Raw genomic sequence first — 56,331 nt, forward strand, 5'->3', positions numbered from 1 at the left:
GCGCGCAGACCCGCCCGCGCGGCGCCCGGCCGCGTGCGGGCTCCGGCCTCGTGCGGGCTCCGGCCTCGTGCGGGCTCCGGCCGCGTGCGGGCTCCGGCCCGCCGCGCGGGCCGACCGCGCCGTTCCCGTCAAGGCTTCGTCACCGCAGAGCCCGGAGCATCGACATGGCAGCCTTCAAGGATCTTCAGGACGGCTACGAGCGGACCTGGGCGTCGCTTGAGATCCGGCCGGAGAAGCTCGCGGCCGTGCGCAAGCTCGCGCAGCAGCTCGCCGCCGGCAAACCGCGCTACCAGGAGATCGAGGCGCGCACGGGCGTGCCCTGGTGGTTCGTCGGACTCTGCCACTACCGGGAATCGGCCTTCGATTTCGGCACCTATCTCGGCAACGGGCAGAAGCTCGGACGACGGACCACGATCGTCCCGAAGGGCCGCGGGCCCTTCACGGGGCCGCAGGCCTTCGTCGAAGGGGCAGTCGACGCGCTGCGCCTCCAGGGCCTGATCGGGGTCGGCGACTGGAGCGTCGCGCGCGCGCTCTACCGGCTCGAGGGCTTCAACGGCTACGGCTATCACGGCCGGGGCGTGAACTCGCCGTATCTCTGGGGCGGGTCGACGGCCTACGGGCCGCCGGGCGCGCGCGGCGGCAAGTTCGTGCGCGACCACGTCTTCGACCCGAACGTGGTCGACACGCAGATCGGCACGGCGGTGATCCTGCGGAGCCTCATCGACATGGACGCCACGGTCGCGCTCGCGGCGCCGCGCGCCGTCGAGGCTGCCGTGTCCCGCGAGCCCGACGACGAACTCGCCGACAGCACGCTCTGGGTCCAGCAATCGCTCAACCGCCTCGGCGCGACGCCGCCCCTCGTCGAGGACGGCCGGAACGGACCGCGGACCATGACGGCCGTGGCGACGTTCCAGGAGCGGTGCGGCCTGGACGATACCGGCCTCGCGGACGCGCGCACGGTCGCGGCGATCCAGGAGGCGCTGCGGCCGGCGGCGCCGCCGGCGGCGCCGGACGACGCGGTGCTGGCGCGGATCCGGGACCTGGAGCGACAGGTCGCCGCGAGGGCGGATATCCCGATGCACCCCGCCCCGATGCACCCTGTGGTGATCGCGCCGGCCGCCCCTGTGCCGGCCGCGCCGCCCGCGGATGTCGCGGCCCGGCTCGACGAGCTCCTCCAGGCCCTGCGCCGGCAGATCGACGGCGCGCGCCTGCCGACCGCCCCGGCCCTGCCCGGCCCGCCGACGGCGCGTCCCGAGGGCGCGGTTCTCGGGCCGGTCAACGGCGCCCTCGGGCAGACGATCGGGCAGCTGCTCTCCGGCAAGAAGTCGGCGATCGGCATCATCGGCGCGGTCGTCACGCAGATCCTGTCCCAGGTGCCGGCCGGCACAGGTCTGGGCCAGGTGCTGGCACAGCTCACGCCCGCCTTCGGGCTGAGCCCCTACACGATGCCGATCTTCATCGGGCTGACGGCGTGGGGCGTGCTCGGGAAGTTCGAGAAGTGGACGGCGCGTGCGGGGCAGGCGGCGTAGCGCGCCGGACCTCCGCTCCAGCCGGGCCCCGTTGCCGGCGATGAAGAGGGCGGCCCGGGACGGCGCGCGCCGGAGGATCTGGAGCGGCCGGGATCCTCCGCCGCGATCCAGGGCCGCGACAGCCGCGGGCCGCGGCGACGCGCGCGGAGAGGCCGACCCTGCCGGCGCTGCGCCCGCTCACTCGGCCAGCACGAAGGCGAGGCCGAGGATCGCCACCAGCAGCGCTCCGCCGGCGAGCTCCTCACGCGGCTCCTCGGCGAAGCGCGTCGACCGGCTCGCGCTGGCGATCCCGGCTCCGACGAGTCCGATGATCAGGAAGCCGAGGCCGAGCAGATCGGTCATCTGAACGGGCGGTAGCATAGGTCGGTCCTCCGTCGGCGGGGGGCTCTTACCCCTCCGGCCAAGCCCAGTGCGCCTCGACGTGCGCGATCAGCCCGAGGGCGTGATCGCGGACGAGGATCGCGGCCCGATCCGCGTCGCGGGCCTGCAGCGCGGCGATGATGGCGGCATGCTCGCGCATCGAGTCCTCGAGCCTCCCGGCCCGATGGAGGAAGGCCGACCGGAGCGCCCGCATGTGGATGAACAGGTTGGTCGTCATCTCGACCATCAATCCGCAGCCGCCGAGGCGGATGATCGTCCGGTGGAAGTCGAGGTTGGCCACGTCGTAGGCCTTCAGATGACTGGGCAGGGTCGAGATCTCGAAATCATCGAACGCCCTTCCGAGCGCCCGGAGATCGGGATCCGCGGCGTGCCGCGCGGCGGCATGGGCCGCCATGCCTTCGAGCGCGGCCCAGACGGTGATCATCTCGACGATCTCGCGCTTGGTCTTGCGCGTCACGAAGAGGCCGCGGCGCGGCACGGTGCTCACGAAGCCCTCCCGCTCCAGGAGCGTCAGGGCCTCTCGGACCGGCGTGCGGCTGATGCCGAGATCCTGCGCGATCTGGTGTTCGTGCAGCCGGATCTGCGCCGAGCCGTCGTAGAGATCCATCGCCAGGATCGACTGCTTGATGCTGTCGTAGGCCTGTTCACGCAGGCTCAGTGTCTGTCCGATCGAGGCTAGACCCAGAGAGGTCTCGGAAGGCTGCAGCACGGTCGGGCTCCGAAAACGCGAGAGGTGAGTCTGGCCTCAGATCGTGGGAAGGCGCCGGAGCGCGGTCGAGAGGTCGGGCGGGAGGCGTCGGGACGCCGCGCATCGCCCGGTCTTCGGTGCCCGGCCAAGGTGACAGCCAAAGGTTCGGCCAAGGGTTCGGCCAAAGGTTCGGAGATAGATCTGGGATGGCTCGCGGCCGCCAGGCGCGCGGGAGAGACGATTCCGCGCGTGCCGGCGGCGCGGGGCCCGCTCGATCGTCGCTGCCCCGGCTCCGGGATTCCGGAGCCGGGGCAGCGCGGGTGTGGCCGGGCCGCGGAGCGGCCGGGCCCGCCGCTCAGGCGTGGGCCAGCTTCAGCGCCGGCGCCGCCGCGTCGGTGTTCGCCGCGTGGTGCTGCTTGAGCATCGGTCGCAGGACCGCGATCGCCAGGACGGCGGCGATCAGGTCCATGGTCGCCACGGTGTAGAGGACCGTCGCCCAGGTGCCGGTCGCCTGCATGATCAGGTTGCCCACCGGCACGAACAGCGCCGCGAAGCCCTTGGCGCAGTAGAGCACGCCGTAGATCTTGCCGATGTGCTTCGAGCCGAAGGTGTCGGCGGCGGTGGCGCTGAACAGCGAGTAGACCTCGCCCCAGGCCAGGAACACCACGCCGGACAGGATCACGAAGGCCCACGGGTTGGAGCCGAAGTAGCCCAGAGCCACGATGCCGATGCCCTCCATCGCGAACGCGATGAACATCGTCTTCTCCCGCCCGATCCGGTCCGAGACGAAGCCGAAGAGCGGGCGCGAGATGCCGTTCATGATCCGGTCGAGCATCAGCGCGAAGGGCAGCGCCGCCATGGCGAAGAAGTACAGGTTGACCTGGAAGTTCTTCACCCCGAGATCCTGCGCGATCACGCCGAGCTGGGCCACGGCCATCAGGCCGCCCGTCACCGTGCAGGTGAACATCAGCAGCATCACGTAGAACACGGGGGTGCGCAGCGCCTCGCCCAGCGTGTAGTCGCGCCGCGACTGCAGGACCTTGGTGGAGAACGGCACCTGATCCTTGCGCGGGGCGCGCATGGCGATGGCGGCGGCGATGATGATGGCCCCCTGGATCAGGCCGAAGACGAAGAAGGCCTGGGCGTAGTTGCCGCCGTCGATCATCTTGGCGATCGGCAGGATGGTGAGCGCCGAGCCGGCGCCGTAGCCGCCCGCCGTGAGGCCGACCGCCAGGCCGCGCTTGTCCGGGAACCACTTGAGCGCGTTGTTGACGCAGGTGGCGTAGACGCAGCCGACGCCGATGCCGCCGGCCACCGAGCCGAGATAGAAGCCGCTCAGGCTGGTGGCGTAGGAGTTGATGACCCAGGCCAGGCCTGTCATCAGGCCGCCGAACATCACGACGCGGCTCGGGCCGTACTTGTCGATGAAGTAGCCCTCGATCGGGGTCAGCCAGGTCTGGACGACGACGAAGATCGTGAAGGCGACCTGGATCGCGGCGCGGTCCCAACCGAAGGTCTTCTGGATCTCGGGAACGAACAGCGTCCAGGCATACTGGATGTTGGCCGCTGCGACCATGCAGATCACGCCGAGCACGATCTGCAACCATCGATTTGTACTGGGTATCGCCGTAGCCGGCGTGGCATTTGGCATGGCCATGACCTTCCTCCCTCGTCCCTGCGCTGACATCCGGCGACGTGCTATAGGATTGGCGTGCACGTCGGCGCATCGCTTGCCGTCGCCGGAACCGTTCGCCGGGTTCCGAGATTGGCTTGGCGGCATGCATTATTCTGTGTGCCAAGATCAGATGGCAAGCAGAATAATTCATCCCTCGTGAGCGGGCGAACGGGATTATAAGTCCGCGCCGCGCGTGCGATCCCGTCGCGCCGCCGATCCCGCGCCGATCAGACCCGGGCCGCGCGGGGCTCGGATCGGCCCGGGCGCGAGACCGGGTCGGGAGCGCGCGCGTCGATGACCCGGCTTCCAGGTGTCGTGCCGAGCGCGCCGCACCGCATCGGTCCGCCGGGCTCAACATTTGGGCGAGCCTGGCGCGCAATGAGGCGCCGCGTGACACCTTTTTCCGCCACCTCGGTTTGACAAACCTCTGAATTAATTTTGATATACCGATATATCGCTGAGCCCTTCCGCGGCGGGACCGCCCGGTCCACCGGCGGGGGCGGGACCGTCACGCGTCGGACGGTGAGGAGCGACGCCCGGCCTCAGCACGAGGACAGCACATCGTTTTCTGACGCGCTCGAGTGATCCGCGCAGGTCGTTTCAGTGGATGGAGCTTCCATGTCGAACGTTCTTCGAAGCTTGCTCACGATCGCGGTTCTCGCCGCACCGTCCGCCGGGCAGGCACAGCCCGTCCCGGGCGGTCGCGCCAACCTGATCGTCCAGCCGGAACCGCCCAGCCTGATGCTGGGCCTCGTGACCAACGCGCCGACGCAGCTCGTGGCCGGGCAGATCTACGAGGGGTTGCTGCGCTACGACGACAAGCTCAGTCCGCTGCCCTCCCTCGCGAAGAGCTGGGAGATCTCTCCCGACGGGCTGCGCTACACGTTCCACCTCAATGAAGGGGTGACGTGGCACGACGGCAAGCCGTTCACCGCCGCCGACGTTCTGTTCTCGGTCAACGACTTCCTCATGAAGACGCAGCCGCGGCACAGGAACACGATGACGCGCGTGGCCGGTGTCGCCGCGCCGGACGATCACACGGTGGTCTTCACCCTCAAGGAACCCTTCGAGCCCTTCATCCGCAGCTTCGCCTTCTGGGTGATGCCGATGGTGCCGAAACACATCTACGAGGGCACCGACTACGCGTCCAACCCGGCGAACGACCGGCCGATCGGCACCGGTCCGTTCAAGTTGGAGAGCTGGCGGAAGGGCAGCGCGATCCACCTCGTCAAGAACGAGACTTACTATCTCTCCGGCAAGCCTTATCTTCAGGACATCTACTACCACGTCATCCCGGACGGCGCCTCGCGCGCCGTGGCCTACGAGACCGGCAAGGTCGACGTGCTGCCGGGCGGGTCCGTCGAGAATTTCGACGTGCCGCGGCTGACGACCCTGAAGAACACCTGCGTCTCGCAGAAGGGGCAGGAGTTCGACTCGCCCCTGTCGTTTCTCTGGCTGAACAACCGCAAGCCGCCGATGAACGACGTGCGGTTTCGCCAGGCGGTCATGTACGCCATGGACCGCCAGTTCGCCCTCGACGTCCTGTGGAACGGGATCGGCAAGGTCGCCACCGGTCCGATCGCCGGGACGACACCGTTCTACAAGGCCGTCCAGCCGCAGTATCCGCACGACCCGAAGAAGGCCAAGGCGCTGCTCGCCGAGATGCACTACGACGGCAAGCCGCTGAAGCTGCTGCCGCTCCCCTACGGCGAGACGTGGCAGCGCTGGGCGGAGGCCGTGAAGCAGAATCTCGGCGACGTCGGCATCCCCGTCGAGATCCAGGCCACCGACGTGGCGGGCTGGAACCAGCGCGTGTCCCAGTGGGACTACGACATGGCCTTCACCTTCCTGTTCCAGAACGGCGACCCGGCCCTCGGCGTCGAGCGGAACTACATCAGTTCGCAGATCTCCAAGGGCAACCCCTGGAACAACGTCGAGGGCTACGCGAACCCGACCGTGGACGCGCTGTTCGCCAAGGCGGCCCTGGCGACGCCGGCCGGGAAGCGCCAGGACCTCTACGACGAGGTCCAGAAGGCGGTTCAGGCGGACGTGCCCGTGGCGTGGCTGCTCGATCTGCGCTTCCCGGTCATCTACCGGTGCAATTTCCAGGACCTGATCACCACCGCCAACGGTCTCAACGACTCGCTGCGCGACACGTGGATCAAGCGCTGACGGCGCCGGACCGGCCCGCACGACGCCCCCTGCCCCGGCCCCGATCGCGGGGCCCCGTCCGACACCGAGCCGCCGGCCGCCCCGGCCGGGCTCCCGCGCGCGGAGGACCCTTCCCGTCATGCCCCGCTTCATCGCCGCGCGCCTGGGCAAGATGGCGCTCATCCTCGTCGGGATCGTCATCCTCAACTTCGCGCTGATCCACGCGGCGCCGGGGGATCCGGCCTCCGTGATGGCGGGCGAGGCCGGCGATGCCGACGCCGCCTTCCTGCAGCAGCTGCGCGAGCGCTTCGGCCTCGACAGGCCGCTGCCGATCCAGCTCCTGACCTACCTCGCCAACGTCCTGCGGCTCGACTTCGGCTATTCCTACCGCCAGGGCATGCCGGTGATCGACCTGATCGCCGACCGGCTGCCCGCCACCCTGCTCCTGTCGGGCTCGGCCTTCCTGATCTCCCTCGTCCTCGGCGTGGCGGCGGGGGCGCTGGCGGCCTCGCGCCAGGGCAAGGTCTCCGACTCGGTCATCTCGACCCTCGCCCTCCTGTTCTACGCCACGCCGCTGTTCTGGCTGGCGCTGATGGCGGTGCTGCTGTTCTCGGTGCAGCTCGGGTGGTTTCCCGGCTTCGGCTACGAGAGCGTCGGGTCGGGCTATAGCGGCCTCGAACGGGCGGCCGACATCCTCCACCACCTCGTGCTGCCGGCCCTGACCCTCGGCCTGTTCTTCATGGCGGTCTACGCCCGCATGACGCGGGCCTCGGTGCTGGAGGTGAGCCGCCTCGACTTCGTGCGGACCGCCCGCGCCAAGGGGCTGCGCCCCCGCGCCGTGCTGGTCCGCCACATCCTGCGCAACGCCATCCTGCCGGTGGTGACGCTGGCGGGCCTCCAGGCGGGCCAGCTCGTCGGCGGCGCCGTGCTGATCGAGACCGTGTTCGCGTGGCCGGGCATCGGCCGGCTGATGTTCGAGGCCCTGGAGCAGCGGGACTACAACCTCCTCCTCGGCATCTTCGTCGTCTCCGCCGCCATGGTGCTGGCCTTCAACCTCATCACCGACATCCTCTACCGGCTGGTGGATCCCCGTATCGGAGCTGCGGCATGACGGCGTTCTGGGTCCGATACGCCCGCAACCGCGGCGCGGTGGCGGGGATCGTCATCCTCGTCCTGGTGCTGGTCCTGGCGATGGCGGCGCCGGCGCTCTACCCGCGCTCCCCCTGGGCGATGGTGCAGCGCCCGTTCCTGCCGCCCTTCACCAACAGCGGCTTCCCGCTGGGCACCGACACGATGGGCCGGGACATCGCCTCCGCGGTCGCCCACGGGGCCGGGGTGTCCCTGCTGGTCGGCTTCGTCTCGACGCTCGCGGCGCTGCTGATCGGCATCCCGATCGGGGCCGTCGCGGGCTATTTCGGCGGCCGGATCGACGACCTGCTGATGCGCTTCACCGAGTTCTTCCAGAGCGTGCCGAACTTCGCCCTCGCGGTGGTGCTGGTGGCGATCTTCCGGCCGAGCCTCGTCTCCATCGTGGCGGCGATCGCGATCGTGAGCTGGCCGCCGGTGGCCCGGCTCCTGCGGGGCGAGGTGATGGCGCTGCGCGGCCGGGAATTCGTGCAGGCCGCGGTGCTGTCGGGCCAGCGCAGCGGCCCGATCATCCTGCGGCAGATCCTGCCCAACACGCTCTCGCCGGTCATCGTCCTCGGGACCATGATGGTGGCCGCCGCCATCCTGCTCGAGAGCGCCCTGTCGTTCATGGGTCTCGGCGATCCCAACATCATGTCGTGGGGCTACGTCATCGGCGCCGGGCGCACGGTGATCCGGCAGGCATGGTGGGTGAGCCTGTTTCCCGGCGTCGCGATCCTCCTGACGGTGCTCGCCCTGAACCTCGTCGGCGAGGGGCTGAACGACGCCCTCAACCCGCGCCTGTCGCGCAAGACGCGATGAGGGGCGCAGCCATGATTGTCGCCCCGCAAACTCACGCCCCCGGCGAGCCGGTCCTCGTCGTCGAGAAGCTCGCCATCGCCCTGCCGCCCGGCGCGGACCGCCCCTACGCGGTCGACAGAGTGAGCTTCACGCTCAGCGCCGGCGAGATCCTCTGCATCGTCGGCGAGAGCGGGTCGGGCAAGTCGATGTCGGCCAACGCCGCGATGGGTCTCCTGCCGGAGACGGTGCGGCCGGTCGGCGGGCGGATCCTCCTCGGCGGGACCGACCTGCTCACCCTCGACGAGGCGGAGCTCTACGCGGTGCGCGGGCGGCGCATCGCGATGATCTTCCAGGAGCCGATGACGGCCCTCAACCCGCTGATGCGGATCGAGGCGCAGATCGCCGAGGTCTTCGCCGCGCACGGCCTGCTGACGCCGCGGACGCGCCGGAGCCGGGCCCTCGAACTGCTGGCCGAGGTCGGCCTGCCGGACCCGGCGCGCGCCGCGGCCTCGTACCCGTTCCAGCTCTCGGGCGGCCAGCGGCAGCGCGTGATGATCGCCATGGCGCTGGCCCTCAAACCGCAGGTGCTGATCGCCGACGAGCCGACCACGGCGCTCGACGTCACCACCCAGGCGCAGATCCTGCGCCTGATCCGCGATCTCCAGGCCCAGCGCGGCATGGCGGTGATGTTCATCACCCACGATTTCGGTGTGGTCGCCGAGATCGCCGACCGGGTGGCGGTGATGCAGCACGGCCGGATCGTCGAGGAGGGCCGCGCCGCCGACATCCTGGAGCGGCCGCAGCACCCCTATACCGCCAAGCTGATCGCCGCGATCCCCGACATGGAGGCCGGGGCCGGCCGGGCGGCGCGGGCGGCGCCCCGGGCTCCCGTCCTCGACGTCGAGGGACTGACCAAGACCTACACGCTCGGCGGCGGCCTGTTCCGGGCGCCCCGGACCGTCGCGGCGGTGCGCGACGTCTCGTTCACCCTCGGCCGCGGCGAGACCCTGGGCATCGTCGGCGAGAGCGGGTCGGGCAAGTCCTCGGTGGGGCGGTGCCTCGTGCGGCTCCAGGACCCGGACGGGGGACGGGTGCGCCTCGGCGGCATCGACATGGCCGGCCTGTCGGGCGAGGCCCTGCGGCAGGCGCGGCGGCGGATCCAGATGGTCTTCCAGGATCCCTACGGCTCGCTGAACCCGCGGGTGCGCGTCGGGCGGGCCATCGCCGACGGCCCGATCGCCTACGGCGAGGACGTCGGGACCGCCCTGAAGGCCGCGTCCGCGCTCCTCGCGCGCGTCGGCCTCGACGCCTCGGCGGCGGACCGCTACCCCCACGAGTTCTCCGGGGGGCAGCGCCAGCGCATCGGCATCGCCCGGGCCCTGGCGCTCAAGCCCGAGATCATCGTGGCCGACGAGGCGGTCAGCGCCCTCGACGTCTCGATCCAGGCCCAGATCCTCGACCTCCTCGACGAATTGAAGCGGGAGCTGCACCTCTCGCTCCTGTTCATCACCCACGACCTGCGGGTGGCGGCCAAGATCTGCGACCGCGTGATGGTGATGGAGAAGGGCGCCGTCGTGGAGATCGGGCCGGGGCCCGAGATCTTCTCGAATCCCCGCGCGCCCTACACGCGCAGCCTCGTGGCGGCGATCCCCGGCCGCAGGCCCCGAACGACCTCGCCGGAGGCCTCCGCCTTCGCTCTCCCTCCCGCCGCGATCAGGACACCCGTCTGATGACCTTCATGCCCAACTCCGTCGAGGCGCGCGACATCGCCTACCAGCTCCATCCGCTGGTCGACCTGCGCAACTACGACAAGACCGGCGCGCTCGTGATCGAGCGGGGCGAGGGGATCTACGTCTACGACAATGCCGGCCGGCGCTACATCGAGGGGCTGGCGGGTCTCTGGTCGGTCGCCGTGGGCTTCGGCGAGCGGCGCCTGTCGGACGCCGCCAAGCGGCAGATGGACCAGCTCTCCTACTACCACATCTTCGCGCACAAGACGCATGGCCCCTCGGTCGACCTCGCTGAGAAGCTGATCAGCCTGGCGCCGGTCCCGATGTCGAAGGTGCATTTCACCTCCTCGGGGTCCGAGGCCAACGACCTCGTCGTCAAGCTGGCGTGGTACCGCTCGAACGCCCTGGGCAAGCCGGAGAAGAAGAAGATCATCGGCCGCCTGAAGGGCTACCACGGCGTCACCATCGCGGCGGGCTCGATCACCGGCCTTCCGCGCAACCACGAGAGCTTCGACCTGCCGCTCGACCGGATGCGCCACGTCTCCTGCCCCGACTACGCCGGGTCGGCCCTGCCGGGCGAGAGCGAGGCCGCGTTCTCCCGGCGCATGGCGGACGAGCTCGAAGCACTGATCCTGGCCGAGGGGCCGGACACCGTGGCGGCCTTCTTCGGCGAGCCGGTGATGGCCTCGGGCGGGGTCTACGTCCCGCCGGAGAACTACTGGGCGGAGATCCAGGCGGTGCTGCGCCGCTACGACGTGCTGCTGGTGGCCGACGAGGTGATCTGCGGCTTCGGGCGCACGGGGGCGATGTTCGGCTGCGAGACCTTCGGCATCGAGCCGGACGTGATGGTCCTCTCGAAGCAGATCTCCTCCTCGTACATGCCCCTCTCGGCGATCCTGATGAACGCGAACTTCTACGAACCGATCGCCGACGAATCCGCCCGGCTCGGCGTGCTCGGCCACGGCTACACGGCCTCGGGCCATCCCGTCGCCACCGCAGTGGGCCTGGAGAACATCCGGATCATCGAGGAGCGCGACCTCGTGGGGAATTGCCGGCGCCTCAGCCCGCTCTTCCTCGAGCGGCTGGCGGGGCTCGCCGAGCACCCCCTGGTGAAGACGTGGCGCGGCGTCGGCCTGATCGGGGCGCTCGAGTTGAAGCCCGCGACGGCACCCGGCGCGAAGCCCGGCGCGGCCGGCGCCGCGATCCAGGCCGCCGCCCTCGAACAGGGGGTGATCGCCCGCGCCATCGGCGATTCCCTGTGCTTCTGCCCGCCCTTGATCATCACCGCGGAGCAGATCGGCGCGATGTTCGACGCCGTCGGCCGTGCCCTCGACACGATCGCCGCGTGAGCCCGATGGACCAGATCCGCACGACGACCCGGACCGATCTCGGCACGATGGACGCGGTGGAGCTCGGGGCGCTGTTCGCGTCCGGCCGGGCCTCGCCGGTGGAGGCCGCGCAGGCGGCGCTGGCGCGCATCGAGCGGTTCAACCCGCAAGTGAATGCCTTCGCGTTTGTCGCGCCCGAACCGGCGCTCGAGGCCGCGCGGGCCTCGGAGGCACGCTGGGCGAAGGGCGCGGCGCTGAGCCCGATCGACGGGGTGCCGACGACGATCAAGGAGCTGACCGCCGTCAAGGGCATCCCGTGGCGGCGGGGCTCGAAGCTCACCGGCGATGCCCCGGCCACCGACGAGATCCTGGTGATGCGGCGCCTGCGCGCCGCCGGGGCGGTCATCCTCGGCACGACCACGTCGCCGGAATTCGGCTGGAAGGGCGTGACCCACGGCCCGGCCTTCGGCAACACCGTCAATCCCTGGCGCACCGACCGGGCCTCGGGGGGCTCCTCGGGCGGGGCCGGCGTCGCCGCCGCCCTGAACATGGGCGTGCTGCACGAGGGATCCGACGGGGCGGGCTCGATCCGCATCCCGTCGTCGTTCTGCGGCGTCTTCGGGATCAAGCCGACCTTCGGCTGGCTGGCCACCGACGCGCCGACGCCGCTGCGGGACATGGCCCATCGCGGCCCGCTCACCCGGACGGTGGCGGATTCGGCCCTGTTCCTGAACGCCGTCACGGGCCCCTCCCCGGACGGGCTGTACGGCGACTGCCCGAGCCCCGTCCCGGACTGGACGGAGGCGGCCCGCGGCGGCGTCGCGGGCCTGCGCATCGGCTACAGCCGGACCTTCGGCTACGCCCGCGTCGATCCCGAGGTCGCCGCCGCGGTGGACCGGGCCGCCGCGCGCCTCGCCGCGCTGGGCGCCGTCGTCGAGGAGGCCGATCCCGGCTTCGCCTCGCCCCTGGAGGCCCTGCGGGTGATCTGGTTCTCCGCCATGGCGGTCCTCGTGGACCGCTTCGGCCGCACCGAGGCGGATCGCGCGCGCATGGATCCCGGCTTCGTCGCCGTCGCCGAGATCGGGCGCCGCTACAGTGCCGCGGACCTCCTGGCGGCCGAGCAGGTCCGGGCCGAGCTGAAGGTCACGATGGCGCGCTTCCACGCGCGCTACGACCTGCTCCTCTCCCCGACCATGCCGGTCACGGCGATCCCGGCGGGCATCGACTTCCCCGCGGGCCAGGGCATGACCGACTGGACCGACTGGAGCCCGTTCACATACCCGTTCAACATGACCGGCCAGGCCGCGCTCTCGGTGCCCTGCGGCTTCGATTCGGGCGGCCTGCCGATCGGGCTGCAGATGGTCGCCGCCCGGTTCCGGGACGACCTCGTCCTGCGGGCCGCCGGCGCGTACCAGACCGCCTACCCGGAGGCGTTCCCGGCCGCCCCGGTGGTCCGGTCCGCCTGAGGGCGCAGGCGCGCCGGTCTCGAAACACCTGTCTGGATCCCCGATGCCCCATCCCACGATCGACGCCCCCGAGACCGGCATCGGCGCCGGCCTGTCGGTCGTGGCCGAGCCGGTCGATGCCCGCACCGCCGAGGGCATCGCCGTCGCGCAGTACGGCATCGCCGGCGCGGCGACGTGGCTCGCCGGCGAGAAGGATTCGAACTTCCGCCTCGATGCGGGGGCGGGGACCGCCTACTTCCTGAAGATCCTGAGCCCCGGCGAGGATCCCGCGGTGTCCCGCCTGCACAGCAACGCCCTGATCCACGTCGCGCGGGCCGCGCCGGACCTGCCGCTGCCGCGGATCGTGCCGACCCGCGCGGGCGAGCCGGACGGGCGCATCGCCGTCGCGCCGGACGATTACCGCACCGTGCGGCTCACGACTTTCACGCCGGGGCGCTCGCAGGCCGCCGGCCCCCGGACCGACGGGCAGCGCCGGGCGGCCGGGGCGCTGCTGGCCCGCCTCCAGGGCGCGCTGGAGGGCTTCACCGACCCGGCGGCGGACCACGTCTCCTCCTGGGACCTGCGGCATGCCGGGCGGCTGCGCGCCGTGCTCGACGTCTTCCCCGAGGGCGAACAGCGCGACCGCCTCGCCGGCATCCTCGACGCGTTCGCTTCGCGGATCGTGCCCGCCCTGCCGGACCTGCCGCATCAGGTGGTCCACAACGACCTCGGCGGCGACAACATCCTCGTCGATCCCGACGATCTCGACCGGATCACCGGGGTGATCGATTTCGGCGACATGGTCCGCACGGCCCGGATGTTCGACGTGGCGATCGCGGCGGCCTACCAGCTCGGCCTCGACGCCGATCCCCTCGGCCCGGCCCTGGCGTTCCTGCGGGGCTACGCCTCGGTGGCCAGGCTGTCGGAGGCCGAAATCGCGCTGCTGCCGACGGCGATCCGGACGCGGATGGCCCTGCGCCTCCTGATCCCGGAATGGCGCGCCCGTCGCTTCCCCGAGCGCCGGGACTATCTCACCCGCAACAGCGCCGGCGTCTGGGGGCAGTTCCGGCACCTCGACGCCCTGGCGCCGGCGGCGATCGACGCGGCGATCGCCGAGGCCTGCCGTCCCTGAGGCCACGCCATGACCGCTTCGTCCAGCTCCGCCCCGCCCGCTTCCGCCGAGGCCCTGATCGCCCGGCGCCGCGGCCTCCTCGGCGCCTCGTACCGGCTGTTCTACGAGCGGCCGGTCCACATCGTGCGCGGCGCGGATGTCTGGCTCTACGACGCCGAGGGGCGCCGCTACCTCGACGCCTACAACAACGTGCCCTGCGTCGGCCATTGCCACCCGCGTGTGGTGGAGGCGGTGGCGCGCCAGATGGCCACCCTCAACACCCACACCCGCTACCTGCACGAGGCGGTGCTCGACTATTCCGAGCGGCTCTTGTCTACCTATCCGGCCGCCTTCGGCCACGTCATGTACACCTGCACGGGGTCCGAGGCGGTCGACCTCGCCCTGCGGATCGCGCACTACCAGACCGGCGGCACCGGCCTGGTGATCACGCAAAACGCCTATCACGGGACCACCGAGGCCACGGCGGGGATCTCCCCGTCGCTCGGCCCCAACGTGCCCCTCGGCCGCGACGTCTGGACGGTGCCGGCGCCGGACGCCTACCGCAATCCCGGCGTCGATGTCGGCGCGCGGCTGGCCGAGGACGTCCGGGCGGCCTTCGCCGACATGCGCCGCCACGGCGTGCGGCCCGCGGCGTTCATCGCCGACGGCATCTTCTCGACGGACGGGACCCTGGCCGAGCCCGCGGGCTTCCTCCGGCCGGCCCGGGAGGCGGTGCGGGAGGCCGGCGCGCTCTACATCGCCGACGAGGTGCAGCCGGGCTTCGGCCGGACGGGGGCGGGCATGTGGGGCTTCGCCCGCCACGGCATCGTCCCCGACATGGCCGTGATGGGCAAGCCGATGGGCAACGGCCTGCCCATCGCCGGGGTCGCGATGCGGCCGGAGGTGGCGGAAAAATTCGGCCGGGACGTGCGCTACTTCAACACCTTCGGCGCCAACACGGTCTCGATCGCGGCGGCCGGGGCGGTGCTCGACATCCTGGCGGATCAGGACCTCGTGGCGAACGCCGCCGCCACCGGCGGCCTGATGCTGGAGGGGATGCGGGCGCTGATGGCGCGGATCCCGGCCATCGGCGACGTGCGGGGCGCGGGCCTGTTCCTCGGCCTCGACCTCGTCACCTGCCGCGAGAGCCGCGCGCCCGACGCGGCGCTGGCGAAGCGGGTCGTCAACGCCCTGCGCGAGGACGGCATCCTGATCAGCGCGTCCGGCCCCCACGACAACGTGCTGAAAATCCGCCCGCCGCTGACGTTCTCCGCCGAGCACGCCGCGCTCTTCCTTGAGGTCCTGGGAAAAACCCTGGACGGTGCGGCCTGACAAGAAGACCACAAGATCTGGCAGGAGACGACCCATGCACCCGGCGGAAGTCCTGGATCCGAGTCCGACGGCGGGACCGGCCCTGCGCGCCGATCTGCCGAAGGCGGCGCGGGTCTACGCGACCCTGCGCGAGGCCATCATCGCCATGCAGCTGAAGCCCGGCGCGCGCCTCGTCGAGAAGGATCTCTGCGACGAGCTCGGCGTGTCGCGCACGCCCCTGCGGGACGCGATCCTGCGGCTCGCGCAGCAGCGGCTGGTGACCGTGGTCCCGAGCGACGCCACCTTCGTCAACAAGATCATCCTGGACGAGGTGATCGAGGGCCAGCTCGTGCGCGAGAGCCTGGAACTGCGGATGGTGGCCCTGGCGGCCGAGCGCTTCGAGCCCGCCCGCCGGTCCGCCTTCGAGCTCGTCCTCTTCCGCGAGGCGGACGCGGCCCGGCGCGGCGACAACGCCGAGTCCTTCGCCCTGGACAACGATTTCCACCGGCTCCTGTGCGCCTGCGCCGGCTTTCCCCGCGTCTGGGACACGATCCATCTCGCCACCGGCCAGCTCGACCGCGTGCGACGCAACGCCTTCCCGCTGCAGAACTACCATGTGGAGGTGCTCGACGAGCACAGGGCGATCTTCGAGGCGCTGTGCCGGCAAGACGCGCAGACCGCGGTCTCGCTCCTGCGCACGCATCTGGGCGGGACGCTGAACTCGTTGCGGATCCTGCTGGCGCGGGAGCCCGATTTCGTCGCGTTCGACCCCGCATCGCCGGCCTTCTCCCTTCTGAGGCAGTCCGAGCAGGCCGGGTCCCCCGCGCTGCCCGATGGCGCCGAGGGAGCGCCGGGGCGGGGCGCCCGACGCCGCGTCGCGGGCCGCCGGACTGCGCCGGGAGCCGTGTAGGGCGATGGCGATCCCCGTCGTTCTCAAGACCGTTCCGGAGCACGCCCGCGTCTGGCACGACGTGTTCGCCCGGGAGGCGCCGGAGCTGGGCCTGATCGACTGGGCGCACGGAACGCGGTTTCCCGGCGTGAGCGCCTTCGCCGGGTGGAAGCCGCCCGCGGACCTGGCCGCGCGGATGCCGGACCTGCGCCTCGTGTTCTCCGTCGGGGCCGGGATCGATCACCTGCCGCTCGAGGCCCTGCCGGAGCACGTGGACGTCGTCCGCATGGTCGCCCCCGACGTCACGCGCTCGATGGTCGAGTACGTCACGCTCGGCGTGCTGGCTCTGCACCGGGACCTCGTCCTCTACGCGGACGAGACCCGCCGGGGCCTCTGGAACCCGCGCGCGATCCGCACGGCGCGGACCACCCGTGTCGGGATCCTCGGCCTGGGCGTGCTCGGGAGCGCGGCGGCCACGGCCCTGGCCGGGTTCGGCTTCGAGGTCCGCGGCTGGGCGAGAAGCCCCAGGACGCTGGAGCGCGTCACGTGCTTCGCCGGCCGCGCGGCGCTCCCCGACTTCCTGTCCGGCTGCGACATCCTCGTGTGCCTGCTGCCCCTGACGCCGGAGACGCGCGGACTGCTCGACAGGGACCTGTTCCGGCATCTCCCGGTCGGGGCGGCGCTCCTCAATGCGGGGCGGGGGGCCCATGTCGTCGAGGGCGACCTGATCGCGGCGCTGGACACGGGCCAGCTCCGGGCGGCCATGCTCGACGTGCTGTCGGAGGAACCGCCGCCCGCGGATCACCCGCTCCTCGGACACCCGCGGATCCTCGTGACGCCCCACAGCGCCAGCGCGAGCCAGCCGGACGACGCCGCGCGCCAGATGATCGCGGCGGTCCGGGCCTGCCGGGACGGGCAGCCGCTTCTCAACCGGGTCGACCGCGGCCGCGGATTCTGAGCGCCGTCAGACGCGGTCCGGACCGAAGCCGGTCTGACCGAGCGGCGCGGCCCCGTGCCTGATCGCGCACCGCCCGTCGCTCGATCCGGTCTGCGCCGCACGCCAGGGATGCGCGGGCAGCCCTCCGACGGACCAATTTCCCGGCGTGCCGGCCGCGGGATCCGCCCCGCTGGATCGGTCCGCCCGGAGCTGTGGCCTCCGGGCCCGGACGGCGGGTCTCCGGGCGCGCGGGTTCGCGGATCGGGTCCGCGTCAGGGGATCAGCTTGCCGGGATTCATGAGGTTCCGGGGATCGATGGCGCGCTTGAGGGTCCGCATGAGGCCGAGCGCCTCGGGGCCGTGCTCGCGCTCCATGAAGCGCATCTTCTTCTGGCCGATCCCGTGCTCGCCCGTGCAGGTGCCGCCCAGGTCCAGCGCGCGGGCGACCAGGCGATCGAGAAAGCCGGCCACCGCGGCCATCTCCGCGGGGCTGTCGGCATCGACGAGCGGGAGGGTGTGGAAGTTGCCGTCGCCGACATGGCCGGCGATCGGCGCCGTGAGCCCGGTCGCGGCGATGTCGCGCTTCGTCGCCTCCACGCATTCCGCGAGCCGCGAGATCGGCACGCAGACGTCGGTCGACATGTTCTTGATGGTGGGCCCGGGCCGCAGCGCGACCGCGGCCCAGTACACGTCGTGGCGCGCCTGCCAGAGGCGCGCGCGCTCGTCGGCCCCGGTCGCCCAGTCGAACGGGCCGCCGCCGAGCTCGGCGGCGATCTCGCCGAACCGCTCGGCCTGCTCGCGCGCGCCCGCGTCCGTGCCGTGGAACTCGACCAGGAGCAGCGGGGTCTCCGGCAGGGCCAGCTTCGAGTAGCGGTTGCAGGCCGCGACCTGGACCTCGTCGAGGAGCTCGATGCGCGCGACCGGGATGCCGGACTGGATCGTCAGGATCGTGGCGTCGCAGGCCGCCTTGATCGAGGGGAACGGGCAGATGCCCGCCGAGATCGCCTCGGGGATGCCGTGCAGGCGCAGCGTGACCTCGGTGATGATCCCGAGCGTGCCCTCCGAGCCGACGAGGAGCCGGGTGAGATCGTAGCCGGCCGACGACTTGCGCGCCCGGCGGGCGGTCGTGACGATGTCGCCGTTCGGCATCACCGCGGTGAGCGCGAGCACCGCGTCCTTCATCGTCCCGTAGCGCACGGCGTTGGTGCCCGACGCCCGCGTCGCCGCCATCCCGCCGATCGTGGCGTCCGCCCCGGGATCGATGGGGAAGAACAGGCCGGTGTCGCGCAGGTACGCGTTCAGCGCCCTGCGGGTGACGCCGGCCTCGACCGTGCAGTCGAGGTCGTCGGCATTGACCGCGCGGACGCGATCCATCGCGGCCGTGTCGACCGAGACGCCGCCGAACGGCGCGTTGACGTGGCCCTCGAGGGAGGTGCCGACGCCGTAGGGCACGATCGGCACGTCGCGCGCGGCGCAGGCGCGCACGACGGCCTGCACCTCCGCGGTGGTGCGCGGGAAGACCACGAGGTCCGGCGGCTCGCACGGCGCCCAGGTGAGCTGGTTGGCGTGCTGCTCGCGCACGGCCGGGCTCGCCGTCACCCGGTCCCCGAGCACGGCCCGCAGGGCCTGGGCGAGATCCGCGATCGTCGCCGCGTCCGGGCGGGTCCGCGGGGCGGGAGCGGGGGCGTTCATGGGCTGCTCCGATGGGTTCGAACCGGCGCGGCGCCAGCGACGGCGTGTCCCCGGGGTCGCGCGGCCCCGCGTTTCGGCCTCCGCCGAGAGGACGTTCCGACGCTGCCATAGGTCGAACGGCCGCCGCCCGCCACTCGGGCGCGGCCGGGCGGCGCCGCGCGATCTCGCCCCCGGATCGCGCCTACTCCGCCGCCTGCGCCCCGGGCGCCGCGGCCTGCTCCAGGTGCCGGTCGTGGGAGAGGCAGAGGACCGTCACCATGGCGGCGAGGCCGGCCGCCGCGATGAGGAGGAGCCCGCCCGTGAAGCTGCCGGTGGCATCCTTGATCGCGCCGACCGCGTAGGGCGCGGCGAAGCCGGAGAGGTTGCCGAGGGCGTTGATGATGGCGATCCCGCCGGCCGCCGCGGCGCCCGACAGGTAGGCGGTGGGCAGCGTCCAGATCACCGGGAGGCCGCCGAAGATGCCGAAGGCCGAGACGCTGAACAGGGCCATCTTGGCGTAGGGATCGGAGACCAGTGCCGCCGCGGCCGTGCCGCCGGCCGCGAGCAGGAGCGCGAAGGCCGCGTGCCCCTTGCGCTCGCCCCAGCGGTCCGAGGAGCGGCCGAGGGTGAGCATGCCGACGACCCCGATCGCGAAGGGGATGAGGCTGACGAGGCCGGTCTGGAGGTTCGTGAGGTCGAAGCCCTTCACGATCTGCGGCAGGAAGAAGCTGAGCCCGTAGAGCAGCGCCACATTGCCGAAATAGACGCCGGCGACGGCGAGCACGCGCCGGTCGAGGAGCGCGTCCCGCACGCTGTAGCGGCGGGCGGATTCGCGCGCCCGCCGCTCCTGCGCGAGGCGCTCGGTGAGCCAGGCGCGCTCGTCCTCGGGCAGCCAGGCCGCCCGCGCCGGCCGGTCCGTCAGGAAGGCCAGGACGAAGCCGGCGAGGATGACGGCCGGCACGGCCTCGAGGACGTAGAGCCACTGCCAGCCCTTGAAGCCCCAGGCCCCGTCGAGGCCGAGCAGCGCCCCCGAGACCGGCGAGCCGACGACGCTCGAGAGCGGGACCGCGACCATGAAGGCGCCGATGATCCGCGCGCGGTATCGCGCGGGGAACCACAGCGTGAGGTAGAAGATGATGCCGGGGAAGAACCCGGCCTCCGCGGCGCCCAGCAGCAGGCGCACGGCGTAGAAGCTCTTCTCGCCGACGATGAAGGCCGTTGCGCCCGACAGGAGCCCCCAGGTCAGCATGATGCGGGCGATCCATACCCGCGCCCCGACCCGCTCCAGGATCAGGTTCGACGGCACCTCGAAGACGAAGTAGGTCAGGAAGAAGATGCCGGCGCCGAGCCCGTAGGCCGTGGCGGAGATGCCGAGGTCCCTGTTCATGGTCAGCGCGGCGAAGCCGACATTGACCCGGTCGAGGTAGGAGACGAAGTAGCAGGTGATCAGGAGGGGCAGGAGCCGCCTGCTGACCCGCCGGATGGCGCGCGCTTCCACATCCATCGGTCGGCCTCCCTCGAGGATCCGGAACGGACGCGCGGCGCCCGGTCCGACCGGTTCTCCGGTCGGTTCGCGGGAGACATAGCCGGGCGGTCGGCGCCCCGATAGCCGTGGGCGCGCCGCGCCGGCGTCCCCCTACCGGCCGGCGCGGGATCCGGCGCTGCCGCGACCGAGCGCGTCGAGCAGGAGATCCACGACGGCCTGCGGCTGCTCCTGCTGAACCCAGTGCCCCGCCCCCGCCACGAAGTGGCAGCCGAGCAGGCCGGCGCCGGCGGCCTCCTCCATGCGCTCCAGCGCGCCCGGCACCTGGAACGGCCCCCAGTCGCTCGCCCCGGACACGAACAGGAGGGGGACCTCGATCCGCCGGCCGGCGAGCCGCGCGAGGTCGCGGTCGATGCTGCCGTCCATGCGGCACCGGTAGCCCTGGAGCGCGCCCTGGAAGCCGGAACGCGCGTACTCGGCGGCGTAGACGGCGAGCTCCGCGTCCGTCAGCCAGGCGCAGTCCGCGCCGCCCCGCGGCGGCATCTCCGGCGCCACGGTCGCGGGCATCGTCCGACCCTCGTCCATCACGTAGTAGGTCGGCATCTCGGCGAGGGCCTCGGCCGTCCAGCCGGCGAGCGCGCGGGGCCGGTTGTCCGGCCAGTCCGCGCTCTTGTGGTGGAAATAGGCGCGCAGGAACGCGGCGAGGCCCTGGGGACTCCGCTCCATGTCGGCGGCGGCGCGGCGCGACGCGTAGTAGCGGTGGTAGTGCGCGCGCGGGCGCGGCAGGGCGGCCAGCGCCGCGTGGATCGGGTCGTCGGCCGGCGCCCGGAGGCCGCGGGCCAGGGCGCCGAGCGGCGGCGCCCCCGCGAAGGGCGCGCTCATGAGGGCGACCATGCCGAAGAGATCGGGCCGCGCCAGGGCGCAGTAGCCGCAGACCCAGGCCCCGTAATCGTGGCCGACGAGCGCCGCGATCCTGTCGCGCTTCAGGGCGCTCAGCAGGCACAGCAGGTCGAGGAGGTGGTTGTGCAGGCGGTAGGGCGCGAGGTCGTCCGCGAAGGCGACGGGCGCGACCGCGGTGCGGCCGTAGCCCCGGAGGTCGGGGGCGACGACGTGGTAGCCCGCCGCGGCCAGGGCCGGCATGACCCTTCGCCAGGAATAGGCGATCTCGGGGAAGCCGTGCACCAGCAGGACGAGGGGGCGGTCGGGGCCCGCGTCGCCCGCCTCCAGCACATGCATGCGCAGGCCGTTCACGCCCTCGACGAAGCGGGCGCGCAGGCCGGCCGGGAGCGCGGCCCGACCGAGCGGGGGCAGGACGTCCGTGACCATCGCCGCGCGCTCCCGTGTCGATCGTTCGACGGCCCCTGACCGTACACGGTCCCGGTTCCGACCGCGACATCCGGCCCCGCGCCCCGTCCGCGCCCGGTCGGCGCCCGGTCGGCGCGCGGCCGAACCGTCAGGCCGTCAGGGCGGCGCGGGCGTCCCGGTGCCCGGCCTCGGCACGCCACGCCGCGCGCTCGGCCTCCAGACCCTGGATCCGGGCATGGAGCTGCCCGGCATCGATGGCCGTCTCCATCAGCATGTCCTGCGCGCTGGCGAGCTGCTCGCGCAGCTCGGAATTCTCGGTCACGAGGGTCAACAGGATCGCCGCCACGTCGTCGCCCATTCGTCCACCTGCCTCACCGTCCGGGGACGCGGCTGGTAGGACCGGCATGGTTACCGCCCCGGAAAGGATGGCGGCCGGGCGGCCGGGCCGGAGCCCCTGTCCACAGCAGGATTGCGCCGACCGCAGGAACGATCGTCCGCGCGAACGGAGCTGCGCCCCTTCTGCAGCCTGGTGTCGGGCGTCTTCGCCGAGGCGCTCGGTCCCAGGGCCGCGGGGCACGCCGGACCGGGTCAGTACCAGTCGTCGTCGTCGGCCGGCGAGCCCGGCGGCAGGGGGCCGTCACCCATCACGCCGGGATCCCCGTAGTTGAACGGAGGTCCGTCGAAGCCGACGACGCCGTCCGGATTGTCCGGCGTCACGTTGGGATCGACCTTCAGCTCGGTATCCTCGCGCCCGAGCCGTTGATCGAGACGATCCATGCGCTTCAGATCCCGCTGGATCGGGATATCCTGCTGGGCCTGCGCGACGAGTGCGGGACTCGCCACGGCGAATACCAGAGCGGCGACGGTCAAGCGTGTCATGGCAATCGGCCTCTCGCGTCCAGGCGCGCTCACGGCGTCGATCCATACCGTATACGTGCCACCGATCATAGCATTGCCGGTCGTCAACACTAATCGTGCGTGCATGTCGGCCGGGGAAGCCCACGGCGAGATCGCGTCGACGCCCGGCATGATCGGGGCGAGGTCGGCCGGCGCGCCGTGAAGTGCCCTCCCCTCCCGCCGAACCCGGTCCGCGATACCGGTCGGGCCGCGAGGGCCCGGCCGGTCAGCGGGTCAGGCGGCCGGCCGTGCCGGCCGCGTGCGGGCCGGCGGACCGGTCGGCCGGAGCGGGCCGATAATAGGTCACGGAGATCTCGGGCAGCATCACGTCGGTGATGTCGGCCAGGCCGTGTTCCGCGGCGGGTCCCTGCACGGATCCTTCTGCGGGTCCCTGCGCGGATCCCTGCGCTGAGGCGGGCGTCGCGAGGGCCGCGGCGAGAGCGGCGGCAGCGAACATGCGGAGGATCATGACAGACCTCGTACGACTTCGTCACGAAGTCATCCGGTCAACTGTCGCGAGTGAGGACGATCGTCGGTCCGGCGGTCACGATCGTCTCGGCTCGTTCGGGCCGAATGTCGGCGTTCGACAGGGAAACTAGACCGATGTTTGCCGCGAATGCGTGCGAGCGCGCACAATCGTCAGTATCGGATCGGATCTGACGTCTATTCGAGGCGGTGGCCCTGTACACGGAGGCCGCGCCCCACGCGACGGCGGCCAGGGCCCCGGCGCCGGCGTCGCGGGTGGGCCGGGCTGTCTCCGCCGGGACCCGGCGGCCGGGCGTTCGCTTTCCGTACTCATGTGGCATCGGGGTGGCAGTCGGCGCGCGGCGGCTCCGCTACGGTGGGGACGTCTCCGCGAGGCGCCCCTGATGCTCATCCCCGCCCTGACCATCCGCCGCCTCCTCATGCTGGGCCTCGTGGTCGTCGCCCTGGTCGCGCTCGCGGACGGCGTGGCCCGTCATGAGCTGCGCACGGCCGCCCACGCGATGACCCTCGCCGACGCCGCCCCGCAGGCGGATCGCGCGTCCGGTGAGTAGGCGGACGCCCGCCGCGGCGCTGGCAGCGGAGACGGCCGGCCTGCCGGGCCTGGAGCGCGCCTGACAGGGCTGCGTCCGCGCGGCCTTCGACCCGCAGTCGGCGCACCGGAGCAGGCCCGGCCGGGAGCGGGTCGCCCAGGACACGGGCAAGCCGCGGGAGGACGCCTACGTGGCCGCCCGGATGGCCGCCCGGATGGCCGCTCGGCCGATCGACGCGAACCGCCCTGCCCTGGCCTGGCCTGGCCTGGCCTGGGCCAGGACCTGGATGGCCGCCCTGGTGGATCCCCCGAGGGACTGGGTCGCCGCGCTGCATCGCTGAGCCCCCGCCCCGGCGATCGGGCCGGATCGGCGCGCCCTTCACCGCGCGCGGCCGGCCATATCCAGGTTTTCCACATCTCTATTGGAAGTTCGATCCGAGCATTCACGCCATGAAGGTGCATCCATTTCCGCTGTTCGCGCGTTCCAGTCTCGAACCGACCGATATTTCGGTACGATTTTAGACATAAAGGAGATGCGAATGCTGCGCGGTGGTTTGCTGTGGCTGCTGGGAATCCCGCTGCCGATCATTCTGTTGCTGTATTTCCTCGGCGTGTTCCACTAGTCACCGGCAGGCGGACGTCGTGCCCTACACGGTCGAGATCACAACGCCGCCGGTGCAGAGCGACGGCGCCGAGCAGGCGTCGCGGATGTACCAGTTGCCGGATCCGTTCAGCACGCTGGCCGAAGCCAGGGAGGCGGCGACCGCGCATATCGCGGGACTCGGCCTCGATCCGGCCGGCGTCCTCTACACCGTCTTCGACCGTGAGGGATTCACGGTCGCGTCCAACGCGGAACAGGACGCCGAGGCCGGATGAATCGGCTCCCGGGACGGCACGCCGTCCCGCGTCGCGACATCCCCTGTGCCCGCAAGGTGGACCGATGAGGTCCGGTCGACATGCGGCCCGGGATCCTCGCGGGAACCGATGCTCCGCAGGTGCTCTCGGACACGCCCGGGCCGGGAGCCCGGGCGTAGATCGGGGCCACACCGCGAACAGGGTCGTGGCCCGGTCGCGATCCTGATGGAGACGACGATGACCTGGACCAACCGCATCACCCTGGCCGCGACCCTGATCGCCGGCGCCGTCGCCCTCGCGACCTACGCGCAGGCCCTCAGCCTGCCGGCGCATTTCGCCTGAGCGGGACCGGCCCGGCGACTGGCGCGCCCGCCGGGGCCGCCTGAACCGGCGCCGAACGGTTCCGCGGCGCAGCGTGACTCTTCGCACCGCACGCGCCCGGCCGATCCGGCATCATCGCTGCAGTTGGTGATCCCGGGTCTCCGAGACCCGCTGCTCGATGAGAGGCGTGCACGACATGGTCCTGAAGGGTTTCTCCTACGCGATGATCGGCGCCTTCCTGGGCGGCCTCGCAATGACGGTCGCCGGCTCGGCCGGCGTGCTCATGGGCCTCTGAGGCGGGAGCCTCTCCCCTGCCGGCGGCCCCGCCTTCGCGGTCCCGCCCGCCGGGAGCCCGACACCGGCGCGGCGCCTTCGGCTCAGCGCACGGCGCGCGCGGCCTCGCGGACCTGACGCGTCGCCGCGTCGACGCGGTCGCTCGACCGGGCGATGGCGTCCATGCCGCCCGCGATCGTCGCCACTCCCTGGGCCGCCGCCTGCATGCTGCCCGACATCTCGCGGGTGACGGCGGATTGCTGCTCCACCGCGGCGGCGATCGCTCCGGACACTTGGTCGAGCGCCCGGATCGTCGCCTGGATCGAGCCGATCGCGTCGACGGCGTCGCGGGTGGCCGCCTGCGTCGCCACGATCTGCCCCCGGATCTGATCGGTCGCCCTGGCGGTCTGCTCGGCGAGGGCTTTGACCTCGGAGGCGACCACGGCGAAACCCTTGCCGGCCGTGCCGGCGCGCGCGGCCTCGATCGTGGCGTTGAGGGCCAGCAGGTTGGTCTGCGCGGCGATCCCCTGGATCATCGTGACGACCTCGCCGATCTGCGCGGCCTGCCCGCTCAGCCCCGCGACGATCGCGCCGGTCTGCCTCGCCTGCTCGACCGCCTCGCCGGCCCTGCGCGCGGCGCGACCGACCTGCTGGCTGATCTCGCCGACCGAGGCCGACAATTCCTCCGCACCCGAGGCGACCGACTGGATGTCGCCGGACACGCGTCCGGCCGTCTCGACCGCCGCGACCGTCTGCCGGGCCATGTCCTCGATCGCGGAGCCGATCGCGTCGAGGTCTCCGCCGATCACCCGCTGCGCCTCCACCCGCCGCTGGCGGTCGCGAACCTGCGCGGTGATGTCCGCCGCGAACTTGACGACCTTGACCACGCGTCCGTCGGCATCGAGGATCGGGTTGTAGGTCGCCTGGATCCAGACGTCCCGGCCGTCCCGGGCCACGCGCCTGAACTCGCCCGCGGCGAACTCGCCCTGTCCCAGCTTGTCCCAGAAGGCCCGGTAGGCGGGCCCCGCCCGCTCGTCCGCATCCACGAACAGGCTGTGATGCTGTCCGACGATCTCGTCCAGCCGGTAGCCCAGCGCGTCGAGAAAATTGGCGTTGGCGTTGAGGATCACGCCCGTCGGATCGAAGGCGATCACCGCCTGGGACCGGTGCAGCGCGGCGATCTGGCCGTTCAGATCCAGGGTCTGTGCCTTCAGGACGGTGATGTCGATCGCGAAGGTCACGATCTTCTCGATCCGGCCGTCGGGCCCGGACACGGGGACGTAGCTGGACTGGAGCCAGATCTCGCGCCCGTCCTTGGTGACGCGCTGGAACTCGTCGCCCGAGACGGTGCCGGCGCGCAGGTCGTCCCACAGCGCGCGCTCGGCGGCACCGCCCTGGTGACGGACCGGCACGAACAGGCTGTGATGACGGCCCTGAATCTCCGGGAGGCTGTAGCCCGTCAGGTCCAAGAACGCGGCGTTGGCCGTGCGGACGACCCCGTCGATTCCGAACTCGACGACGGCCAGGGCGCGCCCCAGCGCCGTCAGCCACGCCCGCTCGCGGGAAGAACACAAGTGCAGCATCGAGGCGACCCGCGATAAGTGCGAAGGGATCGGCGAGACCGGGATCCGTTCGGGGACGTTCGCCCCTCCATGTAGATGTCGCCGCTGAACAAGTTCTTAAATCTCAGTATTCGCGATAATTCCATCTGTTCGCGATCTTGATAATTCCGATACCTGCGACTTGATCGACAAAAGGGTCGGGATACGCTTGCCCTGCAGCGCGTACGCGGCCAAATAGTTCGGCGGTCCGCGACTATCGAGATCGCCCGGATCGGCCGCGCTCCCCAGACGATCGACATGAAGGCAGCAGATCAGACGCGCCGCGATCCGAGCCTGTGGCGACCGCAGGCCCGGTTCTCGGCCACCATCGCCTCCCTGAACCAGCTTCGGTCGTTCAACGACACCGGCGGCATCGCGGTCTATCTGGACGTCGCGCGCGCCGCGGCGCCGGCGATCGAGATCTCCGGAAGTCAGACCGAGATGCTGAGCTTCTGGGAGACACGGTCGCCGAGCGGCTTCGTCACCACCCCGAAATTCTCCGCGGGCCTCCTGACGGTCCGCTTCGTCACGCGGGGCCAGATCGTCTACGCCCATCGCCGGGGCGACATCCTGGCATCGCCGGCGATCGCCGCCCTGACCGGTTTCGACGACCTGCGCGAGGTGCGCGCCTCGAGCGCGGTCGGGGCCGTGAGCGCGACGATCGCCGTCGACGCGCTCGCCGCTGCCAACGACGCCCTCACGGGGCGCGATCGCGCCGCCCTCCCGGCCCTGGCGCCGATCGCCGACATGACGATGCCCGGCCTGTGGGCCCTGTTCTGCACGATCCGGCTGATCCGGCGCCGCCTCCAGGACCTGGACCGGGAGGCGGACCTGATGCTGCCTCTGCTTCAGGAGGTCATGAGCTACCAGTTGCTCTCCGCCTGGCCGAAGCGGGCCGCCGTACCCGCCGCGCCCACCGGCGACGTCGCCGCGTCGCATCTCCGGCGGGCGATCGAGTACATCGAGGCGAACCTGCCGACCGCCATGACCCTGGCCGATATCGCGGCCGCGGTGGGGACCGGTGTCCGATCGCTGCAGAACGCGTTCCGGAAGGAGCTGGGCCGGACGCCGGTTCAGTTCATCATCGAGCGCCGTCTGACGCGGGCCCACGAGGACCTGACCGCGATCGCGGCGCCGCGCCGGTCGATCGCCGCGATCGCCCGGGCTTGGGGATTCGCCCACATGGGCGATTTCGGGCAGCGCTACCGCCGCCGCTACGGCTGCACACCGTCCGAGACGCGCCGCCAGCACGACCGCGCCCGATGAGGTCCCCGGCGCCTGTCGGCGGCCGGTGGGCGACGGGGCAGACCGGCGCGCCGCAGCCCGGTCGCGCCGCCGCGGCTCGGGCCGAGGCCGCGCTCACGCGACCGGGTCATCCCACCCGATGGCGCGGCGCAGGAAGGTCAGCCCCAGCGCCCTGAACGCCGCCGCCTGCGCGCTGTCCTTGCCGGCGCCGTGCCCGCCCGTCGCGGGCTCGTAGAAGGCGACGTCGCAGCCGAGGACGCGGAGCTTCTGCGCCATCTTGCGCGCGTGGCCGGGATGAACCCGGTCGTCGCCGCGGCTCGTGGCCAGCAGGATCGGCGGATAGGGCCGCCCGGCCTCGGCCGCGTGGTAGGCGGAGATCCCGGAGAGGAACGCCCAGTCCTGCGGATCGTCCGGATCGCCGTACTCCCCGATCCAGCTCGCGCCGGCCAGGAGCTTCGTGTAGCGGCGCATGTCGATCAGCGGGATCGTGCAGGCCAGCGCGCCGAACCGCTCCGGGTAGCGGGTGAGCATGTTGGCGATCAGCAGGCCTCCGTTCGAGCCGCCCTCGGCCGCGATCCGGCCCGGCCGCGTCACGCCGCGGGCGACGAGATCGGCGGCCACCGCGGCGAAGTCGTCGTGCGCCCGCGCCTTGCCCTCGCGCCGGCCCGCGTGGTGCCAGCGGGTGCCGAACTCGCCGCCGCCGCGGATGTTGGCGGTCACGCAGGTGCCGCCGCGCTCCAGCCAGAGCTTGCCCAGCACGGGCTGGTAATCCGGCAGGCGCGAGAGCCCGAACCCGCCATAGGCGGTCAGGTAGACGGGGGCCGCACCGGTCTCGGCCTCCGGCCCGACCTGAACGTAGGGAACGCGCGTCCCGTCCGCCGACCGGGCCTCGTGGCGCGTCACCCGGACGCCGCGCGCATCGAAGGCCGGGGGCGCCTGACGCAGGATGGCCGGGGCGTCGAGCGCGGGCGGGAAGGCGAGCAGCGCCGGCGGCGTCACCGGATCGTGGGCCAGCGCCAGCAGGGCTCCGTCCGCCCGCTCCGGATCGCCGTCGAGGGGCCAGAGATGGACGGATCCCAGGGCGGGCAGCCCGGCGAGGGGCCGCTCGGTCCAGCCGCCCGGCCCCGGCTCGAAGATCCGGTAGGTCGGACGCAGGTCCTCGAGCACGTCCACGATCAGCCGCCCGGCCGACCAGAACACGCCCTGGAGGGCGCGCCGCTCGTCCGGCTGCCAGAGGACCGTGAAGGCGCGACGTCCCGCCAGCAGGTCGGGGAGCGCGATCGCCAGCACCGTGTCGGTGGCGTAGGCGACGCCGTCCACCGTCCAGGGCCGCCGCGGCCGCACGGACAGGTGGTTCCGGTGCAGCTGGACCCCGGCATGGGTGGGCAGGTCGAGGCGCGCGCGCAGGCCGGTGCGGTCGCCGATGTGGATCGCCGCGTCGAAGAAGCCGAGCCGCTCGACGACCGTGATCCGCTCGGCCCCGGTCTGCCGGTCGGCCGCGCCCCAGACATCCATGCTGGTCTCGGCGGTCTCGAACAGGACGGGGGCGTCGCGCGGATCCGTGCCGCGCGCCCAGAGCCGGACGGTGCGCGCGTAGCCGGACCGCGTGGCCATGCCCGGGCCGAGGGCGCTGGACAGGAGCACGGTGTCGCGATCGAGCCACGTCGCGCCGCCCTTGCCCTCGGGCAGGACGAAGCCGTCGGCCACGAAGGTGCGGGTATCCGGGGCGAACTCGCGCACCACGGCCGCGTCCTTGCCGCCGCGGCTGAGGCGCACCAGGGCGCGATCGAGGTCGCCCTTGAGGATCGCGGCGCCGGCCCAGACCCAGTCCTCGCCCTCGGTCGCCGCGAGGCTGTCGAGATCGAGCAGGATCTCCCAGTCCGGGACCGCGGCGCGGTAGCCGGCCTCCTCGACGCGGCGCCACAGGCCGCGCGGATGCGCCTCGTCCGTCCAGAAATTGTAGAGCCCGGTGCCGAAGCGCTGGACGAACGGGATCCGTCCCGGCCGGTCGAGGAGGTCGCGGGCGATGTCGCGGTCGCGGCGGAAACCGGCATCGCCGTAGCGGGCGAGCGTCTCGGCGTTGCGCGCCTCGACCCAGGCCAGCGCGTCGGGCCCGTCGACCTCCTCCAGCCAGAGGTAGGGATCGTCGTCGGGCCGCGCGAGCGTCGGCCTGGGGTCGGGATGGGGGTCGGTTTCCGCGGACATCAGTGGGAGCGTAGCCCCTGCGCGCCGCCCTCGAAAGGCGCGCGGCATTCCTCCGACGAGCGGTCAATCGTCTCGGACGCGCAGATGTTCGCACGCCTCGCGCAGGTGGGGCGGCGCAGGTGCAGCGGAGGATCCGGCCGCGCGGATCTGGAACGTCCCGCGCGCCCAGACATACCGGGCTCTCCAGCTTCGTGCGGATATCGGCATCGCTTGGACTGTTTTCGATCCAAAAAATATCAACACATCTGACTTGCATCACCATTGTGGATCGTATTCAATAATCGTCTGGCCGTGTACGCTCCGTTCGTACTCTGATTCCCCACATCCGTCTCGGGGGTCGCAACGATGCGCGTCGTCGAGCAAGGGTTCCGCTGGTTTCGACGGAAGGGACGCGGCGCGGCCCCGGCGCGCGGTCTCGGCCGGACGGCGACGGTCGGCCTCGTGGCCGCCGTCGTGGCCGCCGTCTTGGTCGCCGTCGTGGTCCCGGGCGGGCTCGGCGTCTCGGCGGGAGGTGCGCTGGACCCGGACGCGGTCGTCGGGACCTGGCGCCTCGCCGCGGCCACGCGCCGGATCGTCGACACGGGCGAGACCGTCGACGCCTATGGCGGCCCGAAGCCGACCGGGTGGATCCACTACGGCCGCGACGGGCGCATGATGGTGGTCTGCGCCCACCAGGGCCGGGAGCGGCCGATCGCCAACGACAAGATGTCCGACGCGGACCGGATCAGGCTCCACAAGACCTTCTTCGCCTATGCCGGGACCTACCGGTTCGAGGGCGACCAAGTCGTCCACGACATCGACACGTCCTGGAACGAGGCCTGGACCGGGACCTCCCAGGTCCGGCACGTCGCGCGGGAGAACGGGCGGCTCGTCCTCACGACGGTGCCGTTCAAGTTCAACGTCGACGGCAGGATGAGCGTCATCACTCTGACCTGGGAGAGATACCCTTAGCCCGCCCCCGCAGATCCTGTGCCGTCACGCTCTCATCAACCAGAACATTTCACGATGGAGGAAGACATGCTGCGTCCCCACGTCCTGCACGCGACCGTACTCGCTGTCGCCCTGATGACGCCGAGCCTGTGCCGGTCGGACACCGTGCAGGCCGACGCGCAGAGCGCCGCGAGCCAGTGGGACGCGGCGTATAACGGCGGCGACATGGACGCGCTGGCCAAGCTCTACACGCCCGACGCGATCGTCGTCACGAAGGGCATGCCGCAGACCAGCGACGGCATTCAGAAGTTCTTCGCCGGGCTGAAGGCGAAGGGGTGGGACGAGCACAAGACGACGGTGAAATCGGCGCTGCCGAAGGACAACCTGCTCATCGTGTCCGGCCGCTGGGAGATGACCGGCCCCGGGGACGGAGGCGCGCGGAAGAAGTTCGAGGGCAACTGGGTGAACGTTCTGGAGAAGCGCGACGGCGCCTGGCGCACGGTCCTGCACACCTGGAACTGATCGCTCCGCCCGGCCGTGTTCCGGCCGGGCGGAGCCGCTTCCGGTCTCAGTGGATCGGGCGCGGCACCGTGCCCCGCGCCCGGGCGGCCGGGTCGCCCTCGGCCGGCGCGACGCCGGCCTCCAGGCTCTCCAGGCTCTGGCTGCGCGGCTCGACGCCGAACGCCGCGACCGCCACGATCTGCAGGGCGAGCAGCCCGATCATCAGGCCGGTCACGCCCGCGATGCCGTAGGCCTCGAACAGGGTCACGACCAGGAAGGGCGTCACGATGGTCGCCCCGCGCCCGACCGTGTTGCACAGGCCCGAGGCCCGCAGGCGCACCTCGGTCGGGAACAGCTCGGGGATGTAGATCCCGAACAGCAGGGCCACCAGCACGTAGATCGGCACCGTCAGCCCGAACCCGACCAGCGGCAGCAGGACCGGATCCAGGGTCATCGGGTAGAGGATCCCGAACAGGATGGCCGTCGCCGAGGCGCCGATGATCGTCGGCTTGCGGCCCCAGCGGTCGGCGGTCAGCGCGCCGATGGCGCTGCCCACCGGCGCGCCGAGCCCCATCAGCAGCGCGTAGCCGAAGGAGGTCGCCACCGAGAGGCCCTGCCGGATGAAGAAGGTCGGCAGCCAGGTCACGAAACCGTAGAGCAGGGTGTTGATCACCACGAGGCACAGGCAGCCCAGCAGCAGGCGCGACAGGAGCGGCGGCCGGAACAGGGCGGCGAGCCCGAGCTGCGTGACGGGCGCCATGGCGGCGGCGGGCGGCAGGGGCGCGCCGCGGCTCGCCTCGGCCTCGATCGCGCGCATCAGCGCCTCGGCCTCGGCGTGGCGCCCCACGGCCTCGAGCCAGCGCGGCGATTCCGGCAGGCTCTTGCGGGCGTACCAGACGGCGAGCGCGCCGAGACCGCCCAGCGCGAACATCGCCCGCCAGCCGAAGGCGGGGATGATCAGGTAGCCGATCAGGGAGGCGGCCGGCAGGCCCGTGACGACGAACACCGCCATGAGGCCGAGGAAGCGCCCGCGCGAGCGCGCCGGCACGAACTCGGTCATGGTCGAGTAGCCCACGACGTTCTCGGCCCCGAGCCCCACGCCCATGATGAAGCGCAGCACGATCAGCACCGTCATGTTCGGCGCGAAGGCCGCCGCGAGCGCGGCCAGCCCGAAGACCAGGAGGTTCGCCTGGTAGGTGAAGCGCCGCCCGTAGCGGTCGCCGAAGAAGCCCGTCAGGAACGAGCCCGCCATCATCCCCACGAAGGTGGCCGAGACGAACCACGCGTTCTGCGGCAGGGTCGAGAAGCCGCTCTTCAGGGTCGCGCCGAGCACGGTGGCGGCGATGTAGATGTCGAACCCGTCGAAGAACATGCCGATCCCGATCAGCCACATGATGCGGCGATGGAACGGGCCGATCGGCAGGCGGTCGAGGCGGCCTCCGGCGTTGACCGCCGGGCTCACGGCTTCGGACATGGGGCGTTTCCTTCCTCGGGTTCAAGGCCGGCGCGGAAGGGGTCCGTCTGGCGCGGACCTCGCATCCCCCGCGCCGCCGGTCGTCAGTTCAGGCGGCGCTGGCCGGCCGTGTCGCGGTACCAGTCGAAGGGCCCGTCGCCGGTGGCGACCATCACGCTCTTCACGTCGAAATGGTCGTTGAAGCTCTCGAGGCCGCACTCGCGGCCGAGCCCGCTGTCGCCGACCCCGCCCCAGGGCGAGGCCGGGTCGAGGCGGTGGTGGTCGTTGATCCAGACGATGCCGGCCTTGACCGCGTGCGCCACCCGGTGGGCCCGGGCGACGTCGCGGGTGCGCACGGCCGCGGCGAGGCCGAAGGGCGAGTCGTTGGCCAGCCGGAGCGCGTCGGCTTCGTCCTCGAAGCGGGTGACGCTGGTGAAGGGCCCGAACACCTCCTCCTGGAAGATGCGCATGTCGGCGGTGACGTCCGCGAACACGGTGGGCTCCACGAAGTAGCCGCCCTCGAAACCCGGTACCCGGGCCGCCCGGCCGCCCGCCACCGCGCGGGCGCCCTGGTCGCGGCCGTAGCCGGCATAGGCGAGGACCCGGTCGCGCTGCCGCTCGGAGATGACCGGGCCGAGCTGGGTCGCCGGGTCGAAGGGGTCGCCGAGGCGGATCGCGGCGGTCTTGGCGGCGAGCCGCTCCACGAACTCGTCGTAGATCGAGGCCTGGACGAGGTGGCGGCTGCCGCACACGCAGGTCTGGCCGGCGCCGATGAAGGCGCCGAAGGCCGCGTAGTTCACCGCCCGCTCGACGTCGAAGTCGTCGAACACCATCACGGGGGTCTTGCCGCCGAGCTCCATGGTCTGGTGGGCGAAGACCTTCGCGGCCGCCGCACCCGCGATCCGGCCGGCCTCGGTGCCGCCGGTGAGCACGAGCTTGTTGATGTCGCCGTGCTCGGCCAGCGCCTTGCCGGTGGAGGCGCCGAGCCCCAGCACGATGTTGAACACGCCCGGCGGCAGGCCGGCCTCGGTGAAGATCTGCGCGAGCTTGAGCGTCGTGAGCGGCGTGTACTCGGACGGCTTGACCACCGTGGTGCAGCCGGTGGCGAGCACCACCGCCAGCGACTTGCACAGGATCATCAGCGGGTGGTTGAACGGGGTGCAGTTCGCCACCACGCCGATCGGGGTGCGGCGGGTGTAGTTGAGGTAGTTGCCCTCCACCGGGATGACGTCGTCGCGGCGCGCCAGCGCCACGCCCGCGAAGTAGCGGAAGAAGTCCGGCAGCCGCGAGAGCTGGGCCCGGGTCTCGTTGACCGGCCGGCCGTTGTTGGTGGTCTCCAGCCGGTAGAGCGTGTCGAGGTTGGCCTCGAACGCGTCGGCCAGCCGGTTCACCAGCCGGGCGCGCGCCCGGATGTCCATCCCGCCCCATTCCCGGCCCTCGAAGGCCGCCCGGGCCGCCTGCATCGCCCGGTCGACGTCGGCCGGCCCCGAATTGGGGATCCGGGCGATCACCGCGCCGGTGGCGGGGTTGCGCACGTCGATCAGCGTCCCGTCGCCGGCCTCGACCTCGCGCCCGTCGATGAAGTTGCCCCGTGTCTCGACGGTCGGTTCCGGCGCGTGCAGGGTCATGGCGTCTCTCCCGTGTCGGGCCCGTATCGGGCCCGTTGTCGTGCCCGTGTCGTGTTCGACCGCGTCCCTAGGCTCGGCGCCGGGCGCGGCCTCGTTCAGAGGACGATCGCGCTGCGTTCCAGGGCGGTCAGGATGCGGCGCTCGGCCTGGGCGACGTGCGCGCGCACGAGGCGGCGCGCCCCGCGCCCGTCGCGCCGCTGCACGGCGTCGATGATGGCGGCGTGCTCGTCCACCAGCTGCGCCGGGTCGCGCCCGCGGATGCCGTCGAGGCTGACCCGGACGAGCCGGTCCGCCTGCTCGACGAGGTCGCGCACGGTCGCGGCCATGCGGCGGTTCCCCGACGCCTCGGCGAGGGCGATGTGGAAGGCGCGGTTCTCCGCGATGAAGTCGGCGCCGTCCGCGACGGCGCGGAACCCGTCGAGCGCCGCCAGGACGGACTCGGGCGCGCCGGCCGCGGCCTCGGCGGCGCAGGCTGGCTCGAGGGCGAGGCGCATGCGCAGCAGATCCCGCGCGTCGGCCACCGAGATCGCGTTGATCTGATATCCCTGGCGGGCGTGAACCGTGACGAGGCGCTCGCGCTCCAGGCGCAGCAGCGCTTCCCGGACAGGCTGCCGGCTCACGGCGTAGCGCTGGGCCAGTTCCTGCTCGCGCACCTCTGCGCCAGGGCGCAGCACGCAGGCCAGGATGTCGGCGCGGATCGCCGCGTAGATGTTGTCTCGGAGCAGCACGCACGGCCTCGTCGGATCGACACATGCTGCCATTCGTGAAATATCACGTCAACCGGATTGCGAGCGAACGCGTCGGATGCGACAGCGTCGTGGAGCCGCCGGCAGCGGCGGGGGAGGTCTCGGATGCAGGCGATGTTCGCGGATGGCCAGGTCGCGGTGACCCTGTCCGGCGAGGGCCCGCCCCTCGTCCTGCTGCACTCGCTGCTCGCCGACCGGACGAGCTTCGACCGGGTCACCCCGGCGCTCGGCCGCGACTTCCGGCTCCTCCTCCCCGACCTGCCCGGCTTCGGCGCCTCCGGGCCCGCGCCGGGCGGCCTCGAGGCCGTCGCCGACCGGGTCGGCGCGGCGGTGCGCGCGGCGACCGGGGGCCGGCCGGCGGCCGGGCTGGGCAACGGCTACGGCGGCTTCGTGCTGCTGCTCTGCGCCCTGCGCCACCCCGACCTCTTCGACCGGCTCGTCTTCGCCGATTGCGGCGCCTGCTTCCCGGAGCCCGGCCGGGCCGCGTTCCGCGGCATGGCCGGCGCGGCGGCCGAGAAGGGGCTCGCGGCGATCGCCGACACGGCCATGCGCCGCCTGTTCGCGCCGGCGTTCCAGGCCGCGCATCCGGACCTGATGGCCGAGCGCCGGGCCGCCTTCCTGCGCACGGACGTCGACGTGTTCCGGGCGGCCTGCGCGGCCCTGGCCGGCCTCGACCTGCGCGCGCGCCTCTCCGAGATCCGCGCCCCGGCGCTGGTGCTCGTCGGGGAGGAGGACGAGGCGACCCCGCCGGCCATGGCCCGCGAGCTCGCGGCCGGGCTGCCGGACGCGCGGTTCGTGACGCTGCCGGACTGCGCCCACGTCCCGCAGCTCCAGGCCCCCGAGATCTTCGCCCGCGAGGTCCTGGCGTTTCTCCGCCCGCGCGCCGCCGCCTGACCGGGCGCGCGGAACGGTGCTAGGCTCGACCGCTCCGGCGGGGTCGGCGGTCCGATCCGCGCGGCCGTGGCGGCGCGCCATCGAGCGAGACGGACATGAAGACATTTTTCGTGCAGATCAAATGCGAGATCGGCAAGACTTACGCCGTGTCCGACGCGCTCGTCGCGATGGAGATCGCGTCGGAGATCTACTCCACGGCTGGGCGCTTCGACATCATGGCCAAATTCCACGTGGACAACGACGTCGATATCGGGCTGTTCGTGAACGATTTCCTCCTGCGCCTCGACGGCGTGAAGGATTCCGAGACGATCATCGCCTTCAAGGCGTTCCACTGACGCGCCCGACCGCTCCCCGGCTCAGCGGACGCGCGACGGATCGATCACCAGGAAGTACTCGCACGCTTCCGTGCCGACATTGGTGAAGGCGTGCCCGGCATCGGCCTCGAAATACAGGCTGTCGCCGGTCTCCATGATGACCGCGCGCTCGCCGATCACCGCCCGCAGGCGGCCGCGTAGGACGTAGATGTACTCGGACACGCCGCGGCGATGGGCGGTGAACTCGCCGGTGCTGGCGCCCGGCGGCAGCGTGTTGAGCACCCAGTCGATGCCGCGCCCCGGCAGGACCGGCGAGATGCAGCGCCGCAGGTAGCCGGACGCCTCGTCGCGCAGGATCGGCTGGCGGCTCGCCGGGATCAGCAGGATCTCGCGCTCCGTCGCGGGCGCCATCAGCCGCGAGAAGGTGACGCCGAGCGCCTCCGCGAGGCGGGACAGCACCACCGTCGACGGCACGGCCTCGGAGCGCTCGATCTTGGAGATCATCGAGCGGCTGACGCCCGAGCGCGCCGCCAGCGTCTCCAGCGACAGGCCCTGCTCCCGGCGCCGCCGCCGGATCTCCTCGGCGATGTGGATCTGCGGGGAGGTCTCCGTCGCTGCCGGGTCCGCCCCGATGATCGTCCTCGCCGTCATGCCCCGTCATCCGCGCCCGCGACCGGGCCGCGCGACCGGGGCGCGGCACCGAGAGAGTTGCCCCGCCTAGCGCAGGGGCCACCGAAATGCACCTTGCGCCGCACCTTGCGCCGGACCGCGCTCTTGAGCGCCTCCCGAAGCGCGAGCGACCGGACTGGCACGCCGCTTGCCTCCACAAGAATGGATTTTTATCCATCACAGTGGAGGATGTGCCGTGGCCGATACCGCGTTGCCCCTTGAGGCGTCCCCGGCTCGCGAGGCCGGCCCGGTGCCGGCCGCCGACCGGCGCCAGATCGTCTGGTCGAGCGTCATCGGGACGACGGTCGAGTGGTACGACTTCCTGATCTACGGGACGGCCACGGCGCTCGTGTTCAACAAGCTGTTCTTCCCGAGCTTCGACCCGCTGGTCGGCACGATCGCGGCGTTCGGCTCCTACGCGGTGGGCTTCCTGGCGCGCCCCCTCGGCGGGGTCATCTTCGGGCATTTCGGCGACAAGATCGGCCGCAAGGCGATGCTGTCCCTGACCATCATCATCATGGGCCTCGGCACGTTCCTGATCGGGTGCCTGCCGACCTACGCGCAGATCGGCCTCTGGGCCCCGATCCTGCTCGTGGCGCTGCGCCTGGTCCAGGGCATCGGGATCGGCGGCGAGTGGGGCGGCGCGGTCCTGATGGTGGTGGAGAGCGTCCCCGCGGAGCGGCGCGGATTCTTCGGCAGCATCGTCCAGCTCGGCTACCCCCTCGGCGTCATCGCGTCGATCGGGGCCTTCGCGCTGTGCGGCTTCCTGCCGGAGGCGGACTTCCTCGCCTGGGGCTGGCGGATCCCGTTCCTGGCCAGCGCGCTGCTGGTCGGCCTCGGGCTGTTCATCCGCCTGCGCCTGCACGAGACCCCCGCGTTCCAGCGGGTGAAGCGGCGGTCCGCGGTGGCGCGCCTGCCGGTCATGGAGATCCTCACCGAGCACCCGCGCACCTTCCTGAAGGCCGTGGGCCTCAAGGTCTCCGAGATCGCCTACGTCAGCGTCGTGACCGTGTTCTCGATCTCCTACGTGACCGGACAGCTCGGGCTGTCGCGCAGCATCATCCTGAACGGCATCCTGGTGGCGGCGGTGATCGAGCTCTTCACCCTGCCGGCCTTCGGCTGGCTGTCGGACCGCTACGGTCGCCGGACCCTGTTCGTCGCCGCCTGCCTGTTCTCGATCGCCTTCGCGTTCCCGCTGTTCACCCTGCTCGACACGCGCGACCCGACGATCATCACGCTGACCGTCGCGGTGGCCCTGAGCTTCGGCCAGGGGATCATGTTCGGTACCGGCGCCGCGTGGATGTCCGAGCTGTTCGACGCGCGCCTGCGCTACAGCGGCGCCTCCCTGGGCTTCCAGGTGGGCGCGGCCCTCAGCGGCGGCTTCACCCCGCTGATCGCCGCGGCCCTGCTGGGCTGGAGTTCCGGCGCGACCTGGCCGATCTCCGTCTACCTGATCGCCCTCGCCTGCATCACGCTCACGGCCACGCTCCTCGCCCCGGAGACGGCGCGGAAGCCGATCGACTGACCGGGTGAGCCGCCGCGCCGGACGCGCGCGGCGGCTTCCCATAGAGTGGATTATCGTCCACTATCTGAAACAGACCGACGAGAGACGAACCGCATGACGAACCGCACGACGAAGCACACTATCCGCACCGAGAAGGCCGCCCCGGCGGTCGGGCCCTACGCCCAGGGGATCCGGGCCGGCGGGCTGGTCTTCGCCTCCGGACAGCTGCCGATCGATCCCGCCACCGGCGCGTTCCCGGAGGGGGTCGAGGCGCAGACCCGGCGCTCCCTCGCCAACCTCGCCGCCGTGCTCGAGGCGGGCGGCGCCAGCCTCGCGAGCGTCGTGAAGACGACCGTGTTCCTCAAGGACATGGCGGAGTTCGCCGCGATGAACGCGGTCTACGCCGAGCACTTCCCGGGCGAGGCCCCGGCCCGCTCCACGGTCGAGGTCGCGCGCCTGCCGCGCGACGCCCGGGTCGAGATCGAGGCGATCGCGCTCGCCACGGAGGCCGCATGACAACCGAGGCGAGCAGCACGATGACCGGCGAGACCGCACCCCGCATGGTCGAGGCCTTCGCGCACGCGGCCGGATCGGCGGCCGTCCGGGTTCCAGGCGGCGCCGCCGGCTGGGTCGGCAGCCTGACCCACATCCACATCGCCCCCGCGGCGAGCTACGAGATGGAGGAGGTGTCCGAGGCCGTGTGCGTGGCCGGCCGCGGGATCGAGGGCGACCGCTACTTCCTCGGCACCGGCACCTACTCGCCCAAGCCCGACGTGCGCGAGGTCACGCTGATCGAGCAGGAGGCGCTCGACGCCCTCAACCGCAACGACCCGCCGCTGCAGGAGGGGCCGCTGCGCCTCCTGCCGGGTGACCATCGGCGCAACCTCACGGTGCGCGGCGTGCCGCTCAACCACTTGGTCGGCCGGCGCTTCCGGGTCGGCGCCGTGATCCTGCGGGGCGGGCGCCTCAACTTCCCCTGCCGCTATCTGGAGGAGCTGCTCGGGATGCCGGTCTACCTGCCGCTCTACAATCGCTCGGGCCTGAACTGCGGGATCGAGAGCGGCGGCGTGATCCGGCCCGGCGACGCGATCGAGTTGCTGGACTGACGGAGCTGCGCGCGATGACGGCCCGCCTGATCATGAAGCTGCGCGTCGCCAACGCGGTCGCGACGACGCCGGAGGTGCTGCACCTCGGTCTGGTCCATCCCGCGCGCCCGGAACTCCCCGCCTGGACGGCCGGCGCCCATATCGACCTGCGCCTGCCGGACGGGCGGGTGCGGCAGTACTCGCTGTGCGGCGACCCGGCCGACCGGGGCCGCTACGAGATCGCGATCAAGCGGGAGGCGGCCGGCCGGGGCGGCTCGGCCTGGGCGCACGAGACGCTCGCGCCCGGGGCGTTCGCCCACGTCTCGGCGCCCCGCAACAACTTCCCCCTCGACCCCGAGGCGCGCCGCCACCTGCTCGTGGCCGGCGGGATCGGGGTGACGCCCCTGCTCGCCATGGCGCGCGCGCTCGCCGCGTCGGGGGCCGACTACGCGTTCCATCTCTGCGCCCCCTCCCCCGAGCGGGCGCCGCTGCTGGCGGCGGTGCGGACGGTCTGCGGGCCGCGCCTCAGCTGCTGGTTCGGGTCCGAGGGCCGCCGCTTCGATCCCGACGTTCTCGGACCGGCCGAGGCCGGGACCCACGTCTACGCCTGCGGGCCGCGGCGCCTCATGGACGCGGTGGAGACGGGCCTGGTCGCGCGGGGCTGGCCCGTCGAGCGGGTGCACAGCGAGCATTTCGAGCCGCTCCGCGACGAGGGCTTCGCGCCGGAGCCGTTCGAGGCGCGCATCGCCTCCACCGGGCAGGTGCTCCACGTGCCCGCCGACCGGTCGCTGCTCGACGTGCTGCGCGGCGCGGGGTTCGACCTGCCGTCCTCCTGCGAACTCGGCGTCTGCGGCTCCTGCGCGTGCGGCTATCGCGACGGCACGGTCATCCACCGCGACGCGGTCCTGCCGCACGCCGAGCGCCGGAGCCGCATGATGGCCTGCGTGTCGCGCGCGCGGGGCGCCGTGACCCTCGAACTCTGACGGCGGGACCCGAGCGCGGGCGTTATCAGACGTCCGCCCGCGCGCGGGCGACGATCCGGGCTCGGCCGGGGCTGCGCCAGCGCGCCGCAGGATTCGGATCGGCGAACCTCACGCGGCGGATGGCGATGCCGCTCGGGCTGGGTTAGCCCGCCTCGATCGTGCCATCGCCGTGGGGCAGTCCCCCGCCCGCCAAGAGGAGGTTGTGAGAATGAGCCGATCCACGCTGTCCATCAGCGCCGGTCTGGCGGTGGCCGCGGTCGTTCTGGCGGGCCTCTGGGTCTCCTACGGGCCCCGTCCTCACGCGAGCCGCGACAGGCAGGCATCCGCGACGATCCCCGTGTCCAAGCAGGACCGGTCCGGGATCGACCCGCAGGGCGAGGCCATCCGGTCCGTCTATCCGGGGCCGAACGCCGGATCCGCCCAGCGCGCCGCCCCGGCGCCGCGGAACGCGACGGCCGCCCCCCCGTCGTCTCTGGCGGCAACCCCGCCCGCATCGCCGGCAGCGTCGTCGGATACCCCCGCGGCGAGCGGGGCGGCGAGGCCGACGCCGCCGCAGACGCAGGCCGAGGGCGCGCCGGGCTCCGGCCAGCCGCCGGCCTCTCCGGGCCAGGGCGTCGACCTCAACACGGCGTCCGTCGAGGAGCTGAACGCCCTCGGGGCCGGCATGATCGGGCGCAGGATCGTCGCGTTCCGGCCCTACGGCTCCCCGGAGGATCTCGTGACCCGGCGCGTCCTGAAGAAGGCCGATTACGAGGCGATCAGGGCGGCCGTCGCGGTGCGGCAGACCGACGCCGCGCGCGCGGACCGCCCGGATTGAGCGTCGAGGCCCGTCAGGGCGGGGCGCCCCGGCGCTGACGGACGCGCGCCCTCCGGGCTCCGGAGCTAGACGCGCTTCGACGCCGCGGGCTGTTTGCCGGCGAGACGTTTGCCGAGCCGCTCGATGTCGACGATCATGCGCTCGTGCGTTCCGGTCCCGATCTGCTCGGCCTCGTCCCAGGCGGCGACGCGGAACTGGATCTGGCGGCCGGCGACGCCGACCACCTCGGCCTCTGCCCGGACGCGGTGCCCGACCGGGGTCGCCGCCATGTGGGTCACGTCGACCTTCGTACCGACGGCGCTCTCGCCCGGATCGAGGTACTGGCGGACGGCGTTCAGCGCCGCGTTCTCCATGATCAGCACCATCATCGGCGTGGCGAAGACCGGCGGCAGGATGTTGTCCTTGAACTGGCTGGCCAGATGTGACGGCCCGACCAGCATGGCGAAGCTCCCCTTCGCCCCCAACGGGATGTCCTGCATGCGCGCGCTCCAGATCCGTTTCGGCCCGATGACCGGTAGGTAGGGCTGAGGGACCGCGTCCGGACATACCGGGACCTTCGCCGCACGCAGCCCAGCCCCCACCCCGCCGCCCGGACCGGCATGGGAACCCCGGACGGGATCGGGAAGCGCCCGGGTTCGGCCCGCGGCGCCGCGTCCGGTCAGCGCCGGCCGGGCCGACCGGACGCCTGCGGGAGCGGGATCACCTCGGACCAGCACGACGCTGCGCGCCCGCGGCAGGTCCCGGGCGGTGGCCGCGCCGGCGCGCTCTGACGGGCGGACGGCGACCGGTCGGGCCTCAGGAAGGTGCGAGCGTCACGGCAAGGAGCGGTGCGCCGCGCGCAGGTAGCGCCGGTCGATGTAGCGGTCCGCCTCCGAATGACGGCGGTTCGGCAACGCGCGGATCAGCGCGCTGACCTCGATCAGGGCCTGGACCGCGGCGGTGCTCGCGTCGCCGTCGCGGGGGAAGATCGCTTCGTCCGTGTAGGTCTGCCACGCCCTGGTGAGGTAGGCGGGCGCCACGCCGGTCTCGATCGCCGCGACGCGGGTCGCGGCGTCCGGATCCCGGTAGAACAACGCGTGGGCGCGCACGAACGCCCGCAGGAAGCGCGTGAGGATCGCCGCGTTCGCCGCGGCCCAGCGCGCGTCGACGTTCAAGGACGTGAACTGGAAGTCCGGGACGTCCGCGCGGGGATCGCACACGACGCTGTAACCCGCGTCGATCGCGACGGCGTCGAGCGGGGCGCCCTGCAGGCCGGCGTCGATCGCGCCGCTCTGGAGCAGCTCCCACCGCGCCAGGATGGGGCCGACGGCCCGCAACGTGTAGTCGCCGGGATAGGCGAGCCCGCGGGCCGCGAGCAGCTTCATCACCAGGGACGAGCTGCCCGCCTCCAGGGACGAGACGCCGATCACCTTGCCGCGCAGGCCCGACACGTCCCGGATCTCCGGGCGGGCGATCAGGGAGAACGGCAGCTTGTTGACGTTGCCACCGACGATCGTGAGGTGGCCCCCGGCCTCCCGGTCGAGGACGACGTGCTCGGTGATGCCGTAGGCGAGGTCGACCCGCCCGTCGCGCAGCCGCTCGGTCACGGCATCGACGCCCTCGTGGAGCTCGATCGCGACGGCGAGGCCCTCGTCGGCGAACAGGCCGGCGTGCTGCGCGATCCAGACCGGGAGGTTGAAGTAGTTCCGCGACACGGCCGCGAAGGTGAGCGCGGTCATCGGTCAGGGGCGCGCGGCGCGCAGGGGGACCGGCGCGGCGGGCAGCAGCGGGGCCGCCGCGCGGATCGGACGCCGCGCGCCGAGCAGGACGACCAGCGCCCCCGCCAGGAGCAGCGCGCCCGCGATCAGGAACGCGCCGGCGAAGCCGCCGGTGCCCGCCACGACGTAGCCGGTGACGATGGGGGCGGCGAGGCCGAACGTATTCCCGCCGACGATGAGCAGGCTGACCGCCGCGCCGTTGGCGGCGCCGTCCTCCATGAGGTCGGCGGTGAGGGCGATGTTGAGGCCGGCCACGGTCCCGACGCAGCTCAGCGACACTCCGAACAGGCAGAGGATGAGCCAGACCGGCTGGACCAGCGGCGTGGCGAGGATGACCGACGAGGCGAGGAGGAGTCCGGCGATCAGCTTGCGCCGGTCGGCGGGCGTCGCCCCGGGCCGCCGCAGGAGCCGGTCGCTCAGGGCGCCCATGGCGAGGCCGACCAGCGCGGCGATGCCGTAGGGGATCGCGGTGAACAGGCTGCTCCTCAGCACGTCGAGGCCGCGGCTCACCGCGAGGTAGTTCGGCAGCCAGGTCATGAACAGGTAGCTGGTGTAGACGGTGCAGCCCTGCGTGATCGCGAGCGCCCACATCGACGGGCTGCGCAGGAGACGCGCGACGGGCGGGCCGGATGCCGCGCCCGCGGTGCGCCCCTGCGGGCCGCGATGCCTCAGGATGTGGGCGCGCTCCGCGTCGGTCAGCCACGCGGCCGCCTCCGGCGCCCGGTACAGGGCGAACCACGCGGCGGCCAGGACGAGCCCGAGGCCGCCGGCGATCCAGAACGATTCCCGCCAGCCGAAGACCGTGACGAGCCAGCCGACGAGGGGCGCCCCGAGGCACAGCCCCGCGTAGGACCCGCTGTTCAGGCAGGCGGTGGCGAATCCGCGCTCGTCCCGCGGGGCCCAGGCGCAGGCGATGTGGCCGCCGGCGGGATAGTTCGCCGCCTCGCCGGCCCCGAGCGTCAGCCGGGCCAGGTACAGGGCCGGCAGCGAGGCGGCGAGCCCCGTCCAGACCGCCGCCAGCGACCAGACGGCCAGCGCGGCGGCCGTGAGGGTGCGGCCGCCGAACCGGTCGGCGGCGATGCCCATCGGGATGAGGAGCAGCACGTAGGTCCAGAGGAACGCCGAGAACACGTAGCCCAGCTGGATCGGCGACAGGCTGAACGTGGCGGCGATCGGTGCCGCCGCGACCGAGAGGTTCACGCGATCGACGTAGCTCACGACGGTGAGCAGGAAGAGGCCCCCGTAGACCGCGAACCTGCGCGAGCCGATCATGGCGCTTCCTCGTTGACCGCGGCGGCGATCGCCGCCCGGTCGCGCCGGGCGGTCGTCGTGCCTGCAGGCGTGGGTCCGAGGCCCGGCGCTTCGGTCCGGGAGACTCGGACGTGCGGACCCCTTATCGAGCCGCGGCGGCGGTCAACGGTAAGACCCTTTCGGTATACCTGCTATCGCCCGGGACTATACCGGCCCGCGATCGCGCGCGGCCCCCGACACGGAGCGCGCTGGGCCGGGCATGGCGGGCCGGGCATGGCGGGCCGGGGAACGCGCCCGGATCCCGGCCGGTAATGCTGCAGGACCCGGCCGCCGCGTGGAGCGCCATGGACATCGCGCAGCTCAGAACCCTGATCCACGTCGCCGAACTCGGCAGCGTCAGCAAGGCGGCCGACCGGCTCAACATCGCCCAGCCCGCCCTCAGCCGGCAGATCCGCCAGCTGGAGCAGGAACTCGGCACCTACCTGTTCGAGCGCCACGGGCGCGGGATGGTCATCACCGAGACCGGGCGCGAGGTGCTGGTGCACGCGAGCCGGGTGATGGCCGAGATGGAGGCCATCCGCGACACGGTCGCGTCCGGGCGCGCGTCGTTCCGGGGCACGGTCTCGGTCGGCACCACGCCGACCGTCGCCGAGATCGTGACGGTGCCGCTCGTCACGGCGCTCCGGCGCACGCATCCCGACCTCGCGGTCCGGCTGAGCGCGGCCTATAGCGGGCACATCCTCGACTGGCTGCAGCGCGGGCAGATCGACGTGGCCGTGTCGTACAACCCGCGCCGCCTGCACACGCTGCGCATCGTCCCGATCATGATCGAGACGCTGCTCCTCGTCGGCCCGGGCGGGCGGGAGGAACCGGGCGCGCCCGTGCCCTTCGCCCGCCTCGCCGGCATGGACCTCGTCCTGCCGAGCCCCGGCCACATGCTGCGCGACATCGCCCACGATTGCGCCCGGCGGGCCGGCATCGAGCTCCGGGTCGTCGTCGAGGCGGACTCGTTCCAGTCTCTGATCAACCTGGTGCGCGCCGGGATCGGGGCCACCGTGCTGCCGTTGGCGCCGGTCCACGCCATGGTGGCGGCGGGCGACCTCACGGCGGCGCCGCTCACGGATCCCAGTCCGACCCGCGAGCTGGTCGTCGCCTATCCCGCCGACCGGCCGGTGAGCCGCGCCACGCGCCTCGTGGGCGAGACGGTGATCGGGATCGCGGCCGATCTCGCCGCGCGCGGCGTCTGGATGGGCCAGGTGCTGGACGCGTCGCGGGCGGCCGACGATACAGGCCGGGACGCTCGAGCCTAGCTGCCCGAGCTAGACATCGGCGGCATCTCTCGTTTCACCGATTGCTATTGGCCCGGGCCGGGCCGGCGCCTCTACGATCCATCCCGAACCAGCGGGATCGACCACGACCGACTGGCCGGGCGGCAGGGATGACGGGGGCCATGACCGGGGCGATGACGGCACAGGAACCGGACCGCGCGACGGACTGGCGCCGCGACGTCTTCCGCGGGCTCAAGGCGGCGGGCGTCCGGCACGTGGCCTACGTGCCCGACGCGGGGCACGCGACCGCGATCCGGCTCGCCGAGGCCGACCCGGACATCCACGCCGTCGTGCTGACCACCGAAGAGGAAGGGATCGGCTACCTCGCGGGGGCCTGGCTCGGGGGGCAGCGCGGGGCGCTGCTGCTGCAATCGAGCGGCGTCGGCAACTGCATCAACACCCTGGCGCTGCCGGCCTGCGGCGGCTTCCCGCTCCTCATGGTCGTCACGATGCGCGGCGACTGGGCCGAGTTCAATCCCTGGCAGAACCCCATGGGGCAGGCCACCGAGGCGTCGCTGAAGCTCATGGGCGTGATGACGTGGCGGGCCGACGCGCCGGACGCCGTCGCGCCGCTCCTGCACGGCGCCGCCACCATGGCGTTCGAGGGCAACGCCGCCTGCGCCCTGCTGCTGGGGCAGCGGCTGATCGGAGAGAAGTCGTGGCTGAGGTGAGCGCGGGCGGGCCGCTGGAGCGCCGGGAGGCCGTGGCGCGGCTCCTGGCCGGCCGGGACGATCTGCTGGTCATCACCGGGCTCGGTTCGCCCTCCTACGACGTGATGGCGGCGGGCGATCACCCCGGAAACTACTACCTGTGGGCGGCGATGGGCTCGGCCGGCATGGTTGGCCTCGGCCTCGCCCGCGCCCAGCCGGCGCGGCCGGTCCTGGTGATCACCGGCGACGGCGAGATGCTGATGGGGCTCGGCGGGCTCGCGACGATCGCCCTGCAGCGACCGCCGAACCTGACCGTCGCGGTCCTCGACAACGGCCATTACGGCGAGACCGGCATGCAGGCGAGCCACGCCGGCCGCGGCCTCGCGCTGGAGCGGGTCGCCGACGCCTGCGGCTTCCCGTGGAGCCGGGCGATCGCCGACAGCGCCGGCCTCGACGCCCTGCGCGACCGGGTCGCCGCCCGTGCGGGCCCGACCTTCGCGGCGATCAAGATCCGGCCCGAGACCCCGCCGCGCGTCCTGCCGCCGCGGGACGGCGTCCACGTCAAGAACCGCTTCCGGGCCGCGCTCGGCTACCCGACCTCCTAGAGGGCGACGCCGGCCGCCCCGGCGACGGCCGCGGCCGTGCGCCAGGAACAACCCGGCGCATGCGTAGCGCGATGTGACCGGGATATGCTGCGCGATGCTGGACGAGGATCGCCTTTCAGCCTCTGATAGCGACACGAATTGAATAAGAACCGGGAGAGGAAACCGAGATGCTGCGACGCGTGCTGCGTCAGCTGACGGCTGCGGCCGCCCTGACATTCGCCTGTCCCGCCGTCGCCGAGGAGCCGCTGCGCTTCGAGGTCGATCCGGCCTGGCCGCAGCGCCTGCCGAACGACTGGATCATGGGTCAGGCGGCGGGCGTCGCGGTCGACGCGCAGGACAACGTCTGGGTCATCCAGCGGCCGCGCACCCTCACCGACGACGAGAAGGCCGCGAGCCTCGATCCGCCCCGCACCCGCTGCTGCAAGCCGGCGCCGCCGGTCCTCGTCTTCGACCAGGCCGGGCGCCTGGTGAAGTCCTGGGGCGGCCCGGGTGAGGGCTATCAGTGGCCCCAGAACGAGCACGGCATCCACATCGACCACAAGGGCTTCGTCTGGCTGGCCGGCAACGGCGACACCGACGGCCAGATCCTGAAGTTCACGCCGGACGGCAAGTTCGTGCTGCAGATCGGCAAGCAGGGGCCGCAGACCGACAGCCGGGACACGAGCCGCCTCGGCAAGCCGGCCGGCATGATGGTCGACCCGGAGACGAACGAGCTCTACGTGGCCGACGGCTACTACAACCACCGCGTCATCGTGTTCGACGCGGAGACCGGCGCGTTCAAGCGGATGTGGGGGGCCTACGGCAAGCCGCCGACCGACGACAAGCTCGGCCCCTACGATCCGGCGGCGGCCCCGTCCCAGCAATTCGCCAACCCGGTACACTGCGTGCAGATCGCCCGCGACGGCCTCGTCTACGTCTGCGACCGGACCAACGACCGGATCCAGGTGTTCAGGAAGGACGGCACCTTCGTGAAGGAGATGTTCGTCGAGAAGAATACCCGGGCCAACGGCTCGGTCTGGGAGCTCGCGCTGTGGCCGGACGAGCGCCAGACCTACCTGCTCAACGCCGACGGGGCCAACAACGAGGTCCGCACCCTGAGCCGCGACACCGGCGAGGTCCTCGGCCGCTTCGGCCGCAACGGCCGGATGGCCGGCGACTTCCACTGGGTCCACAACCTCGCCATCGATTCCAAGGGCAACGTCTTCACCACCGAGGTCGACACCGGGAAGCGGGCGCAGAAGTTCCTGTTCCGGGGCGACATGGTCCTGCGCAAGCGCGCCGCCCTGCCGGAGGGCGGCGCGCGATGATCGGCGCGGTGGATCCCGGTGCGGCCGGACCGGCCGCCGGCGCCCGGTGCGCGTGCTGCCTGCCCCGCCGCGGCTTCATGGGCCGCCTCGCGGGGCTGGGGGCGGCGGCGATGACGGCCGGCGCGGCGCGGGCCGAGCCGTCGCGCTACACGGGTCTGGTGATCGACTGCCACGGGCACTACACCACCGAGCCGGCCGCCCTGCTGGACTGGCGCAAGCGCCAGATCGGCGCGCTCAACGACCCGGGCCAGTCCCCCAAGCCGTCGGACCTGCGGGTCAGCGACGACGCGGTGCGCGCCAGCGTGAGCGGGCGGCAGCTCAAGCTCCAGTCCGAGCGCGGCATCTCCCTGGCGCTGTTCTCGCCGCGGGCCGGCGGGATGGGCCACCATATCGGCACCGCCCGCACCAGCCTCGACTGGTCGATCGTGTCGAACGACATGATCCACCGGGTGACGAGCCTGATGCCGCAGAACTTCGTCGGCGTCTGCCAGCTGCCGCAAACGCCGGGTGTCTCGCCGAAGAACTGCACGGCCGAGCTCGAGCGCTGCGTCCGGGAGCTCGGCTTCGTCGGCTGCAACGTCAACCCGGACCCGTCCGGGGGCTACTGGACCGATCCGCCGCTCTCCGACCGGTTCTGGTACCCGCTCTGGGAGAAGATGGTCGAGCTCGACGTGCCCGGCATGGTGCATGTCAGCGCCTCGGCCAATCCCAACTTCCACGCGACCGGCGCGCACTACATCAACGGCGACACCACCGCCTTCATGCAGTTCGTGACCTCGGACCTGTTCAAGGACTTCCCGACGCTGCGCCTGATCATCCCGCACGGCGGCGGTGCCGTGCCCTATCACTGGGGGCGCTACCGGGGACTGGCCCAGGACATGAAGCGGCCGCCGCTGTCCGAGCTGATGCGCAACGTCTTCTTCGACACCTGCGTCTACCATCAGCCCGGCATCGACCTGCTGCTCAAGGTCGTCCCGCGCGAGAACGTGCTGTTCGCCTCCGAGATGGTCGGCGCGGTGAACGGCGTCGATCCCGAGACCGGTCACGCCTACGACGACACCAAGCGCTACGTCGAGGCCGCGGCGATCCCGGACGCGGACCGGGCCAAGATCTACGCCGGGAACGCGCTGCGCGTGTATCCGCGCCTCGCGGCGCGGCTCCGGTCGGCCGGCGTGACGCCGTAGGGCCGCAGAGGGCTTCGGAGGAGTCGCAGAGGAGCCGCGGAGGCGGGGCGGACCCGATCGCGGATCCGCCGGAGCGCGCCTGCCGGTGACCGGGCGCATGTGTCTCAGATCGACGGCGCCGCCGCGCGACCGATGTTGGGCCCAGGGCCGGACCGGCAGGTGAAGCGGGGATGTCGTTCATGAGGGTCACGATCTGCGCCGTCGCGCTCTGCCTTGTCGCGGGCCTCGGCCACGCTCAGGGGGCCGGACAGACGGTCGCCGGCGAGGGCGACTGGGTGCTCAGGAAGGCGGCGGGCGCGTCGAGCGGGGACGCCGCCTGCGTTCTGGCGCCGAAGGCGCGGTCGCGCATCCAGATCGTCGGCGATCGCGTCGAGATCACCGGCCTGCCGAAGAATTCCATCTTCAATTATCAGTATCGAATCGACGACGGACCTGTCTCGAACGCGATGTTTCCCACAGCGCAGATGCAGGACGCCGGCGTGATCGCGCTGAACGGGGACGTGTTGAGAGATATTCTGGCCGGTCGACGCTTCAGCATCCGCCTGCTGGACCGATGGCACGAGGCCATCACGGAGGAGATCAGCCTCTCCGGGCTGCGCGGCCTGATCGACAAGCGGGCCGAGGCCTGCAGGTAGCCGGGGCCGGGCGGACATCGAAGCCGCGCCGGACCTGCGGGTGTGCCCGCGGCCAGCGCGCGACGGACGTCGCGATCGGCCGGGCGGCCGAGTCCGTGGCCGATCCGTCCGGGCCCTTGCCGGATCCGGGGCCGCACGCGGAGCGCGCCGGAGCCCCCTCCCCCGTGCGGGCGGATCGCGCGCAGCGGATCTCGGGGGCCGCGGCCCGAGGGATCGCGGGTCCGGCCGCCGGTCCCGCCCCGGCGGCGCGAGGCCCGCGCGGCGCGACCTCAGCGCTCGGATCGGTCAGGGCCGCGCGCCTGCGCGCGCTTGTAGGCCGCGAACAGCTCCGGGAGCCGCGCGACGAGGAAGTCGCCGAAGGCGGGATGGCGCGTCTCGTCGATGATCACGCCCACGGTCGTCGGGGTCCGCTCGATGCGCGCCAAGCGGCGCCCGTCCTCCGCCAGGCCCGCCTCCGACCCTGCGCGGACGACCGGCGGCGCCGGGGCGGGGACGGGCGCCACCGCCTCGAACACGCGGACGAACCGCTGGTCGGAGGACAGGGTCGCGAAGGAATCCGCGGCGATGACCGCGGTCACGCGCGCCTGCATCTCAGGACTGGTGAGGCGGTCCGCCAGGCTCATCCACCGGCGGCGGCCGGCCTTCGGTGCGGGGCCGATGGCGGCGATCACGAAATCGGGCAGGGCGCGCCGCGCCGTGATCAGGCGCGACAACTCGGTCTTGTCGACGAGCAGGGCGGCCATGATCACGTCGCGTCCGTGCCCGAGCCGCTCCAGCGTCAGGGCGAACGCGGCCCGCTCGATGAAGCTGAGATCGGCCCGCGCGTTGTTCTCCTGGCCCTGGGCGACGACGAGCTCGGCGTCCGTGAGCGTCTTCACCAGTGCGCGGACCGGCCGGCCGAGCGCGGCGGCAGCCCGCAGCCGCCGGTGCCCGAACGCGACCTGATAGCGCCCGCTGACGGTGGGATGGGGCCTGACCAGGATCGGGGTCTGCTGCCCCTGCGCCCGGATGACCGCCACGAAGGCGTCCTCGCCCGGTCCGTCGATCACCGGCAGCCGGTCGGGGGCCGGCGACGGGTCGACGAGGCCCGGATCGAGATCGACGGCGACGCTGCCGGACTTGAGCTGGTCCTCCGCGGCACGCGCCGAGACGACCTCGGAGGTCAGGCGCTCCAGGGACCGGCTCATCGCGCCGACCGCGCCGCGGCCGGTGAAGCTGGGAACGGCCGGGGTGGGGCCCCGCTCCGATCGCCCGGCCGCCGCGTCGTCGCGGGGCGAGTTGACCGCGGTCAACTCGGTCTGGTCGGCCGGATCGAGCAGGCCGGCGAGGAGGTTCTTGCGGGCCATCGGATCAGCGTCCCCATGCCGTGCGGATCAGCGTCTCGATCTCACCGTTGACCGCGTCCAGGCTCTCCATCGCGCGGTCGTAGGTCGCGCGCGTGAACTGGTCGCGGCTGACCTCGAACAGCGTCTGCTTGGTGATGCCGGCATCGGAGACCGCCGTGCTCTTCAGCATCGCGTTGGTCAGCACGCGCTCCCCGAACAGGGTTCGCATGAACGCGACCATCTGGGTCTGCGGACCGTCGGTCGGCTCGTAGCGGGTCACGAGGTAGCGCATCCAGTCGTAGTTCATGTCGCCGCCGGCCTTGGCGACGACCCCAAGCATCTCGGCGGTCATGAGCAGGAACTGGCACATCGACATGACGTCGAGCATCTGGGGATGCACGGTCACGAGCACGCTGGTGGCCGCGCACAGGGCCGACAGCGTCAGGTAGCCGAGCTGCGGCGGGCAATCGACCACGACCACGTCGTAGCGGTCGGCGACCGGCGCCAGGGCCTGCGCGAAGCGCGTGAAGAACAGCGAATCGCCGTCGCTGCGGCGCTGGAGGAGGGCGCGCGGCGTCTCGTGCTCGAACTCCATCAGCTCGAGATTGCCCGGCACGAGGTCGAGCCCCGGGAAATAGGTCTTCTGAATGATCTCGCTCAGGGGACGGCGGGCCGCGTCGTACCGGATCGCCGCGTAGAGGGTCTCGTTGTCCCGCACGTCGAATTCGGGCTGGATCCCGTGCAGGGCCGACAGGCTCGCCTGCGGGTCGAGATCGACGGCGAGGACGCGGTAGCCCTGCAGCGCCATGTGCTGCGCGAGATGGGCCGCCGTGGTGGTCTTGCCCGAGCCGCCCTTGAAGTTCACCACCGCGACGATCTGGAGATGCTCCTCGGCCCGCCTCTCCTTCCGGTACCGCCGGCCGGTCTTGGCTCCCTCGTCCAGCATGCCGCGCAGCGCCTGGATGTCGGCGCTCGAGTAGGAGCGCCGCCCGGACGGCCCGATCTCGGGGGCGGGACCCTTGCCGTCGAGGGACAGGCGCCGCAGGTAGCCGTCGTCGACCCCGATCAGCTTGGCGGCCTCGCCGGACGAGAAGCGCCGCAGCTGCTTGCGCGCCTCGGGCGGGAACAGCCGCTGCCGGTGAGACTGCAATTTGGCCGACAGCGCCTGCGCGTCGCCGGCGATCAGATCGTGCATCGCCATGGAGGTTGACCCCGAAGAGGGTAGGGCGGCGAGTGCCGCGGGGCTGGCCACGGTTGCGAACTCCTGTCACGGTTTTCGCGGCCGCAAACGCCGCCGCACCGTGACAAGATCACAGGCAACCTTAACAGAATGTTGACGATCGCGCCGCGCCGCTTCCGGGCGGGCGGGCGTGTTGACCGCGGTCAACTCCCGGGACGCGCCCGGAGCCGCCTGCGCCGTCGGCTTCCGTCCGACGGCGCAGGCGCCACAGGGCGAACAGCATCGGCCAGGCGGAGAAGCGGCCCGATCGCGCCTTCCCCGTGAGGTCGCGCAGATAGGCGCCCGGCGCGCTGATCGACGCGGCGCGCTGGAGGATCGCCGAAAGCGCCACCAGCGCGTGGTCCCGCCCCATCGCGGCCAGAGCCGCCTCCCAGACGTCCGGGCCGATTCCCAGCGCCGAACGGACCACCTCGGCCGCGCCGGCCAGATCGGACCAGGTCCGGACGCCGTCGCGGGCGTAGAGCACGATGTCGGGACAGGCCTCGAGCACCATGGGCAGGGGGAGGGGACGCGGCCGGCACCGCGCGGGTTCGGCGTCCGATCGCGCGGCTCCGGCCGGGCTTCGCCGATGGCATTGTTCAGAATCGACGGCAGGATCTGGATCTGAACTCTGATGGTGGCGCTCACCGTGAGACGCATTGCCGATCGTTTCCGTCGGATTCGCCGGGTCCGACAGCCACTTGTCCACCTCGTGCCGCAGCGCGCGCAGCGCCTCGGCGGCGGACCGCAGGTGCGGCTCTCCGGCCGTGCGCCCCGGCATGCCGCCGCAGGCCGCGAGCCGGTCCGTCAACGCCGCCCAGGGCCCCGGGCAGCCGGATCCCGCCGCGAAGGCGAGGGTCTTCGCGAGGTCGCGGCGGTGCAGGGCGATCTCCTCGCGCAGGAGCCGACGCCTGCGCGCCGCCGCCCGCACCGCCCGGGCGAGGGCGGCGAATTCCGGCGCGCGCGCGAGGAGCGGCGTCAGGTCGAACCCGAAGGCGCGCGCGATCGCGCCGGCGCTGTCGCGGCGCGCGTAGCGCTTGCCGTTCGGGCTGTCCCGCCGGATCACCAGACCGGCCTCGACGAGCTGCGCCAGCGCGCGCCGCAGCGTCGCCGGTGACGGGCCGTGCGACCGCAGCGACAGCTCGCGGTTCGACGGGAAGACCACGAGCGGCGTGCCGGGCGACAGCGTCGTCTCGGGATGGAACGTGAGCAGGGCGCTCAGCACGGCGAGGGCGCGGTCCGAGACGGCGAGGTGATCCTTCGCCTCGGTCACGTCGCGGAAGATGCGCCATTTGTGCCCGAGCGCGTCGTCCGGGCAGGCCTTCGCCGCCGCCTGCGCGGCCATCATGCCGAGCGAGAGCGGCCGCCGCCCGAAAGGCGTCGTGGGTTCGTGTCCGGATTGCATGGTCCTCGCCTGCAGTGAGGCAAGAGATCAGCGCCCGCCGAGGCGATGGCCGCGTCGCGTGGTTGACAGCGATGTCCGGGAGTGATTCTCTGAGGTTGTCCAGACGACAGAGAGGGCTTCCGGGGCGTACGTCTCGGGGGCCTTTTCTTTTGCCGGGTTGCTCCGTCTAGAGGGTGGGGACGACCCGCCGTCAGCCGCGTGCGGCTCCGGCCGGCGTCAGCAGGTCCGGCGCGGCCTCGCGCGGGTCGGGCTGATCCGGGGCCCGCGCCGCCTGGCGCGCGCGCGGCGCCGCCCGGGCGCGACGGGTCGGGCTTCCCGCAACGGCCACGAAGGCGCGCCGCAACTCGGCCGGGTCCGAGTGCCGCAGCACCAGCCCCTCCGCCGTCATCGCGACGTTGGCTTCCGGGTACGCGTCGAGGGTGCGCTTGATCGATTCCGAGAAGGCCTGCTTGAAGCGCGAGGCGAATTCGGATGAGCCGAACTGCGCCATCAGATCGCGCCAGGTCAGCAACTCGCTCTCCCCGCGCGACAGCAGCGGCAGCCGGTAGCAGAGGTACACGAGGATATCGATCGCCATGGCGTTGTGGGCGACCTGGCGCAGCCGGGCGGTCGGCACCGGGATCGAGTGCCGCGTGAAGCGGTCGTAGGCGTTCTGGCTGAGCATCAGGGCTTCCGGCCAGCGCATGGCGCTGTGTCCCCCGGCGGCCCAGACCTCGAGGTCGTCATCCTTGAACGCGCCCCCCTCGATCAGGCTCTCGCGCTTGAAGACGTGACCGCCCTCGTCGCCGTTCAGGAACATCGTGAAGATGGGGAAGCTCAGCCGGACGAGCTGGTCCTTGGTCGGCCCGATCGAGCCCCGCTCGCCCCCCGTGACCGGCAATCCGACGGCCTGAAGCCACTCGGTGATCCGCCCCATCTCCATCCAGCGGTCGCCGGCGCTCCGGCGCGGATCGCGGGCCTCGGTTGCCAGCCACATGGAGAGGAGACGCGCCTTGGGCCCGAACGGGACGCCGACCTCGATCTGGCGCCCATTGGGCAGGACGAACCGGGCCGGCTCGACGGTCAGCGAGAATCGGCCGTCGCGCCGGTTCCACGGCTCCATCGTGTTCTTGGGGCGGCGCAGCGGCAGCCCGGCGATGCAGAAGCCCTTGTGAAGGAACGACACATCCATGCGGCCGTCGAGCGCGGGACCGAGCCCGGTCGTCGGCCGATCAGCCCTGGCCTCGGGGCGCAGCAGGCTCTGCTCCCACAGGCTCAACTGGCGGGTCTCTGCCGCGTTCATGCCGGTCTCGCTCTCCTCGTGCCGAGCACAGGGCAACCTGGAGGCTATCAGGCGGGAGTCGCCGCCCGGGCGCAATCATCCGGTTTCCAAATCTCAGCGCGCCGACCGGGATTCTTTACAAATCTCAGCGCCGGAGGCCGGCGCCGCACACCGGTCGGGTCACGGCACAGTCCCGGCCCGACCGCCCGGACGCGGGTTCGGGCAGCGCCAGTGCGAAAAATCAGCGCCTGCGAGCCCTCCGCTGGCAAAACTCAGCGCGGCGCCCGTCGCCGGGGGCCCGCGAACATGTCGGGCAGCCCGCAGGAGCGCCGGAAGCGGGCACGCCCGCGCTGATTTTTGTAAGCCCGCCGACGCCCATGGCAGGGCGGAGCCGCAGCAGGGCGCCGAGGCGGCGCTGATTTTTTTCAGGACCGGATCGTTCGCGCTGATTTTTGTAAGTCGCCGCGTCGGTGAGGTCCGGCCCGGTCCGCGGCGCGCGGCGGCACCCATCTGGCTCCGGGCTTCGTCGTGTCGATCGTCCGGGACGCCGGCTTCCTGGAACGCCGGGTCGCCGACGGGCGGAGCCTCGGTCCGGCCGGCCGCGCGGAGAGCGAGCGCCCCGGCCCGTCCCACACTGTACCGGCAGTCCCGGAAGTCCCGAGCGGAACCCGCGCGCTCGTCCGGCAGCGACGTGGACGAGCGACCGCCCGGTTCCTGTCCGCGCGCCCCGGCGCCGGACGGGCAGGGGAGGGCGAGGGCGGCGGGAGGGCGGCGGGAGGGCGGCACCGCGCGGGGCTCTCGGCGGCGCCTCGGGCGAGCCGCGATACGCCCCCTGCGACCGCACACGCCGTCGAGACCGGAGCGGATCGTCGCCGGCGCGATCGCCCCGGGCCCGTTCCGGCCCTGAAC

Annotated in this window: 51 protein-coding genes; 29 read left to right on the plus strand and 22 right to left on the minus strand. The window is 72.2% G+C overall.

Annotated elements, in window-relative coordinates; translation table 11 throughout:
* The first annotated feature begins 164 nt into the window (after positions 1–164).
* On the plus strand, positions 165–1,529 hold the full coding sequence (locus ACLBXO_RS25150; RefSeq protein WP_447687092.1) for a peptidoglycan-binding protein: 1,365 nt from the start codon (positions 165–167) through the stop codon (positions 1,527–1,529).
* A gap of 177 nt (positions 1,530–1,706) precedes the next feature.
* On the opposite strand, the gene ACLBXO_RS25155 is transcribed toward ACLBXO_RS25150, so the two are convergent.
* The 3 genes from ACLBXO_RS25155 to oxlT form a co-directional block, all read right to left on the minus strand.
* Entirely contained in the window at positions 1,707–1,889 is a 183-nt protein-coding gene (locus ACLBXO_RS25155) for a hypothetical protein (protein ID WP_331317397.1), read from the minus strand.
* A 28-nt stretch (positions 1,890–1,917) separates the two neighbouring features.
* Positions 1,918–2,619: a GntR family transcriptional regulator gene (locus tag ACLBXO_RS25160; protein WP_447687093.1), complete on the minus strand. Its 702-nt coding sequence runs from the start codon at positions 2,617–2,619 to the stop codon at positions 1,918–1,920.
* A gap of 334 nt (positions 2,620–2,953) precedes the next feature.
* Positions 2,954–4,255 carry an oxalate/formate MFS antiporter gene (oxlT, locus tag ACLBXO_RS25165; RefSeq protein WP_331317400.1) on the minus strand — a complete coding sequence of 434 codons (1,302 nt, stop codon included), beginning with the start codon at positions 4,253–4,255 and terminating at the stop codon, positions 2,954–2,956.
* 636 nt (positions 4,256–4,891) lie between these two features.
* Between oxlT and ACLBXO_RS25170 the strand changes: the two genes are divergently transcribed.
* The 10 genes from ACLBXO_RS25170 (at position 4,892) to ACLBXO_RS25215 (ending at position 17,122) form a co-directional block, all read left to right on the plus strand.
* On the plus strand, positions 4,892–6,445 hold the full coding sequence (locus ACLBXO_RS25170; protein ID WP_447687094.1) for an ABC transporter substrate-binding protein: 1,554 nt from the start codon (positions 4,892–4,894) through the stop codon (positions 6,443–6,445).
* Between the two features lie 118 nt (positions 6,446–6,563).
* The gene (locus ACLBXO_RS25175) at positions 6,564–7,535 is read left to right on the plus strand and encodes an ABC transporter permease (RefSeq protein ID WP_331317404.1); all 972 of its coding nucleotides are present in this window, start codon (positions 6,564–6,566) and stop codon (positions 7,533–7,535) included.
* Positions 7,532–8,371, plus strand: a complete 840-nt coding sequence (locus tag ACLBXO_RS25180; protein WP_447687095.1) for an ABC transporter permease — start codon at positions 7,532–7,534, stop codon at positions 8,369–8,371. The genes ACLBXO_RS25175 and ACLBXO_RS25180 overlap by 4 nt, the downstream gene beginning before the upstream one ends.
* An 11-nt stretch (positions 8,372–8,382) precedes the next feature.
* Entirely contained in the window at positions 8,383–10,080 is a 1,698-nt protein-coding gene (locus ACLBXO_RS25185; RefSeq protein ID WP_447687096.1) for an ABC transporter ATP-binding protein, read from the plus strand.
* On the plus strand, positions 10,080–11,429 hold the full coding sequence (locus tag ACLBXO_RS25190; protein ID WP_331317408.1) for an aspartate aminotransferase family protein: 1,350 nt from the start codon (positions 10,080–10,082) through the stop codon (positions 11,427–11,429). Before ACLBXO_RS25185 ends, ACLBXO_RS25190 begins: the two co-directional genes overlap by 1 nt.
* A gap of 5 nt (positions 11,430–11,434) precedes the next feature.
* Entirely contained in the window at positions 11,435–12,874 is a 1,440-nt protein-coding gene (locus tag ACLBXO_RS25195; RefSeq protein WP_447687130.1) for an amidase, read from the plus strand.
* Positions 12,875–12,917: 43 nt separating this feature from the next.
* Complete coding sequence (locus tag ACLBXO_RS25200) at positions 12,918–13,985, plus strand: phosphotransferase (protein WP_447687097.1); 1,068 nt, start codon at positions 12,918–12,920, stop codon at positions 13,983–13,985.
* A gap of 9 nt (positions 13,986–13,994) precedes the next feature.
* The gene (locus ACLBXO_RS25205) at positions 13,995–15,296 is read left to right on the plus strand and encodes an aspartate aminotransferase family protein (protein ID WP_447687098.1); all 1,302 of its coding nucleotides are present in this window, start codon (positions 13,995–13,997) and stop codon (positions 15,294–15,296) included.
* A gap of 34 nt (positions 15,297–15,330) precedes the next feature.
* A complete protein-coding gene (locus ACLBXO_RS25210; protein WP_447687099.1) occupies positions 15,331–16,185 on the plus strand; it encodes a GntR family transcriptional regulator in 855 nt (284 codons plus the stop codon).
* 4 nt (positions 16,186–16,189) lie between these two features.
* A complete protein-coding gene (locus ACLBXO_RS25215; RefSeq protein ID WP_447687100.1) occupies positions 16,190–17,122 on the plus strand; it encodes a 2-hydroxyacid dehydrogenase in 933 nt (310 codons plus the stop codon).
* A gap of 251 nt (positions 17,123–17,373) precedes the next feature.
* Here ACLBXO_RS25215 and ACLBXO_RS25220 read toward each other — a convergent pair whose 3' ends face one another.
* The 6 genes from ACLBXO_RS25220 to ACLBXO_RS25245 form a co-directional block, all read right to left on the minus strand.
* Entirely contained in the window at positions 17,374–18,792 is a 1,419-nt protein-coding gene (locus ACLBXO_RS25220; protein ID WP_447687101.1) for an FAD-binding oxidoreductase, read from the minus strand.
* A 181-nt stretch (positions 18,793–18,973) separates the two neighbouring features.
* On the minus strand, positions 18,974–20,275 hold the full coding sequence (locus ACLBXO_RS25225; protein ID WP_447687102.1) for an MFS transporter: 1,302 nt from the start codon (positions 20,273–20,275) through the stop codon (positions 18,974–18,976).
* A 132-nt stretch (positions 20,276–20,407) separates the two neighbouring features.
* Positions 20,408–21,580: an alpha/beta fold hydrolase gene (locus ACLBXO_RS25230; protein ID WP_447687103.1), complete on the minus strand. Its 1,173-nt coding sequence runs from the start codon at positions 21,578–21,580 to the stop codon at positions 20,408–20,410.
* Positions 21,581–21,707: 127 nt separating this feature from the next.
* Positions 21,708–21,917, minus strand: a complete 210-nt coding sequence (locus tag ACLBXO_RS25235; protein WP_331316005.1) for a hypothetical protein — start codon at positions 21,915–21,917, stop codon at positions 21,708–21,710.
* Between the two features lie 230 nt (positions 21,918–22,147).
* Positions 22,148–22,438, minus strand: coding sequence for a hypothetical protein (locus tag ACLBXO_RS25240; protein ID WP_447687104.1), 291 nt, complete (start codon positions 22,436–22,438; stop codon positions 22,148–22,150).
* 244 nt (positions 22,439–22,682) lie between these two features.
* Positions 22,683–22,829 carry a hypothetical protein gene (locus tag ACLBXO_RS25245; protein WP_447687105.1) on the minus strand — a complete coding sequence of 49 codons (147 nt, stop codon included), beginning with the start codon at positions 22,827–22,829 and terminating at the stop codon, positions 22,683–22,685.
* 496 nt (positions 22,830–23,325) lie between these two features.
* Here ACLBXO_RS25245 and ACLBXO_RS25250 point away from each other — a divergent pair, with 496 nt between their 5' ends.
* Complete coding sequence (locus tag ACLBXO_RS25250) at positions 23,326–23,493, plus strand: hypothetical protein (protein ID WP_447687106.1); 168 nt, start codon at positions 23,326–23,328, stop codon at positions 23,491–23,493.
* Positions 23,494–24,113: 620 nt separating this feature from the next.
* A complete protein-coding gene (locus ACLBXO_RS25255) occupies positions 24,114–24,347 on the plus strand; it encodes a hypothetical protein (protein ID WP_331316011.1) in 234 nt (77 codons plus the stop codon).
* Positions 24,348–25,024: 677 nt separating this feature from the next.
* Here the strand turns inward: ACLBXO_RS25255 and ACLBXO_RS25260 are convergent.
* On the minus strand, positions 25,025–26,503 hold the full coding sequence (locus ACLBXO_RS25260; RefSeq protein WP_447687107.1) for a methyl-accepting chemotaxis protein: 1,479 nt from the start codon (positions 26,501–26,503) through the stop codon (positions 25,025–25,027).
* Between the two features lie 276 nt (positions 26,504–26,779).
* On the opposite strand from ACLBXO_RS25260, the gene ACLBXO_RS25265 reads away from it, so the two are divergent.
* On the plus strand, positions 26,780–27,787 hold the full coding sequence (locus ACLBXO_RS25265) for a helix-turn-helix transcriptional regulator (protein ID WP_331316014.1): 1,008 nt from the start codon (positions 26,780–26,782) through the stop codon (positions 27,785–27,787).
* A gap of 93 nt (positions 27,788–27,880) precedes the next feature.
* On the opposite strand, the gene ACLBXO_RS25270 is transcribed toward ACLBXO_RS25265, so the two are convergent.
* Entirely contained in the window at positions 27,881–29,971 is a 2,091-nt protein-coding gene (locus tag ACLBXO_RS25270; protein ID WP_447687108.1) for a prolyl oligopeptidase family serine peptidase, read from the minus strand.
* A gap of 345 nt (positions 29,972–30,316) precedes the next feature.
* On the opposite strand from ACLBXO_RS25270, the gene ACLBXO_RS25275 reads away from it, so the two are divergent.
* Positions 30,317–30,922, plus strand: coding sequence for a lipocalin-like domain-containing protein (locus tag ACLBXO_RS25275; RefSeq protein ID WP_447687109.1), 606 nt, complete (start codon positions 30,317–30,319; stop codon positions 30,920–30,922).
* A gap of 66 nt (positions 30,923–30,988) precedes the next feature.
* On the plus strand, positions 30,989–31,423 hold the full coding sequence (locus tag ACLBXO_RS25280; RefSeq protein ID WP_447687110.1) for a YybH family protein: 435 nt from the start codon (positions 30,989–30,991) through the stop codon (positions 31,421–31,423).
* A gap of 46 nt (positions 31,424–31,469) precedes the next feature.
* Here ACLBXO_RS25280 and ACLBXO_RS25285 read toward each other — a convergent pair whose 3' ends face one another.
* The 3 genes from ACLBXO_RS25285 to ACLBXO_RS25295 form a co-directional block, all read right to left on the minus strand.
* Positions 31,470–32,876: an MFS transporter gene (locus ACLBXO_RS25285; RefSeq protein ID WP_447687111.1), complete on the minus strand. Its 1,407-nt coding sequence runs from the start codon at positions 32,874–32,876 to the stop codon at positions 31,470–31,472.
* Positions 32,877–32,959: 83 nt separating this feature from the next.
* Complete coding sequence (locus ACLBXO_RS25290; protein WP_447687112.1) at positions 32,960–34,483, minus strand: aldehyde dehydrogenase; 1,524 nt, start codon at positions 34,481–34,483, stop codon at positions 32,960–32,962.
* 95 nt (positions 34,484–34,578) lie between these two features.
* Positions 34,579–35,211 (minus strand): GntR family transcriptional regulator, encoded by a 633-nt coding sequence (locus tag ACLBXO_RS25295; protein ID WP_447687113.1) that lies wholly within the window; start codon positions 35,209–35,211, stop codon positions 34,579–34,581.
* Between the two features lie 123 nt (positions 35,212–35,334).
* Between ACLBXO_RS25295 and ACLBXO_RS25300 the strand changes: the two genes are divergently transcribed.
* Both ACLBXO_RS25300 and ACLBXO_RS25305 read left to right on the plus strand, forming a co-directional pair.
* Positions 35,335–36,123, plus strand: coding sequence for an alpha/beta fold hydrolase (locus ACLBXO_RS25300; protein WP_447687114.1), 789 nt, complete (start codon positions 35,335–35,337; stop codon positions 36,121–36,123).
* A gap of 95 nt (positions 36,124–36,218) precedes the next feature.
* Entirely contained in the window at positions 36,219–36,458 is a 240-nt protein-coding gene (locus ACLBXO_RS25305) for an Lrp/AsnC ligand binding domain-containing protein (RefSeq protein ID WP_273564822.1), read from the plus strand.
* A gap of 21 nt (positions 36,459–36,479) precedes the next feature.
* Here ACLBXO_RS25305 and ACLBXO_RS25310 read toward each other — a convergent pair whose 3' ends face one another.
* Positions 36,480–37,088: a helix-turn-helix domain-containing protein gene (locus ACLBXO_RS25310; RefSeq protein WP_012329665.1), complete on the minus strand. Its 609-nt coding sequence runs from the start codon at positions 37,086–37,088 to the stop codon at positions 36,480–36,482.
* A gap of 214 nt (positions 37,089–37,302) precedes the next feature.
* Between ACLBXO_RS25310 and ACLBXO_RS25315 the strand changes: the two genes are divergently transcribed.
* The 5 genes from ACLBXO_RS25315 (at position 37,303) to ACLBXO_RS25335 (ending at position 41,495) form a co-directional block, all read left to right on the plus strand.
* Positions 37,303–38,631, plus strand: a complete 1,329-nt coding sequence (locus ACLBXO_RS25315; RefSeq protein WP_447687115.1) for an MFS transporter — start codon at positions 37,303–37,305, stop codon at positions 38,629–38,631.
* A 93-nt stretch (positions 38,632–38,724) separates the two neighbouring features.
* Positions 38,725–39,126: a RidA family protein gene (locus ACLBXO_RS25320; RefSeq protein ID WP_447687116.1), complete on the plus strand. Its 402-nt coding sequence runs from the start codon at positions 38,725–38,727 to the stop codon at positions 39,124–39,126.
* 20 nt (positions 39,127–39,146) lie between these two features.
* The gene (locus ACLBXO_RS25325) at positions 39,147–39,716 is read left to right on the plus strand and encodes an MOSC domain-containing protein (RefSeq protein WP_447683051.1); all 570 of its coding nucleotides are present in this window, start codon (positions 39,147–39,149) and stop codon (positions 39,714–39,716) included.
* 14 nt (positions 39,717–39,730) lie between these two features.
* Complete coding sequence (locus ACLBXO_RS25330) at positions 39,731–40,678, plus strand: PDR/VanB family oxidoreductase (protein ID WP_447687117.1); 948 nt, start codon at positions 39,731–39,733, stop codon at positions 40,676–40,678.
* A 208-nt stretch (positions 40,679–40,886) separates the two neighbouring features.
* On the plus strand, positions 40,887–41,495 hold the full coding sequence (locus tag ACLBXO_RS25335; RefSeq protein ID WP_447687118.1) for a helix-hairpin-helix domain-containing protein: 609 nt from the start codon (positions 40,887–40,889) through the stop codon (positions 41,493–41,495).
* Positions 41,496–41,560: 65 nt separating this feature from the next.
* Here ACLBXO_RS25335 and ACLBXO_RS25340 read toward each other — a convergent pair whose 3' ends face one another.
* From ACLBXO_RS25340 to ACLBXO_RS25350, 3 genes are all read right to left on the minus strand, one after another.
* On the minus strand, positions 41,561–41,974 hold the full coding sequence (locus tag ACLBXO_RS25340) for a thioesterase family protein (protein ID WP_447687119.1): 414 nt from the start codon (positions 41,972–41,974) through the stop codon (positions 41,561–41,563).
* Positions 41,975–42,307: 333 nt separating this feature from the next.
* Positions 42,308–43,213, minus strand: a complete 906-nt coding sequence (locus ACLBXO_RS25345) for an ABC transporter substrate-binding protein (RefSeq protein WP_447687120.1) — start codon at positions 43,211–43,213, stop codon at positions 42,308–42,310.
* A 3-nt stretch (positions 43,214–43,216) separates the two neighbouring features.
* Positions 43,217–44,524: an MFS transporter gene (locus ACLBXO_RS25350; protein ID WP_447687121.1), complete on the minus strand. Its 1,308-nt coding sequence runs from the start codon at positions 44,522–44,524 to the stop codon at positions 43,217–43,219.
* Positions 44,525–44,847: 323 nt separating this feature from the next.
* Between ACLBXO_RS25350 and ACLBXO_RS25355 the strand changes: the two genes are divergently transcribed.
* The 6 genes from ACLBXO_RS25355 (at position 44,848) to ACLBXO_RS25380 (ending at position 50,212) form a co-directional block, all read left to right on the plus strand.
* On the plus strand, positions 44,848–45,813 hold the full coding sequence (locus ACLBXO_RS25355) for a LysR substrate-binding domain-containing protein (RefSeq protein ID WP_447687131.1): 966 nt from the start codon (positions 44,848–44,850) through the stop codon (positions 45,811–45,813).
* Between the two features lie 152 nt (positions 45,814–45,965).
* The gene (locus tag ACLBXO_RS25360; protein WP_447687122.1) at positions 45,966–46,502 is read left to right on the plus strand and encodes a thiamine pyrophosphate-binding protein; all 537 of its coding nucleotides are present in this window, start codon (positions 45,966–45,968) and stop codon (positions 46,500–46,502) included.
* Entirely contained in the window at positions 46,490–47,086 is a 597-nt protein-coding gene (locus ACLBXO_RS25365; RefSeq protein WP_331313404.1) for a thiamine pyrophosphate-dependent enzyme, read from the plus strand. Before ACLBXO_RS25360 ends, ACLBXO_RS25365 begins: the two co-directional genes overlap by 13 nt.
* Positions 47,087–47,253: 167 nt before the next feature.
* The gene (locus ACLBXO_RS25370; protein ID WP_447687123.1) at positions 47,254–48,393 is read left to right on the plus strand and encodes a hypothetical protein; all 1,140 of its coding nucleotides are present in this window, start codon (positions 47,254–47,256) and stop codon (positions 48,391–48,393) included.
* Positions 48,394–48,548: 155 nt separating this feature from the next.
* Complete coding sequence (locus tag ACLBXO_RS25375) at positions 48,549–49,577, plus strand: amidohydrolase family protein (RefSeq protein WP_331313571.1); 1,029 nt, start codon at positions 48,549–48,551, stop codon at positions 49,575–49,577.
* A gap of 275 nt (positions 49,578–49,852) precedes the next feature.
* Entirely contained in the window at positions 49,853–50,212 is a 360-nt protein-coding gene (locus ACLBXO_RS25380) for a hypothetical protein (protein ID WP_447687124.1), read from the plus strand.
* A gap of 269 nt (positions 50,213–50,481) precedes the next feature.
* Here ACLBXO_RS25380 and repB read toward each other — a convergent pair whose 3' ends face one another.
* The 4 genes from repB to ACLBXO_RS25400 all read right to left on the minus strand — a co-directional run bounded on the left by repB (position 50,482) and on the right by ACLBXO_RS25400 (position 55,443).
* The gene (gene repB / locus ACLBXO_RS25385; protein WP_447687125.1) at positions 50,482–51,558 is read right to left on the minus strand and encodes a plasmid partitioning protein RepB; all 1,077 of its coding nucleotides are present in this window, start codon (positions 51,556–51,558) and stop codon (positions 50,482–50,484) included.
* 4 nt (positions 51,559–51,562) lie between these two features.
* The gene (gene repA / locus ACLBXO_RS25390; RefSeq protein ID WP_447687126.1) at positions 51,563–52,738 is read right to left on the minus strand and encodes a plasmid partitioning protein RepA; all 1,176 of its coding nucleotides are present in this window, start codon (positions 52,736–52,738) and stop codon (positions 51,563–51,565) included.
* Between the two features lie 121 nt (positions 52,739–52,859).
* Positions 52,860–54,161: a plasmid replication protein RepC gene (gene repC / locus ACLBXO_RS25395; protein WP_447687127.1), complete on the minus strand. Its 1,302-nt coding sequence runs from the start codon at positions 54,159–54,161 to the stop codon at positions 52,860–52,862.
* A 190-nt stretch (positions 54,162–54,351) separates the two neighbouring features.
* Positions 54,352–55,443 carry a replication protein RepA gene (locus ACLBXO_RS25400; protein WP_447687128.1) on the minus strand — a complete coding sequence of 364 codons (1,092 nt, stop codon included), beginning with the start codon at positions 55,441–55,443 and terminating at the stop codon, positions 54,352–54,354.
* Positions 55,444–56,331 lie beyond the last annotated feature (888 nt).

The sequence above is a fragment of the Methylobacterium sp. C33D genome (assembly GCF_053345825.1).

Excerpts from the sequence above, each read along its gene's own strand:
- repA (WP_447687126.1), bottom strand. The coding sequence starts at position 52,738 with ATGGCGATGCACGATCTGATCGCCGGCGACGCGCAGGCGCTGTCGGCC.
- ACLBXO_RS25290 (WP_447687112.1), bottom strand. The coding sequence starts at position 34,483 with ATGACCCTGCACGCGCCGGAACCGACCGTCGAGACACGGGGCAACTTC.
- ACLBXO_RS25360 (WP_447687122.1), top strand. The coding sequence starts at position 45,966 with ATGACGGCACAGGAACCGGACCGCGCGACGGACTGGCGCCGCGACGTC.
- ACLBXO_RS25150 (WP_447687092.1), top strand. The coding sequence starts at position 165 with ATGGCAGCCTTCAAGGATCTTCAGGACGGCTACGAGCGGACCTGGGCG.
- ACLBXO_RS25240 (WP_447687104.1), bottom strand. The coding sequence starts at position 22,438 with ATGACACGCTTGACCGTCGCCGCTCTGGTATTCGCCGTGGCGAGTCCC.
- ACLBXO_RS25205 (WP_447687098.1), top strand. The coding sequence starts at position 13,995 with ATGACCGCTTCGTCCAGCTCCGCCCCGCCCGCTTCCGCCGAGGCCCTG.
- ACLBXO_RS25220 (WP_447687101.1), bottom strand. The coding sequence starts at position 18,792 with ATGAACGCCCCCGCTCCCGCCCCGCGGACCCGCCCGGACGCGGCGACG.
- ACLBXO_RS25400 (WP_447687128.1), bottom strand. The coding sequence starts at position 55,443 with ATGAACGCGGCAGAGACCCGCCAGTTGAGCCTGTGGGAGCAGAGCCTG.
- ACLBXO_RS25180 (WP_447687095.1), top strand. The coding sequence starts at position 7,532 with ATGACGGCGTTCTGGGTCCGATACGCCCGCAACCGCGGCGCGGTGGCG.
- ACLBXO_RS25265 (WP_331316014.1), top strand. The coding sequence starts at position 26,780 with ATGAAGGCAGCAGATCAGACGCGCCGCGATCCGAGCCTGTGGCGACCG.
- repC (WP_447687127.1), bottom strand. The coding sequence starts at position 54,161 with ATGCAATCCGGACACGAACCCACGACGCCTTTCGGGCGGCGGCCGCTC.
- ACLBXO_RS25345 (WP_447687120.1), bottom strand. The coding sequence starts at position 43,213 with ATGACCGCGCTCACCTTCGCGGCCGTGTCGCGGAACTACTTCAACCTC.
- ACLBXO_RS25170 (WP_447687094.1), top strand. The coding sequence starts at position 4,892 with ATGTCGAACGTTCTTCGAAGCTTGCTCACGATCGCGGTTCTCGCCGCA.
- ACLBXO_RS25200 (WP_447687097.1), top strand. The coding sequence starts at position 12,918 with ATGCCCCATCCCACGATCGACGCCCCCGAGACCGGCATCGGCGCCGGC.
- ACLBXO_RS25195 (WP_447687130.1), top strand. The coding sequence starts at position 11,435 with ATGGACCAGATCCGCACGACGACCCGGACCGATCTCGGCACGATGGAC.
- ACLBXO_RS25340 (WP_447687119.1), bottom strand. The coding sequence starts at position 41,974 with ATGCAGGACATCCCGTTGGGGGCGAAGGGGAGCTTCGCCATGCTGGTC.
- ACLBXO_RS25155 (WP_331317397.1), bottom strand. The coding sequence starts at position 1,889 with ATGCTACCGCCCGTTCAGATGACCGATCTGCTCGGCCTCGGCTTCCTG.
- ACLBXO_RS25305 (WP_273564822.1), top strand. The coding sequence starts at position 36,219 with ATGAAGACATTTTTCGTGCAGATCAAATGCGAGATCGGCAAGACTTAC.
- ACLBXO_RS25335 (WP_447687118.1), top strand. The coding sequence starts at position 40,887 with ATGAGCCGATCCACGCTGTCCATCAGCGCCGGTCTGGCGGTGGCCGCG.
- repB (WP_447687125.1), bottom strand. The coding sequence starts at position 51,558 with ATGGCCCGCAAGAACCTCCTCGCCGGCCTGCTCGATCCGGCCGACCAG.
- ACLBXO_RS25300 (WP_447687114.1), top strand. The coding sequence starts at position 35,335 with ATGCAGGCGATGTTCGCGGATGGCCAGGTCGCGGTGACCCTGTCCGGC.
- oxlT (WP_331317400.1), bottom strand. The coding sequence starts at position 4,255 with ATGGCCATGCCAAATGCCACGCCGGCTACGGCGATACCCAGTACAAAT.
- ACLBXO_RS25325 (WP_447683051.1), top strand. The coding sequence starts at position 39,147 with ATGACCGGCGAGACCGCACCCCGCATGGTCGAGGCCTTCGCGCACGCG.
- ACLBXO_RS25280 (WP_447687110.1), top strand. The coding sequence starts at position 30,989 with ATGCTGCGTCCCCACGTCCTGCACGCGACCGTACTCGCTGTCGCCCTG.
- ACLBXO_RS25190 (WP_331317408.1), top strand. The coding sequence starts at position 10,080 with ATGACCTTCATGCCCAACTCCGTCGAGGCGCGCGACATCGCCTACCAG.
- ACLBXO_RS25210 (WP_447687099.1), top strand. The coding sequence starts at position 15,331 with ATGCACCCGGCGGAAGTCCTGGATCCGAGTCCGACGGCGGGACCGGCC.
- ACLBXO_RS25330 (WP_447687117.1), top strand. The coding sequence starts at position 39,731 with ATGACGGCCCGCCTGATCATGAAGCTGCGCGTCGCCAACGCGGTCGCG.
- ACLBXO_RS25230 (WP_447687103.1), bottom strand. The coding sequence starts at position 21,580 with ATGGTCACGGACGTCCTGCCCCCGCTCGGTCGGGCCGCGCTCCCGGCC.
- ACLBXO_RS25175 (WP_331317404.1), top strand. The coding sequence starts at position 6,564 with ATGCCCCGCTTCATCGCCGCGCGCCTGGGCAAGATGGCGCTCATCCTC.
- ACLBXO_RS25355 (WP_447687131.1), top strand. The coding sequence starts at position 44,848 with ATGGACATCGCGCAGCTCAGAACCCTGATCCACGTCGCCGAACTCGGC.
- ACLBXO_RS25285 (WP_447687111.1), bottom strand. The coding sequence starts at position 32,876 with ATGTCCGAAGCCGTGAGCCCGGCGGTCAACGCCGGAGGCCGCCTCGAC.
- ACLBXO_RS25235 (WP_331316005.1), bottom strand. The coding sequence starts at position 21,917 with ATGGGCGACGACGTGGCGGCGATCCTGTTGACCCTCGTGACCGAGAAT.
- ACLBXO_RS25350 (WP_447687121.1), bottom strand. The coding sequence starts at position 44,524 with ATGATCGGCTCGCGCAGGTTCGCGGTCTACGGGGGCCTCTTCCTGCTC.
- ACLBXO_RS25275 (WP_447687109.1), top strand. The coding sequence starts at position 30,317 with ATGCGCGTCGTCGAGCAAGGGTTCCGCTGGTTTCGACGGAAGGGACGC.
- ACLBXO_RS25310 (WP_012329665.1), bottom strand. The coding sequence starts at position 37,088 with ATGACGGCGAGGACGATCATCGGGGCGGACCCGGCAGCGACGGAGACC.
- ACLBXO_RS25185 (WP_447687096.1), top strand. The coding sequence starts at position 8,383 with ATGATTGTCGCCCCGCAAACTCACGCCCCCGGCGAGCCGGTCCTCGTC.
- ACLBXO_RS25225 (WP_447687102.1), bottom strand. The coding sequence starts at position 20,275 with ATGGATGTGGAAGCGCGCGCCATCCGGCGGGTCAGCAGGCGGCTCCTG.
- ACLBXO_RS25250 (WP_447687106.1), top strand. The coding sequence starts at position 23,326 with ATGCTCATCCCCGCCCTGACCATCCGCCGCCTCCTCATGCTGGGCCTC.
- ACLBXO_RS25370 (WP_447687123.1), top strand. The coding sequence starts at position 47,254 with ATGCTGCGACGCGTGCTGCGTCAGCTGACGGCTGCGGCCGCCCTGACA.
- ACLBXO_RS25320 (WP_447687116.1), top strand. The coding sequence starts at position 38,725 with ATGACGAACCGCACGACGAAGCACACTATCCGCACCGAGAAGGCCGCC.
- ACLBXO_RS25260 (WP_447687107.1), bottom strand. The coding sequence starts at position 26,503 with ATGCTGCACTTGTGTTCTTCCCGCGAGCGGGCGTGGCTGACGGCGCTG.
- ACLBXO_RS25215 (WP_447687100.1), top strand. The coding sequence starts at position 16,190 with ATGGCGATCCCCGTCGTTCTCAAGACCGTTCCGGAGCACGCCCGCGTC.
- ACLBXO_RS25270 (WP_447687108.1), bottom strand. The coding sequence starts at position 29,971 with ATGTCCGCGGAAACCGACCCCCATCCCGACCCCAGGCCGACGCTCGCG.